The following is a 56,142-nucleotide window of genomic DNA, read 5'->3' as shown; positions in this document are numbered from 1 at the left end:
AACGCCGAAGGCATCGATTTTCTGATCGTTATGGGCGGTCCGCAAGACCCAACCATTACTCTGGAAGAATGCCCGCACTTTGATTCCAAAGGTGAACAGGCATTGATTGCTTCTGCGGTTCTCTCGGGTAAAGCCGTGATTGGTATCTGCCTCGGCTCACAGCTAATCGGTGAAGCGCTGGGCGCACCGTTTGCTCACAGCCCTGAAAAAGAGATTGGTAAATTCCCGATCACTTTAACTGAAGACGGCTGCAAGGATGAAATGTTCTCTCACTTTGCTAAAACGCTTGAAGTTGGTCACTGGCATAACGACATGCCAGGTCTGACCCCGGAAGCAAAAATTATCGCTTTTAGCGAAGGCTGTCCGCGCCAGATCGTTTCTTATTCAGACCGCATCTTTGGTTTCCAGTGTCATATGGAGCTAACCCTGGAAGTTGTTGAACAGCTGATCGCTCATTCAGAAAAAGGCCTGAGCCTCGCCGCAGAATATCGCTTCGTTAACACCCCTGCTGAACTTCGTGCTCATGATTACAGTGAAATGAATCAGGTCTTGTTTGGATTCATGGATAAGCTGGAGGCACGTTACAAAGCAGCTCAATAAAAAACTAACGCCCGGCGATACTTGTTACCGAATATTAGTTTCAATGTCCGCTTATGGCACAAACCTGAAGCGCCCCCCCATCGCTATCAGGCACTTCATCTGCTCCCGTATAAACCCCGGCGTCGCTGCGCTCGGCCGGGCTACGATGAGGCCAGTCTACTCGGGGGAACCCTACAGAAAGGGGTTAGCCAGATGACAATCCTGTCATCTGGCGGAAGGCTCCGCTATCTCGGCGAGTAGCGTGTCGGCGTGGTGCCGGTATGCTGACGGAAAAAAGCGATGAATGCGCTGTCACTAACAAACTCAAGCCCTTGCGCGACATCGCTTAACGAGAGTCCATCGGACAGCATTTCCATGGCCTTCAGTAGCCGCCACTGCTGCCGCCAGCTTTGATAATTCATGCCGGTATCTTTGACAAAAATACGGCTTATCGTGCGCTCAGAGGCACCTGCCTGCTGGGCTAACTGACCCAATCTCGGCGGTAAATCTCCCTTATGCACCCTATCCAACCAGTCGTTCAGGCGTGGGTCTGAGGGGAATTTTAGCGTCCAGTTTTCCTGACGTGCGCGCTGCATTTCCTCACTAAAAACGGTAATCAGGCTGGCCTGTTGCGCGGCTTCCATACCCCAGGGCCAGAACGCCATTCGTTCAATAACCTCAAAAAAGAGCGGGTTCACTTCGACTATCTGCAGCGGCAGCGTCGATAGCGGTAATGTCGTTGAAAAATAGAGAGAGCGATAGGCCAGCACGCCGCGCATAATGGCGCGGTGAACGATGCCTGCGGGGATCCAGGCAGCCCGGCCCGGCGGCAGCAGGCACAGGGTTTGATCGAGTTCAATGGTGATGCTTCCTGCCGCCGAAAAGAGGAGTTGATGGCGCTGATGGCTGTGCCGCCCGGAATCATGCACGCCCATATCGGACGCGATGCCGACAACCGGTTCATTAAAACGATCCGGGTCGAATATATCGCTGGGGCTAATCTTCATGAATTGTCCGATATTTGATAGATAATGTCTTTAATATGGTAATAAGACACCCGTGCGTTCGCAATAATACGCCTCAATTTTCTGACGCACTGGATCTCATCATGAATATCACCACCCGTCCGCCCTTATGGCTGCTGACGCTGCTAATTATGTTTCCGCAACTGGTGGAAACCCTATATAGCCCGGCGCTGCCGGACATCGCCCGCGCATTTGAGGTTAGCCACGAGCGCGCCGCTCAAACGCTTTCCGTATACTTTATCGCTTTTGCGGTCGGGGTAGCGCTGTGGGGCTGGCTATGCGACCACATCGGACGTCGGCCAGCCATGATGGCCGGGCTGGTCTGTTATGGCGTGGGCGCCACAATGGCCGTTGTCGCCAACGATTTTACCCTGTTGCTACTGGCGCGTATGGTGGCGGCAATAGGAGCCGCTTCCGGCTCCGTTGTGGTGCAGACGATGCTGCGCGATTGCTATGAATCAACCGCCCTCGCCCGTGTGTTTTCGGTTATGGGAGCCGCGCTCGCGATGAGCCCGGTTTTTGGGCTGGTTAGCGGCGGTTGGCTGGTCAGTCTGTATGGTCATACCGGCGTCTTTTTTGCGCTAGTATGGCTGGCGTTATTGTTGCTCATACTCACGTTCTTCGCCCTTGCAGAAACACGACCGAATAACGTGAAGAGGCCACGAGTTGCCGAGATTGCCTGCCGTATGGTGCGGGACGGCACGCTCTGGAAAAACGCCATGCTCGTTGCTCTACTGAATACCATGCTGTTCAGTTACTACAGCCTGAGTCCCTTTCTTTTCGCACAATTGGGCTGGAGTTCAACGGCATTTGGCTGGACGGGATTCCTGCTGGCGATCGCTTCACTACTGGGGAGCCTGTTGAACCGGAGACTGCTCACCTCCGGCCTGACGCCAGAACGATTGGTGTATTACGCCTGCATTCTGGCGCTGCTCTCCGGTGTCGTCGCATGGGGGTTGCAACATTCCGCGTGGGTACTGATTCCGGTTGCTGGCGTGGTGGTTGCCTACGGCATCGCAATACCGAACGTGCTGAGCCAGGCGTTGCATCGCTACCGGGAGCAGGCCGGGGTTGCTGGCGCGCTGTTCGGGCTAAGCTACTATCTGCTGCTGGGGACCTTACTCGGGCTCGCCGGTATGGTGCAGCAGTTGGGGCTGGTTCTGACGGTCTGCGCGCTGATCGCCTGGCGATGCAGCACGCCCCGACGCTAAGTTGCCTGGCCCTATATGCAAGGCCCGGTCGCGCATCCGTACATCATATACAGTGGGAACAACGGGATTAATGGGATCATCGCGATGGTGCCCAGAGTGGTAATCGATTGGGTCTTATCGCTGATGGAGACCACAATCGGTTGTTCCAGCCGATACGGCGCAGACAGGTCATCAGATTCATCAGATAACACCCAGAAGCCGCTGGCTTTAAACATCACTCCAAGATGATCGTTATCAATCGGCTTCGCCTTATACTGATTCACCAGCACGGTTTGTTGCTCAGCATCCACTTTGCGCTTATCAATCACCACCAGGTACTCCGCCGTTAGCTCGTGGTTCTCGGCCACAAAGTTAACTCGTACACCGGAAGCCTGTTGATGAAAGCGATCGTAGAATGTTTTATAGCGCTGATACTCCTGAGGCATGCCCGCGCGCCCGAAACGATAGCTGTATTTTTTTGAACTGGCGATAATGCCGGTATCATCCGGTTTTATCGCCACAATGGTATCCGTTGGCGGCAAGTTTGGCGTATTGGCGCATCCAGCCAGCAGCAGAACAGCCAGCAGTGAGAGGTATTTCAGCATGTTAACCATCCCGGTTGATCATTTTTATCTCCCTGTTTACCACATCATCAACCGCTTGCCACCTCCCTGATTTTTAGACCTACGACTTTCCGTTGTCATTTTTTTGTCATTTCAGCGTCAGCACTTTGTGGGTCCCAGGCCACTACAGTAGCCATGACCCCATTGCTGAATCTGAGGATTAACCATGAAATTACGCCATCTTACCGTTCTGAGTTCCCTGATACTGGGCGCATTAAGCCCGCTCGCCGCACAGGCGGACACACCGCAGGAAGTTAAAAATATCGTGCTGGTGCACGGCCTGTTCGCCGACGGCTCCAGTTGGGGAAAAGTGATCCCATTGCTACAGGCAAAAGGCCTGCACGTCACGGCAGTGCAGAACCCAACGACCTCTCTGGATAATGACGTGGCGGTGGTGAAACGCGCGCTGGCACAGCAAAATGGCCCGGTGATTCTGGTAGCGCACTCGTACGGCGGTATGGTGATAAGTCAGGCGGGAGATGAGCCGGAAGTGAAAGGGCTGGTCTATATTGCGGCCCGCGCACCGGAGGCCGGGGAAGATTATCCGGCATTAACCAAACGATACCCTGCGGCGCCAGCGTCGGCGGGCCTGAAATGGAGCGACGATGGCTACGGCGCACTGAGCGAATCGGCGTTTATTCATGATTTTGCCGGTGACCTGCCGGAACGCGAAGCCAAGGCCTATTACGCCGTGCAGCAACCAATCGGTAAAGCGATTACCCAGGCTAAAACTACCGTTGCCGCCTGGCAGCACAAGCCAACCTGGTATGCAGTATCCACGGAGGATCGCACTATCAACCCGGATCTGGAGCGTTTTATGGCGAAACGAATGCATGCGCAGACCATTGAGCTGAAATCCAGCCACGTCTCTCTACTCTCGCAGCCAGAAGCGGTGGCTAACCTGATAATGAAAGCGGCCCACGTGCCGGGATACTAAGGTTATACTGACAAAATTGGGGCGCTTTCCGCGCCCTTTTCTCTACTTTTTACAGGACCCGCTGGGTGAAAATCCTCATTATTGAAGACGAAGCGAAAACCGCCGCCTATCTGGTGAACGGGCTAAATGAAGCGGGTTATACCGTGGACTGGGCTGCCAACGGTATCGACGGGCTGCATCTCGCGCGGGAAGAACGTTATGACCTGATATTGCTGGATGTCATGCTGCCGGAAATGAACGGCTGGACGGTCATGGAACGCTTACGTACCCATAGCCAGATTCCGGTGCTGTTTCTGAGCGCACGCGGGGCGCTGGAGGATCGCCTACGCGGGCTGGGCCTGGGCGCCGACGAATATCTGGTGAAGCCATTTTCCTTCGCCGAGCTGCTGGCACGTATTCGTATTATTTTGCGCCGCGGCCAGCGTCAGCCAGAACCAGAAGCACGTCTCTCGCTGGCGGATTTGGTGGTGGATATCGAAAAATTTCGCTGCGAACGGGACGGCAAACTCATCACGCTCACCAACAAAGAGTTTAAGCTGCTGGTCTGCTTTCTACAGCATCCCGGCCAGGTGCTCTCACGAACGTTTCTCGCTTCCCGCGTCTGGGATATGAATTTTGACAGCGACACCAACGTGGTGGACGTCGCGGTACGTAGGCTGCGGCAAAAAGTGGACGATCCCTTTAGCGAACGGTTGATTCATACCGTGCACGGTGTTGGATATCGCTGCGAGAAAGCGCCATGAAGCGCAGGTCCCTGACTTTTCGATTAGCCGTTCTGCTGGCGGCGTTCTCCTTTGCGGCCTTAACCGTGATGGGCAGCGCACTCTACTATGGGCTGCGCCAGCAGCTCACAATACGCGACGATGCGGCACTGGTCTCTCGCGTCGACCAGATCAGCACGCTGCTGCGGGATCTTGATGCCCGCCAGTTGATCCACGAAAAGCCCCATCTGTTTGCCAATATGCTGGGCAACACGGAGTCGTTGTTGATTATCCGCTACGTTGGCGGGCCCACGCTGCTGGAAGTCAATCCGATGCGGCGCGATATTCCGGCCGTTACCCCCGTTGCTGGCAACCAGCGGCTGACGCCCGCCGCCGTACATCATGCCAACAGCGCGGACGGCACGCCGATGGTCTATATGGCGGCAATCAGTCCGTCGGCCAACGACCAGCCGCCGCTGGAAATTCTCTCAGCCAGAGTACTGAGCGAGCGCACCCATATTCTTGAGGCGTACCGTACCAACATCATACTTTTTACCGCCATGATGGCGGCAATTTCCGTCATACTGGCGGTTATTTTCGCTCGCCGCGGGATGTTGCCGTTGCATCAACTTGCCGAACACACCGCAAAAATCGGCACACAAACGCTCTCTTCCCGCCTCGATAAACACGGCGTACCGACCGAACTGGATGCCCTGATCGACTCGGTAAATGCGATGCTTGAAAGACTCGAGCGTGGATTCCAGCAACTTAAACAGGTCAGCGCGGATATGGCCCACGACCTGCGCACACCGATTAACACCCTACTCGGTCAGACTGAAGTGGGCCTAGGCGCGGCTCGCGATAATCACTATTACCAGCAGCTGCTGGGGTCAAACTTCGAAGAGCTACAGCGCATGTCGCGGATGATCGACAATATGCTGTTCCTCGCCCAGGCGGAGCAGCCTGACCGGGCCATCCAGCGCCACAAGATAAACGTCACCGAAGAGATTCAGCGCCTGAGTGACTATTTTGAGGATCTGGCCGCCGATCGTGGCATCTCCTTCCACGCCCAGGGCAGCGGAACGGTGTACGCCGATGCCCAGTTGCTGCGCCGCGCGCTGGCAAACCTGCTGTCTAACGCAGTGCGTTACGCCGAACCGCAAAGCGTGATTACGATAGCGGTCGCCGCCGAAGCAGACGGCATGGCTATCCGGGTGATAAACCGAGGGGAAACTATCTCGCGCGCTCATCAGGATAAACTGTTCGATCGTTTTTACCGGGCCGATCCTGCACGCCACGATTCGGCGCACTCCAGCGGTCTGGGTCTCTCTATCGTGCGTTCGATAATGCAGTTACATCAGGGGCGATGCTGGGTAGAAAGCGAGGGTGGTATCACCTGTTTCGAGCTGCGGTTCCCCGATAAACATTTAACTATTTGATTTTAAACTATTTCGTTGTTTTATCGTGCGCTACGTGAATTCTGCTAATTTAGCAGTATCGTTGTGCGTCAGAATCCACGCAAAACCGCCTGAAAAATGAGCAGTATTTCAACCGCTCAACGCGAGTCATTGCCGGAGGTTCCGCTTTCTTGTAACCTTCCCCCCGCTCACTCTTTTTCACTCAATGTTTAACGGACCCCGCATGACAGCACATATTTCAAAAGATCCTTTGCACGGCGTCACTCTGGAAATGCAGGTCAATGCGCTGGTGGCGCGTTATGGGTGGGATCAATTGAGCAAGCTGATTAACATCAACTGTTTTAAGAATGAGCCGAGCGTAAAATCGAGCCTCAAGTTTCTGCGCCGTACGCCGTGGGCGCGCGCAGAAGTAGAAGCCCTCTACCTCGACTCACTGTCAGGTGATGTGGATATCGCGCCGGAAGAACCGGCGTTCAACCCGTGGGGAACCGGTCGTTCTAAGGGTTAACTCGCACCAGCGGTTTGCCGCTGAACTGACGGTGACGGAGCTGGTCCAGTAGCTCCGGCAGCTTATCGAACCCGGTAGCCACCGTCTCTTCTGCCACCAGACGACCAGCGGCGAGATCGGCCATTATCTTCTCACCCGCAGCGGTGAGCTGCTGCCAGGCTTCATCATCGCCATACCAGTGCAGCGCGCCGAGCGCCACTTCATGCATCGACAGGGTTCTACCGAACGGCGCGCAGGGCCACTCGCTTAACCGCCCCTGAATCGCAATGATATGGCCGTTGGCCTTCAGCGCTGGCGTCAAGCGAGCGGCGTGATCTTCATTCACGCTGTCAATCACCGCATAGAACGACGCGGCATCCGCCTCTGGCCAGGATTGCCCTGCGGCTAATGGCCCGGCAATACAGCGCTGCGCGCCCATTGCCTGCAAACGCTGCCAGTGGCGCTGGTTACACATCGCGGTCACCGCAAATCCTCTCGCCGCCGCAAACTGAACAAGATAATGCCCCACCGCGCCGCCGGCGCCGCTAATCAGCAGCGGCGCATTAGGGATGACGGGCAGCTTTTCGATAGCCAGCCAGGCGGTCAGCGCCGGGCATGGGATACTTGCCGCAGTGTCAAAGCTCACCGCATCCGGAACGCGCATCAGGGCGCGGGCGGCAACCGGCGTGTGTTCCGCGTAGCTACCAGGTTTCGCCAGGCTTTGATGATACGCCACCCGCTGGCCGAGCCAGCTGCTATCAACCCCTTCCCCTAGCGCGACCACCGTGCCCGCACCGTCAACGCCTGGGACATGGTCCTTCTCCCAGTCAATTAACCCCGGCCCCAGCACTTTCCAGTCAACCGGGTTTAGTCCGATAACCGCATTGCGTACCAGCACTTCGCCGGTAGCCAATGACGGAACGGCGATACGTTTCAGCTCAAGCGCGTCCGGTTCGGCGCTGCCTTGCCAGGTCCAGGCAAGATGTGAGTGTTCAGACATAGGGCTTCCTTACTTTTTTCGGGATGAATATCCATCAACGATAAGAAATTCGTAGAAATAAGGCAAATGACATATCAGGATGATCGTTATCATTTCGTGTGATATCAGCGCTGCTAATTGATTGACTTCATCTTAAATAGTACGAGAATGTTCTCACTCGATTTAACCCGAATAACGGCACCTATGATTCTCAGTTCTTTTAGTTTATTCCGTATGTCGAAAACAAAAAAAGCCGCCGCGCTGATTGCCGCTGCGTTATTTCTGGTCAGCTGTGACTCAAAGACTCCCGTTAAGTCGCCTTCTAACGTCAATACTGGCAAAACCCAGCAGAGTAATGAACCGATGCGTGGTGTCTGGCTCACTACGGTATCTCGCCTCGACTGGCCACCGATTAGCTCCATCAATGCCAGCAGTAGCATGCAGCGCGTGATTCAGCAGCAGGCTGCACTGCGCGAGAAGCTCGATAAGCTGAAAAGCCTTGGTATTAATACCGTCTTCTTCCAGGTTAAGCCTGATGGTACGGCACTCTGGCAGTCCAACATTTTGCCGTGGTCTGAAACGCTGACCGGCACTATCGGCCAATATCCAGGCTACGACCCGCTGCAGTTTATGCTGGATGAAGCGCACAAGCGCGGCATGAAGGTACACGCGTGGTTTAACCCGTATCGTGTTTCTACTAACATCAAACCATCCACCGTGACGGCATTAAATAATACGCTGTCGATGACGCCGCCGAGCGTTTACGTTCTGCATCGCGACTGGATCCGCACCGCGAGCGACCGCTTCGTACTCGACCCGGGCATCCCGGAAGTTCGCGACTGGATAACGAGCATCGTGGCTGAAGTGGTCTCCCGCTATCCGGTTGACGGCGTGCAGTTTGACGACTATTTCTATACCGAAACTCCCGCTTCAGCGCTCAATGACAACGCGACCTACCGCCAGTACGGCCAGGGCTTTGCATCAAAAGCCGACTGGCGTCGCAACAACACGCAGCAGCTGATTGCCCAGGTTTCTCACACCATTAAACAGCTCAATCCAAAGGTCGAGTTTGGCGTGAGCCCGGCGGGCGTCTGGCGTAACCGTTCACACGATCCGGCCGGTTCCGATACGCGCGGCGCGGCGGCGTACGATGAATCTTATGCCGATACTCGCCAGTGGGTGCAGCAGGGTCTGCTCGACTATATTGCCCCGCAGCTTTACTGGCCGTTTGCCCGTGATGCCGCGCGCTACGATGTGCTGGCAAAATGGTGGGCCGACGTGGTGAAACCAACCAATACCCGCCTTTATATCGGCATCGCGCTGTATAAAGTGGGCGAACCGTCGAAGAATGAGCCAGACTGGACGGTTCAGGGCGGCGTGCCGGAGCTTAAAAAGCAGATTGATATGAACGAGTCCGCGGCAAATATCGATGGCACAATCTTGTTCCGCGAAGGCTACCTCGAACAGCCGCAAACTCAGCAGGCGGTTGATTATTTAAAAAGCCGCTGGGGTAATTAATCATCAGCAGGAACCGGCAAGCGATCGCCGGTTCCTTTAATATTAATGGTAATAAGTTAAGATGGTGTGAATGGGTGTTATTAACCATCTTGTAGTTTCCTGAAAACACCAAAAAACAGTTGCGAGGCTTATCCGGCTGCCAGTAGTATCGAACAAAAGGCATTAGCATCGCCTCAAATAATAATAAATCAATTCCACCTCGTTTATTCTTTCCGCTTAGGTTACCCCAATAACTCCCCATTAACGTTCGCGTTATTCTCGAAATATATGAGTACTATGACTAAAGAAACAGCTATATCTCGTCCTCAGTGGACGAAAAAAGATACCATCTGGATGATGGGTGTTTATGGTGCTACTGTTGGTGCAGGCACGCTTTTCCTACCAGTGGAAATTGGTACCCGCGGCCCGCTCGTCTTTATTCTGCTACTCCTTCTTGGATTCCCGCTATCGTTAGTGCCGCACGTGCTGATTTGCCGCGTCTTTATGCGCGACCAGCAGGGGCATGACGGCGAGGATCGGACGCTGCCGCTGTTTGGATCGTTCTTCGGGCCAAAGGGCCGTCAGGCGATGAAGCTGTTTTTCTGCGTGGCGCACTATCCGGTGACGCTGGTGTACGCCCTCAGCCACTTCCTGACCGAGCGCTTGCACATTGCCGGTATTAACCGCGCCACGCTGACGCTGGTGGTGCTGTTGATCCTCCATCTGGTGCTGAGCAAGGGCCGCGACCGGGTTGTCAGTACCATGAGCGCGCTGGCGCTGCCGTTTGCGATTGCCATTATCGTTATCGCCGCCTCGCAGATTCCGGCATGGGACATCAACAACGTGACGCACGCCTGGCAGCAGACCCACGCCTCAACGGTTGGCAGTTCGCTGAAAGATTTGTGGCTGACGCTGCCGCTTATCGCTTTTTCCCTCTGCTCTGCCCCGCTGATTCCTGCGCTGGCCTCCTGGTATCGTGAACCGGGTAACGGCGGCGAGGAGCAGTCGGTACGGGTTATCCGTCGCGCTTACGGGCTGATTTTCTTCAGTATTATCTTCTTCGTACTGAGCTGCATTTTAAGCACGCCACGCGAAACCTTTGAGATGGCGAAAGATCAGAACCTGAACGTGCTGTCGGTGATTGGTAGCAACGGCGGCATGAGCGCGCTGCTTTATCTGGCGCCGTTTATTGCGATTCTGGGGATGACGAAATCCTTTTTAGGCATTTCGATGCCGGTAGCCGAAACCTTTAACGTCCTGGCGACCGATCTGTTTAAGATTAAACGAACCAGCCATATTAAGCGGATTAAATTAATCACGTCGGTGGTGATGTTTATTGTGACATCGGCGGTGGTTTATATTAACCCTGACGTCATTAATATGATTGAAACCCTCTGCGGGCCGTTAATTGCGATCTTCCTGTTTGTGATCCCAACCTGGCTAATTTTCACCCGTCCTGCGCTGAAAGCCATGCGCGGATTTACCGCTGTGATGGTAATGGCGAGCGGCGTATTAACCGTTTCGGCGCTGCTGTATGCAATGTTTTGATTGAGATAAGTGAGGGGTGGTGCAAACTGCCCCTCACCCCAACCTCGCCCCTTTGGGGCGAAGGAATGAATGGTCAGAGTGGCTTTTTTAATCGACTGATATTATCGCGAATCTGCCGCTGAATCTGACCCAGCGTCTCTTCGGTAATCCGGCCTGGATATAGCGACCTTGCGGTATCGGCAAACGCGTTACCCACCGCGCTAAACGCCTCTATTTTTTCGTCAATCTGTGCCAGCGTAAGCTCGGCCTCCTGTTCACCCAGCGCCACCATATGCTGGCGTTCAATATCCAACGCTTCCCCCATCACGTCCATCTGATGATAGCCACCCGGCCCATCGTTGTAGGTGACGTCAAAAGCGGGAGCCAGCGACCATTGGCCGTTTGCCGCCATCAGATAGGCGAAGTTTTTTGGGTGATCGTCGCGGTTATTAAAGATGACGTTAAACAATACGCGTTCAAAGGCACGAGCCTTCTCCCGCACATCGTTGGTGCACAGATGAGTGGCGCGCAGGAAGTTCACGTAGTCCAGCGACCCGGCAACCTGATAGTTTGCGCCAGTAAAAGCGGCAAGGCTTTGCATTGGCACACGCATACCGTCCTGGCGGTCAAAGCGCTTGCTGGCAAAAGCGGCCTGCCCACCTGGCAGCGCGAAATAAGCGGTGTCCGGCGCGGCGATACCGCACTGACGAAGGCACTCACCGTAGACAGCTTCAATGGCACACACTTCAGGGTGCTCTTGCTGCGCCGGGAATTTCACCAGCCAGCTTTCAAGTTCGGGTTCGGCGACCGTCGTGAACTGCCCCGTTTGTGGGTGGCGATACAGCAGCACCTTCGGCCTTGCGCCCTGAGGCGAGCCGCCCATTTGTAGCAGCTTTTGCAGGAACTGGCCGCCTTCACCGCTCAGCACCGCCTGAACTTCCTGTGCCAGCTGTGCAAGCGGCACATTATCTTTCGCGGCTAGCGGGTCATCAGTCTGGAGAGGATGAAAGGTCATCGCCCCCATCGCGGCGTTGCCAATATAGGTCAGACGTTCCAGCGGCCCAATGCGCGCGGCGTTGAGTCCCCGGCGTTTGAATAGGCGATCCATCAGCAGCATCCCCCAACCGTCGGGTAGCGCATCGTAAACCGGACCCGGCAGGCCAAGCTGGTGGGCGGGAAAATCCCGACGCAAGCGCGGGCCATTAAGCGGCAGCGTCAGGCGCGCTAGCTCCAGCCCTTTGCGTACGGCGTCTTCGCTGTATTCAAAGGCAATCATTGGCCGCCCGGTCAGCGCAGTTGAGGAAACCAACCGGCCCCATAGCCAACGCTCTCCCCAACCTTCGTAATAGATGTCGACCTGATTAGGCATCGTCGTGCTTCCTCTTTACCCGGTGGCGCGTGGCGCTTTTTTCATAGCGCAGGATATCGTCCAGGCTCTCAATCTTTGGCTTAAACAGCGTTTCCAGCTCACCGGCGAAGCCCAGTACCATCGCCACCCTGACCAGGCTATCAAAATTGACGTTACGCCCGGCTTCCAGGTTAGAGACTGTGTTAACCCCGACACCGGCGCGCGCTGCGAGGTCAGCCTGGGTCATTTGCTGTGAAAGCCGCTCCTGGCGCAGTCGGCCGCAGAGCAGTTTGACAATTTCTGCTGGTTTGCTAAGTGATAAATCCATCATAGAGTGGCTTATCCAGAATAATTCAGGTTAATACCCAATATTATAGAATTAAGCAGTAAAAATGGAAAGGTTGTGTAACACACAAAATATGAGATTTAACGAATGAATAGCGAGATAAGAGACAATATAATGGAATTAACTTAAAAACACGCCGCCAGAAGGCGACGTGCCAAAGCCATTAGCGATAGACGTACATGCCGCCTTCGGCACCACGGCTGAATAACACCTGCCAGAGCTCGATATCACGTGCGCGGAACGCCCCGGCGCAGGCGCACAGATAGTAGTTGAACATGCGGCGGAAACGCGGCGTGTAGTTGGACGACAGTCCCGGCCATGCCTGGTTAAAACGCTGGTGCCACGCCATCAGGGTTTTATCGTAATCGCTGCCAAAGTTATGCCAGTCTTCCATAATCAGGCGTGACTCGCTGACGCTGGCAATCTGGCGAATCGACGGCAGGCAGCCGTTCGGGAAGATATATTTGTTGATCCACGGGTCGACGCTGAGCCCGGTCTGATTACTGCCGATGGTGTGCAGTAAAAACAGCCCATCGGGTTTAAGACAGCGATCAACGACGCTGAAGTAGGTATCATAGTTTTTCGGCCCAACGTGCTCAAACATCCCGACCGACACAATACGGTCGTAGCCAGTGTTAAGGTCACGATAGTCCTGCAGCAGGATGTTCACATCCAGCCCTTCGCAGCGCTGCTGTGCCAGCTTTTGCTGTTCGCGAGAAATGGTAACGCCGTCTACGCTGACACCGTAGTTCCGCGCAGCATAAGCCGCTAACCCGCCCCAGCCGCAGCCGATATCCAGCAGGCGCATACCAGGTTTAAGCTGCAGTTTTTCGCAGATCATTTTCAGCTTGGCGTTTTGCGCCTCATCCAGCGTCTGTGCGTCACGCCAGTAGCCGCAGGAGTACTGCATATGTGGGTCGAGCATCAGTGCAAAGAGATCGTTGCCAATATCGTAGTGTTCTTTGCCAACAATCCATGAACGGCTGCGTGACTGAAGATTAAACAGACGCGCGCTGACAACGCGTAAAATATCCCTCAGGTTGCCGGGCACCTGTTTATCCAGCTTTGCTTTCAGGATTTTGCAGAACAGAATATCCAGGCGTTCGCAGTCCCACCACCCTTCCATATAGCTTTCGCCCAGACCCAGCGAACCCTGCTGAAATACACGCTTAAAAAAGTCAGCGTGATGAACCTGAATATCCCATGGCCGGGCACCATTGATTTTAATATCGGCCTGACTGAGCAGGTCATTCCCCATCCGCGACCAATTATCGTTCAATTCATCAATGCTAATTACGTCTGAGCAAACCGTGGCCATGTTTCTTATCCATAAATGAGTCAATATGCTGTGCAGAAGATTATTATGGATAAGCTGATGGTATGTATTATGATGTGAGGACAATATTTATCGAACAGATGCCATAATGATGGACGATCGCACCCCTTTCACGCTTCAGCAGGCTAAACAGTGGTTTTCATCGCAAGATGACTCGATGAAAGAGCTGCCGCAGTCGGTCTATTTTCGTTCGTATGTGCTGGAAGCCAGCAACCATGTTGCCGAACATAGCCACGCCTTTGCCCAGTTTCATTTTGCGCGCAAAGGCAGTATGCGGATTGATGTTGCGGGTAAATGTTGGGTCATCCCCGCGCATTATGGTATCTGGATCCCACATAACACCGTGCATGCGGTGTGGGCGCTGGATGACGTACATCTGGAAAACCTGGATATTGACCCCGACTTTTTACCTGCGCCCATCAGTGATTGTAAAGTGGTCGCCATCAGCGATTTTGTGCGAGAGTTTATCCACTACGCCACCACCACCACGCCAGAACGTTATGATATTGCAGGCAAAGAAGGCCAGTTAGTCAGCGTGCTGCTGGATGTGATTTTGAAACTACCGGAAGTGGAGTTAATGCTGCCGTGGCCGCACGATGCGGCGCTGATCAAAGTCTGCAGGACGATTCAGGAGTCGCCGGGCCTTGAACACGCGATGGAGGATTGGGCTCACCACCTTGGGATGTCGGCCCGCACCTTTTCCCGCCATTTTAAGAAAGAGACCGGCATGCCGTTTAGCGCATGGAAACAGAAAATGCGTATTCTGGAGTCGGTCATTCATCTGAAGCAAAATAAGAATGTAACGGCCGTTGCGCTGGAGGTGGGCTATTCCAGCACAGCCGCCTTTAGCTACGCTTTCCGCCAGGCATTCGGCGTGCCCCCATCCAGCTATTAATGGATGGTCTTATTCCTGGGGTTATATTTATAGATAAAGGCAATCGAACGGCCGGTCAGATGCTGTATTTCTTTAATGCTATGGCCCTGCGCCAACAGTTGTTGAATCTTAACTTTATCGCGCTCTACATCCTGCTTTCGGCTATCCCGACTGACCGCTACCGGCGTATTAATTTGCAGCTGTAGATGGCAGGCGCTTATTTTGTCCCACGCCAAACGACACTGCTCCTTCGTAGCATCAAAATGCGTCGATATCTCCTGCCAGATGCGCAGAGCGCGGCGATAAAAACCCTTAGATTCGTTGCATTGAGCAAGCATAATGAGAGCGTTGACTTCTGCGGTCATAATCAAAAACCCACAAGTGAATGAGTGGAACGCGAGTGCGCTGTGGCTTAATTCATTTGTATGATAAATACATTATCCACACCCTGTCTACGCCTTTACCGGCCGAATTTCATACTCATTTTTCATGATAACTATGCCCGGATGGCATTAATGCGTTTTAAATTGGCCCAATCACATCGAAAGTTGGCTTTTAGCCAGCGGCGTGGGAATATCACAACGCGCATACTGTGATTATCGAAACAGAGCACGAGGATGCCACCATGAACATTACCCAGATTCGCAACGCCACCCAGCTGATTACCTACGCCGGAAAACGCTTTTTAATCGACCCGATGCTGGCGCCAAAAGATGCTTATCCTGGCTTCCCCGGCACGGCGCGCGCAGAGGTGCGTAACCCGATGGTCGACCTGCCGTGCCGCCCTGAAGAGCTGCTGGATGTCGATGCGATTATCGTCACCCATACCCACCCAGACCATTGGGATGAAACGGCGGCGAAAATTATTCCCAAATCAATGCTGATTTATGTGCAGAACGCTAGCGATGAAGCGCTGCTCCGCTCCCAGGGATTTACGCAGCTACAGCAGTTGTCCGCAACCAGCCGCTTCGGCGATATCGCGTTGATCAAAACCGATGGGCAGCACGGCTCTGATGCACTCTATGCGATTCCAGAACTGGCCGAACGACTGGGTGAAGCCTGTGGCGTCATTTTCCAGCATCCGGCGGAGAAAACGCTCTACCTGATCGGTGACTCCATCTGGATTGACGGCGTGGCGAATAACCTGCGCCATTACCAGCCAGGCGTGGTGATTATGAACACCGGCTGGGCGCACGTGCTGGGCTTCGGTCCGATTATCTTTGGTCTGGAAGATGTGTTGAAAGCGCATCAGATTGTGCCTGAGGCACAGATCGTGGGCACCCATATGGAAGCTATCAATCACTGCTTAGTCACCCGCAGTGCACTGCTGGCCTATGCTGAAGATAACCAGATACTCGACTATGTTAATGCACCTAAAGATGGTGACACTGTCACGTTTTAACGGAGAATAGCCCTATGTCCACCACCTCGGTTGCGATCGTGGCCAGCGAAGGATTCAGCACCTTTCACTTTTCCGTACCGCTGATCCTGTTCGGTAATAGCGTGAGCGAAACACCGCGTTTCACGCGTTATATTTGTGCCGAAACGCCGGGGCTGGTGTGGTCAAAGGAAGGCACCGCCGTGCAGGCTGATAGCGATTTTTCCGTGCTCGCCGGGTGCGATATCGTCATCGTCCCCTTCTGGCGACACGTGGATGAAAAACCATCACCAGCGCTGCTTGAAGCGCTGATTCGCGCTCGCCAAAACGGCGCAACCCTGGTGGGATTGTGTCTCGGCACCTTTGCGCTCGCTTATGCGGGTTTACTCGATAATCGCCGTGCCGTCACGCACTGGGAATTTGAGAAAGCGTTTGAACGACTTTTTCCCCGTGCCCGACTTGATGTTAACGTCCTCTATACCGATGACGACGGTATCATCACCTCTGCCGGTACCGCCGCGGCGCTGGACTGCTGTCTGTATGTTATTCGCCAGCGTTTTGGCGCGCGCATCGCTAACCAAATCGCCCGCCGAATGGTCACGCCGCCCTACCGTGAAGGCGGCCAGGCGCAGTTCATTGAGCAGGTGGTGCCGCACCGTACGGGCGATACGCGGATTAATCAGCTGCTGACGTATTTGCAGGATAATCTCCATCAGGCGCATCAAATTGATGTGCTGGCAGAACGGGCTGCCATGAGTCGTCGAACCCTGACCCGCCATTTTCAGAAAGCGACCGGTATGTCGATTGGTGAATGGATAACCACTGAGCGTCTGCGCCGCAGTCAGACGCTACTGGAGAGCAGCACGCTTTCGATTGAACAGGTGGCGGAACGTTCCGGTTTTCAATCATCCATCACCTTTCGGCAGACGTTCCGCGAGAAACTGGGCGTCAGCCCGGTAGAGTGGCGCAAAACCTTTCAGGGGATGGCGAGCGAGCGCTAGCGAAAATGTTATCCACAGAAACGGTGCACAACCTTGTGGGTAATTAGCCTAAAAGCCGTTGATTATCTGAAGATTCATCCGCTGCTTAAGGGCGCAGCAGTGGTCTGCGCCCGAACAGGAGTGCATCATCGAGGGATTAGCGGCCTACCAGTTGAAGGCGCGAACCAGCGATAAATCCCAGGCGGTTGCGAAGAGTGAAATGAACACAATGATGTTCACGGCAGTTTCGATTCTTTTTTCCATTTTGATTCTCCTTATGTCGGTGCAACCATTAAACATGGAAAACCTTAATGATTTATTCTGCTCGTTTACCTTAAAGCGTAACAGAATAGCGGACGAAATCGTCGGCTGCGACAAACTCATCATAAAGCTTACGGGCCGGATTATGAATACGCGTATGCCAGTAGAAGCGTGACCATCCCTGCTCTTTCGCCTTGTTTAGCACAAATTGCTGCTGTAGAAACCGTTGTACCCTTCCTATCGTCTTCCTGTACAGCGCGTCACCGACCCCTCTCTTAACTCAGCTGATAGTACTTATCGACGGTGATCCGGGCGGGTATCTGCGACTCATCATTCATCTGCAGCAAATCTATTTCGATAGCGTTACAGATAGCGTCCAGCGGTAAATCATTATTTTCCATACCGAAGGGTTCTTCAAGCTCTTCTGCCAGGGTATCAAGTGAGATAAAGGTGTACGAAATCAGCACCGAAATAAACGGCGTCATGTAGTGCAGGTCAACGACCAGCGCAAACGGCAACATGATGCAGAACAGGTAGACAGTACGGTGCAAAATCAGCGAATAGGCAAACGGCACCGGGGTATTGGCGATACGCTCGCAACCAGCCAGTACAATAGACATGTCGTTCAGACGAATATTCAGGCTGTGGAACAGAATATCGGACAGCGCGCCTGAACGGCGGCGTTCTGCAAGCCAATCGCCCATGATAAGCAGAATACGGTTTGCCGGTGACTGCGCGGCTAATACCTGCGTCAGATGCGCTTCGCAGAGGTACTTAGCCAGCACCGCGCGCGTCGGCTGGCGGCGTAACGTCAGGCGCAGACAGTGTGCAAAAGCAATCTGTAGGCGGACAAACTCCCCTACATGTGGGTCGTCATGCAGCGTATTTTTCACTTCGCGCAGCAGCGAACGTGAGGCAATCATCAACTGGCCCCAGAGCTGTCGCGCTTCGACGTAGCGGGCATAGCAGGCGTTATTGCGAAAACCGAGGAATATCGCGATGGCCACGCCCAGAATGCTGAACGGTGCGACGGTGAGCTTAAAGCCTAACGAGGAGTACCACGGCAGGATGAGGATCACCACTATCGAGAGCAGGAAATTGAGCAGTAAGCGAGAGTAGATTTTCGGCAGTACAGAGCCGTGCCAAACGAAAATGCGTGCCAGCCAGTGCTGGTGTGGACGAACGATCATGAGTTTTTCAATCAGGTTAATAAGTTGTGTATTAAACGTGATCTCAGTCATGTATTCAAGCAGTACTGGCGGTGTAATGGTATGCTTACGGGCCCCATTTTGTGCTGTTTAGCCTTGTTGGCACGGGGTTCAGGTGTGGATATATAAAAGGCATTTAATGTATGTTGTAACTAATTAGGTGCTTGAGTGAAAATACGGTGCGACTCCGGAGTCGGCTTCGCCTCGTCCGGGCTACATTTGTAAAAAACCCGGCCGGAGCCGGGTTAGTTAGATGCCTGTATGGGGTCGATTAGCAGAGCGGTTGTACCGCTTTACGCATGCCTTTAGCCAGAATGGCGTCGAGATCTGCTGAAACCTGTTCGACCAATCCATCAACTTGTGTAAGATCTTGTTCCCAGTGTTCGCTCACGGACAGTACGGCTTTCACCAGATCGGTGGTGCTAATCTGCTGGTCGCGATGCTGAGCCCACAGCTGCTGGTAGCGGTCAATCCAGTGCGCGTCGTCCTGCACCGGGTACGCTTCGCCGTTACGCTCTGCGCGGTAGAAGGCAATCAGCGCGGCCAGCGCAAAAGTCAGACGTGCAGGCAGTTTACCGCTCGCCTTCTGCCCTGCCAGCAGCTGCGGCAGGATACGGGTGCGGAACTTGGTCATGCCGTTCAGCGCGATGGAAAGCAGCTGGTGTTTGATGTACGGGTTACGGAAACGACCGGTCACCGCGCTGGCGAAGGATTCCAGCTCGTCTTTTGGCAGATCCAGTACCGGAATGATCTCTTCATAGATAGCTTTTTCAACGAACGCGCAGATTTCTGCATCGTTCATCGCTTCGCCCACGGTATCAATCCCCGCCTGGAATGCCACTGGAACCAGCGCCGTGTGTGCGCCGTTCAGGATAGCGACTTTACGTTCTTTATACGGTTTGATGTCGTCAACGATCAGCACGTTCAGCGCCAGTTTGTCCAGACGCAGTTCGCTGGCCAGTGATTTTGGCCCCTGAATAACAAACAGATAGAAGTGCTCTGCGGTATCGAGGAAACCGTCTTTATAGCCCAGTTCCGCTTCCAGCTTAGCGGCTTCATCACGCGGGTAACCGGTGACGATACGGTCCACCAGCGTAGAGCAGAAGGCGTTAGATTCATTCAGCCAGGTCATAAATTCAGCCGGCAGCGCCCACTCCTGCGCGTAGCGAACCACCAGCTCGTGCAGCGCTTCACCGTTGTAGTCGATCAGTTCGCAAGGAATGATCACCCAGCCTTTATCCGCCGCACCGTTGAAATGAGTGAAGCGTTCGAACAGCAGACGCGTAAGCTTAGCCGGGTAGCTTACCGCTGGCGCATCATCAAATTTGTCACCCGCATGGTAGCTGATGCCCGCTTCGGTGGTGTTGGAGAACACGAAGCGCATGTCCGGGTTGTGAGCCAGCTTCAGGTATTCCGCGTAGTCGGCGTAGGCGCTGATTTCACGGTTAACGGAGCGGATCAGGCGTGCGTCACTGACGGCTTCGCCCTTCTCATTCAGACCACGAATAATTGTAGTATAGAGGCCATCCTGAGTGCTCAGGGACGGCGGGAAATTGCTCGCAATAGGACGAACGATGACCACACCGGAATTCAGGTCGGTATGTTCGTTCAGCAGGTCAATCTGCCAGTCAACGAAGGCACGCAGGAAGTTGCCTTCACCGAACTGGATAATGCGTTCAGGGTAGTGGGCACCGGGGAAATCATGGCGGTTCAGTGTTTTCACAATGGGTTCCTTTCTGGATTAGTCATACAACCTGCTAAATTGGTCTAATAACTTATCAGATTTTCCGCTTATGAAACCGTGTTTTGATCAAAAGTGAGAGAATAAATAGTGAATCTATAAAAATTTGTAAAATAAGGAGGTTGCCGTCAGTTCGCCATCTGGCATATAGGCATAGCGCGGCAGTTCGCCCGCTTTCTGCCAACCGCAGCGCGCATAGAAGGTCTCCGCCCCACTACCGGTGGCGGTATCCAGCACCAGCACGCTTTTCTGTGCATCAACGGCAATCTCTTCCAGACGCTGCATCAGCGCACGAGCAATACCGCCACGACGCGCGCACTCATGCACCAGCAGCTTCGAGACATCGGCGCGATGCGGCTGGTTCTCCGGCTGGTCGATAACTAATTGTACCGTCCCGACAATCTTGTGGTCGCTATCTTTCGCCACCAGCACCACGCGTTCCGCACGAGCAACACTCGCCGCCGTTTTCTGCCAGAACGCCCGCGCCTTTTCAACGTTAAAAGGCAGCATAAAGCTCACCGACGCGCCACCGTTAACGCAGTTGCTAAGCACATCGGAAAGCGGTTCGAGGTGCGCAAGAATGTCAGCCTCAGAAAAGGTATGCAGAGTAAAAGGTGCGGTCATGTTGATTCTCCTTGTTAGCGTGCTACACACTATCACGCTAACAATTTGATAACACAACAGGCTTAATCATTGGATTTTCTTATGCCGCTAATGGGCGAAGATCTGATTTTTTCCGCGACGTTTCGCTTCGTAAAGGGCGCTATCTGCCGCCTGCAGCCAGTCGGAAACTTCGTGCATGTCCGGTAAAGCATCGGCAATACCAATGCTCAGGGTTAGCGTCTGATGATGATCCGGTCGGTCCGTTACCACCGCCGTGGCATCCATAATACGCTGGGCAATACCGCGCCCCTCTTCTAGTGTGGTATCCGGCAGCAGGATCACAAACTCGTCGCCTCCAAGCCTTGCCGGCGTATCGGTACCGCGCGTCGCCATCTGCAATATCTGCGAGACGGTTTTCAGCATCACGTCCCCGACCTTATGCCCGTGACGATCGTTTATCTCTTTGAAGTTGTCGAGATCGATAAACATCAGCAGCGAGTGGCCATAGTTCTGCTTCAACCGGACAAGCTCCCAGGCGATACGCTGTTCAAGCAGACGACGGTTAGCAATATCAAGCAGCGGATCCAGCATTGCGATACGTTCCAGCTCCTGGCTTTTCAGCCGCAGCTTCACCGCAATACTGTCGGTCAACAGACTCAGGGCCAGCACGTAGAGAGAAATCAGCGGCAACGTTGCCAGCATAGTCTGCTGCGTCACCTCGCCATAAAACGGCATCCCGGTCAGCACCCAGGTGCCGGCGAAAACGGACAGCATCATCACCGCCGCTTTACGCATCAACGGGATCCCCCCGGCAGAGAGACGATCCGCCAGCAGGATCGTGGCAATCGTCACCGAAGGCAGCGGGTTCAGTGCCATTAAGGCAATCCAGAATCCCCCGGCCCCGGCATCAAATAGCAGGTTCTGGTATTCAGCATCGCGGGGTATAGGCGCACGGACGGCGCGCAGATAGGCAACCGTTGGCCAGATAAACGCATTGCACGCCAGCAGCAGTTCAAAATAGACCGGCTGATGGCGTTCAATAAGCACTGACACGATCGGCAGGAAGCAAAGAAAGGTACCGAGCATCCGCATCAGATACATACGTCTGACAAACCGGGTTCCCGTTACCCCTTTATTCGTAATTAGTTTGTCAAATCCGTTCATAACGCAATTTATTCCGATACGTCGCCCGGCCTATCATATTGGACGAGCGAAGTCACATCAACCTATCAAAATCGATAGTTTTTCAGAATAAACTGATAAGTGTTAGCCGCCTCGCGGGTTCATTTGCAGTACCAGCCAGTGGTGGATAACGCGGACAACATAGTTTTGCTGCTCAGCGCTGAGCGCCTGCCCCTGAGGAATATGATGCCATTTCTCCAGGCAGCCGCGACAACAGGTCGCCGTCGCGTGCTGAGCGATAAACACCGGATGCCCTCGCATCGGCGTCTGCTTACCGTCATTCTTCGGCCACGCCGGAGCCAGCCTGCCCGCAACAAAATCAGCGGCATGCTGGTCAATCGTCGGCGCACCTTTGTCATAACAGTACTGCCGTTCTTTTACGCCCAGATGAAAGCGGCTGCGAAACGGTGAACGTTGCAGTCGCACAAACAGGCTTTCTAACGCGTCCATCAGTAAACCGAGCGTCCTATTTGTTGAGTCAGTTTTTCCAGCACGGCGACACCCGCCAGCGAGTTCCCCGTCTCATCCAGCTCAGGGCTCCAGACCGCGATCGCCATCTCGTGCGGCACAATCGCCACCACGCCGCCGCCAACGCCAGATTTCGCCGGCAGACCCACGCGCCAGGCAAACTCTCCGGCGTTCTGATACATGCCACTGGTCGCCATCAGCGCATTCACCTGACGCGCCTGCATCGGGGAGATAACCGGCGTATCGAGATGAATCGCCTTCCCCTGATTGGCCAGGAACAGGAAGGTATGGGCCAGCTCAATACAGTTCATCTCCAGCGCACAGTAATGGAAATAGTTCTGCAGTACCGTCGTGACATCATGATGGAAGTTGCCGAAGGATTTCATCAGCCAGGCAATCGCCGCATTACGCGCCGAATGTTCAAACTCAGAGCGCGCCACCTGCGCATCGTAACCAATACTGGAGACACCGCTAAGCTTGCGTACAATTTCGAGCATCCGCTGACGCGGGGCGCTGAGTCGCCCCTGCAGCATATCGCAGACCACCAGCGCACCGGCGTTAATAAACGGGTTGCGCGGAATGCCCTGCTCGATTTCAAGCTGCAAAAGGGAATTGAAGGGTTGCCCGGAAGGATCTTTTCCGACACGAGACCAGATCTCCTCAGCCTGATAGTGGTTCATCGCCACCACCAGACTCAGGACTTTCGAAATCGACTGGATGGAAAAACGTTCAGTCGCATCGCCCGCGCTATAGTGCTGCCCGTCGACGGTGCTGATAGCAATCCCCAGTTTATTGCCGCTGACGCAGGCCAGTGCCGGAATATAATCCGCCACCTTCCCCTGCCCAATCAGCGGCCTGACATCATCAAGTATGGATGTCAGCATGGCATTATTGATAACCGTAGCCACTTACACTCCTTGCCCACAGGCTATTTTCGGCCTGGGAGTATAGCAGAGCCTAAGGGCTACGTCGTTTGGGTTAGTGACGATCTTTCCATACCGTCTGCACATTACAGAACTCGCGCAAACCGAAGTGCGACAGCTCACGACCAAAGCCACTTTTCTTCACGCCGCCGAAAGCGACACGGGCATCGCTGGCGCTATAGCCATTGATAAATACCCCGCCGCACTCCAGCTCATCCGCAAAGCGCTGGGCCTGGACCGTGTCACTGGTAAAGACGGTCGCCGACAGGCCAAACTCACTATCATTTGCCAGCGCCAGCGCGTGGTCAGCGTCACGGGCAACGGTAATTGCCGCCACCGGGCCAAACATCTCCTGACGGAAGGCGGTCATGGTCGGCGCCACATTCGCCAGTACGGTTGCCGGATAGTAGTTACCCTCGCTACTCAGCAGTTCGCCGCCAAGCAACAGCGATGCGCCCTCATTGACGGTTGCCATCACCTGGTTATGCAGTTCATCGCGCAGGTCAAAACGCGCCATTGGCCCCAGATAGTTCTCTTCGTCAGTCGGCTCACCCATTTTGAGCGCCGCCGCTGCCGCAACAAACTTCTCGGTAAACTGTTCGGCGATACCCGCTTCGACGATGAAGCGTTTCGCCGCTGCGCAAACCTGCCCGGTATTCTGATAGCGACCAATGACTGCCGCCTGCACCGCCATGTCGATATCAGCATCGTTCAGGACGATAAACGGATCGGAACCCCCCAGCTCCAGCACGCATTTTTTCAGCGCCGCACCGGCCTGAGCACCAATCGCTTTACCTGCACGCACGCTACCGGTCACGGTAACTGCCGCAATGCGCGGGTCGTTGATCATCTGCGTCACGCCGTCGTTAGTCGCGTTAACCCAGCTAAACACACCCGCCGGAACGCCAGCCTGCGCTACGATATCGCCAATCAGCGCCGCACAGCCCATCACGTTAGGCGCGTGCTTCAGAATATAGCTATTCCCCGCGAGTAAAATAGGCACAGCACCGCGCAGCACCTGCCACAGCGGGAAGTTCCACGGCATAATCGCCAGCACCGGGCCAAGCGGACGGTATTCAATCACCGCCTGGTTATTCTCAACCTGAGTCGATTCGGTGGCCAGCATCGCCGGGCCATGTTCGGCATACCAGTCGCACAGATGGGCAGATTTCGCCACTTCGCCACGCGCCTGTTTAATCGGTTTACCCATTTCACGGGTGATGCATTGCGCCATCTCTTCACCACGTTCACGCAGAACGCGGCCAATCGCACGCAGTGCGTCAGCGCGTTGCTCAATTGCCGTCTTACGCCATTGACGAAACGCGGTATCCGCCAGCGTAATGGCGATATCCACTTGCGGACCGGTTGCCCACGGCAGCGAAGCGATGGTTTCGCCGTTAGCCGGGTTAATAGAGACAGCGTGCGTTGCAGGTGAAGTCATCTTATTTCTCTCTCAATCAATTGCGTAGTGATGACAGTTTCGCCTATCCTGCCATTTATGAAAAATGAATAATATTAACCGAACCATTCACGATACGAGAATGCCATGGATTTAACCCAGCTTGAGATGTTTAACGCCGTTGCCGAGACCGGCAGTATTACCCAGGCCGCCCAGCGAGTGCATCGCGTGCCCTCTAACCTGACGACCCGCATTCGCCAGCTGGAAGCTGATCTTGGCGTTGAGCTGTTCATTCGTGAGAACCAGCGGCTGCGTCTGTCGCCCGCCGGACATAGCTTTCTACGCTATAGCCAGCAGATCCTCTCGCTGGTTGACGAAGCCCGCATGGTGGTGGCTGGCGATGAGCCGCAGGGGCTGTTTTCTCTCGGTGCGCTGGAGAGTACTGCCGCCGTACGCATTCCCGAAACGCTGGCCCGCTATAACCAGCGTTATCCGCGCATTCAGTTTGATTTAGCCACCGGCCCATCGGGCACGATGACCGACGGTGTGCTGGAAGGCACGCTCAGCGCCGCGTTCGTCGATGGGCCGGTGATGCATCCGGGATTGGACGGTATGCCCGTCTACCCAGAGGAGATGATGATTGTCGCCGCCCACGGGCATCCGCCGATTACCCGCGCCAGTGAGGTCAACGGTGCCAGTATCTATGCGTTTCGCGCCAACTGCTCTTACCGTCGGCATTTCGAAAGCTGGTTCCATGCCGACCAGGCGACGCCGGGGCGTATACATGAAATGGAGTCCTATCACGGAATGCTGGCCTGCGTGATTGCCGGAGCCGGGCTGGCATTAATGCCGCGCAGCATGCTGGAAAGCATGCCGGGGCATCATCAGGTAGAGGCATGGCCGCTGGCAGAGAAATGGCGCTGGCTGACGACCTGGCTTGTCTGGCGACGCGGGGCCATGAGCCGCCAGCTGGAAGCCTTTATTGCGCTACTGGATGAGCCAGCGGTTTCACCATAAAGACGCTGAGCGGATCCGGCTGATACGGCGCAAAAGCGTCACACACTTCATAGCCGCAGCGTTGATACAGACAGATTGCCGCATGCTGGTGAATCCCCGTCTCCAGCTGCAGCGTGCGGCAACCGCGCTGCAATGCGGCAGTTTCAAGCTCTGCCAGCAGTTTTTCGCCCAGGCGCTGACCGCGGTGCGTCGGATTGATAAAGACCCGCTTCATCTCACCGCGCCCCGCGTCATCCAGCACAATTGCCCCGCAGCCGACGGCTTCTTCCCCTTTACGGATAACCATCACGATCAGCTGATTTTGCGGCAGCGACGCGAGATCCAGCAGATGATTACTCTCCTCGGGATAGAGCGCACTTTGATAACGGTCAAGCTCGGCGATAAGGGCATTGACGGCGGGGTCGGCGGATGGAGTTATTGCGATCGTGTACATGGGTGCAGGGTCCTGTTTTATTGTTGTTTTTCTACTCTATCATTCGCCATCGTTTAGTCTCATAGCATTAACTTATAATTTGCCCCGGCTCTTGCGCTAACCGGTTGTTAACGAGTAGTTTTATCCACTGTTATTTGTCCCTGTACTGGAATAACCATGAACACGAAAGCCCGTAAAGTCATGATCATCGGCGCCGGTAACGTCGGCGCGTCAGCCGCCTATGCGCTGCTGAATCAGAATATTTGCGAAGAATTGATCCTGGTCGACCTGAATAAGACCCGTGCCGAAGCGCACGCACAGGACCTCAGCGATGCCGCGGCCTATATGCCCGGTATGATGACCATCTCCTGCCGCGATGCCAGCGACTGCGCCGATGTGGATATTGCGGTTATTACCGTCTCCGGCGGCGCGCTGAAGCCCGGCCAGACACGTCTTGATGAGCTGAAAAGCACGGCCAAAATTGTACATAGCATCGTGCCGCAGATGATGGCCGGTGGCTTTAACGGTATTTTCCTGATTGCCACCAACCCCTGCGACATTATCACCTGGCAGGTGTGGCAGCTTTCTGGTCTGCCGCGCAGCCAGGTTATCGGTACCGGCGTGTGGCTCGATACCACGCGTCTGCGCCGCAAGCTGGCTCAGGATCTGGATATTGGCGCGCAAAGCATCGACGCGTTCATTCTCGGCGAGCACGGCGACAGCCAGTTCCCAGTATGGTCGCACTCGTCGGTGTACGGTTCACCTATCGAGAACGTCTACCTGCAACGTACCGGTAAAGCACTGGATCGTGAGTCGATGGCAGAGAGAGTTCGTAAGTCAGGCTTTGAGATTTACGCCGGGAAAGGCTGCACCGAGTACGGTATTGCCGGAACCATTGCCGAAATCTGCCGTAATATCTTTACCGGCAGCCACCGCGCGCTGGCGATTTCCTGCATTCTGGACGGGGAATACGGCGTTGAAGGCGTCGCCATCGGCGTTCCCGCCGTGCTGGCGCAAAGCGGCGTACAGCAGATTATTGAACTGCAGCTCGCCGCCGAGGAGCAGGAGAAGTTTGCCCGCTCGGTGGCGATTATTAAGTCGAATATTACGCTGTTACCGTAAACCCGTCGCCCCGGTTAGCCCGCTATGGTTAGCCGGGGTTTGCTGTTTTCCAACGCCAGACGAGTGTCGTCGCTCAAGTGACGGTCGGTGATGATGTCGGTCAGCGAATCCAGATGCACGATATTAAACAACGACCAGGCGCCGTATTTTGAACTATCGGCTAACAGCACCCGGCGACGGGCGTTCGCAATGAGATCGCGTTTCAACGCGGCCTTCTCTTCCGTCGGCGAAGTAATGCCTTTCTCCAGATCCCATCCGTTGCAGCTTAAAAATGCCAGATCGGGCCAGATATTCTGTAATAAGCGTCGCCCGTGATCGCCAATACAGGACTGGCTGCTATCGTCGATGCGGCCGCCAATAATGGTGACCTCAATTTGCTTAAACTCCGCCAGAAACAGCGCAATATGCAGGTCGCTGGTGATCACGCGTAGCGGCAGGTGGGTAATCTGCCGGGCCAGCTCAATCATGGTCGTACCGGCATCCAGTACGATAGCATCACCCGCTTTTACCATCGCCGCGGCGGCGCTGGCAATCGCCTGTTTTTCCTGTGGACTACGCTGCGATTTTTCAACCGTAGTGGGCTGGATAGGAATAAACCGGTTAAGCGTAACGCCGCCGTGCGTTCGGCTGATGACCCCTTCCTGATCGAGTTTAATCAGGTCGCGGCGAATCGTGGCGGGTGACGCATTCGTCGCCGCGACCAGTTGGTCGACTGTGACCAGATTATGGCTTTTGAGAAAGTCCATAATCTGCTCTAACCGGTTATATCCCTTCATGTTATTCCTGTGCTATTTGCATGGCGAGCGCAATGGAGGTTGCCATGCTCTCAGACTTAGCTTTACCTGTCCAGGCAATATCAAACGCGGTGCCGTGATCGGCCGAAGTACGAATAAACGGTAGCCCGGCGGTGATGTTCACCCCATCATAAAAGCCTAACAGCTTCAGCGGAATATGCCCCTGATCGTGGTACATCGCCACCACCATGTCATATAGCCCTTCGTGACACTGCATAAAGACCGTATCCGGTGGACATGGCCCCGTCACCTGGATGCCCTTCGCTTGCATTGCGTTAACGGCCGGGCCAATGATGCGAATCTCTTCATCGCCGAACAGTCCGTTCTCCCCAGCATGTGGATTGACGCCCGCAACGGCGATACGCGGCTGGCGGTAACCCACCCGCCGCAGGAAGCGGTCAGCAATACCAATCACCGTCTCAACACGCTGCTGGCTTAGGTTATCCAGGAATTTACGCAGCGCCACATGGGTAGAAATATGGATGACTTTAAGCTTATCGGTATAGAGCACCATGGCGTAATCTTTGGTGTGCGTCAGGTGCGCCAGCATTTCAGTATGCCCCGGGAAATCATGCCCCCCCAGATGCAGCGCCTCCTTGTTAAGCGGCGCGGTGGCAATCGCGAAAACCTCACCGGCCATCGCCAGTTCCGTAGCGCGCTTGATACAACGATAGGCCAGGTCCCCGGCCTCTTCCTGTACCAGACCCGGTTTAAGCGCCTGTGGGTTAGCCAGCGGTTCATTGATAACGTTGATTGTGCCTGGAGTAAACTGCGCCTGTGAAGGACGTTCAATCACCAGCAACTCGGCGTGCGGCGTGATCCCCAATGCCAGTATGCGACGAAAGGTCTCAACGCATCCCACCACCACCACCGGCGCACCGTTCAAATCCCCTTCCGTTAGCGATTTAATAATGATCTCCGGGCCAATGCCCGCCGGGTCGCCCATCGTTACTGCAATGATGTTAGTCACTCATTTTCTCCTCAATAGAATCTACGACTTCACGCAGCGTGGTTTCGCTGCCGAACCCGCCTGCTTTGGTCATTACCGGACGTTGCCAGTGGCTGCCAAGAAAATGGCCGTACGGCACGCACTGCGCCACACGGCCTGTAATTTGAAACCCGGTCGCATTAAGCGCGGTTGCCACCGCGATAGCGACATCGCCACCGGACAGATACAGCGCGCCGGGTTGGCTGCTGTGCAGCGCCGCTTTCACCAACTGCGCCAGGTGACGGCAGACCCGTTCGCCAAGTTCGGCGCGCGTGACGCCACGCACCCGGCACTGTTCGCTAATACGCTCCCGCGTTTGGGCATCCACCGTGGTTGTCACCACACAGTGCAGGCCGCGTTGAATCACCTCAGCGATCCGCTGCGCATCGCTTGTCGTGACGCCGGTGAATGCCTGCTCAACATCGATGGTTATCTGCCGCACTCGAGGGTGCCCATGCAGCACGGCAATTTGCCGCTGAGCAATTTCACTCATCGATCCCACTACGGCCAACAGCGGCCCATGCTGGCGATGGGCAAGATGGCGAGCCAGCGCGTCACACACGCCGCCAGAACCCACCAGCAGAACACGGCGTTGGCGACGGGCTATCCCGGCAATAATGGCATCGAGGTCCGCATCGGTTTGCGCATCAACGATCGCTATCTCCCCCGAGGCCACACTATGACACAGCGTGGTATCCAGTTCGGTGAGAGCGATAGCGCGACATGGCAGCGGGCTTTGCTGCGTAATCAGAGTGGCAATATCGGCATGAGTGACGGGGGTTTTCGGGTCGCTGGCAAACTCAGTCTCCGTAAGCAGTACACCGTTTACATAACAACGGCCCCCTTGTGTCACTCGCCCTGCCGATGGATACGCTGGGGCAACGATGGCGAGTGAACACGCCAGCGCCTGCATCATGGTTTCAATCTCCGCCCCCACGTTACCGCGTAAGGTAGAGTCGATTTTCTTGACCGCCCAGCGCGGCGCAACCGACCCCTCCCTCTTTTGCAGCAACGCGCTAACCCGGCGTACCGCCTCGGTTTTTGTCAGCGCCCGACTGTCGCTATTAAGGATCAGCGCCTGCGCATCTCCCTGGTAATGCTCATCAAACGCAACATCAACCCGCATGCCGGTTTCCGCCAGGCTGACCCCAGCATCGTTGGCACCGGTAAAGTCGTCCGCCAGGACCAGTACCTTGTTATCGCAGAGTTGCATGGTTTTCCCTTTTTGCATCGTTTAATTTCTGATTTGATCATATTCAATCACATTTGATTAAGTGTGAGCAACTTCAAGTTATTAAACCGCGGGATAAATTATAAATTCTCGCCATGTTGTTATCAGCATTGATATCAGATTGATTGATTTCAATCACACACAGGAGAAGAGAGTGGCTACCATAAACAGTACGCTTATCAGCGGAGCCGGGGCGTTCAGCGCCCTGACCTCGTTATTGCCAGAAATGAAAAAGGTATTGCTGGTCACCGATAGCAACGTCGGAAAACTGCCCGCCACGACGGCGATCCACGCGCTCCTTACGGCGAACGGCAAAGAGGTGCAGATCATTGATACCGTACCGGCTGAGCCAACCCAGCACGATATGGCGCAGATCCTTACTGTTGCCAGCGCCTGGCAACCCGAACTGGTGGCAGGCATTGGCGGTGGCAGCGTGCTGGACGTGACCAAGTTGCTGTCGGTGCTTTTACACCCACAGTCTCCCGGCCTGGATGCACTGCTGAACGGCGAAAAACCAGCGCATAAGATCCCGTCATTATTGATTCCCGCGACGGCTGGCACCGGCTCGGAAGCGACGCCCAACGCCATTCTTGCGATCCCTGAGCAAAACACCAAAGTCGGTATTATCTCCCCGGTGCTGCTGCCTGATTATGTGGCGCTATTGCCGGAGTTAACCACCAGCATGCCGGCGCATATTGCCGCATCGACGGGGATTGATGCGCTGTGCCATTTACTGGAATGCTTTACCGCCACGGTGGCGAACCCGGTGAGCGATAACGCCGCGCTTATTGGTCTGCACAAACTGGTTCGTCATATCGACATCTCGGTACAGCAGCCCGATAACTTAGCCGCCAGGCTCGAGATGCTCTGGGCGTCATATTACGGCGGCGTGGCGATAAACCATGCGGGAACGCATCTGGTTCATGCCCTTTCCTACCCGCTTGGTGGAACCTGGCACCTGCCGCACGGCGTGGCGAACGCGATTCTGCTGGCCCCTTGCATGGCTGTGGTTCGCCCTCACGCCGAGGCAAAATTCGCGCAGGTCTGGGATCTGATCCCCGATGCGGATCGTTCATTAAGCACGGAAGAGAAATCCTATGCGCTGGTTGACTGGCTGGCGGCATTAGTCAAACGACTGGCGCTTCCCGATAGCCTGCTCGCCCTTGGCGTGCCTCCAGAGAGTATTGATTCTCTGAGCGAAGCGGCACTCAACGTGAAGCGCCTGCTCAATAACGCCCCCTGCCACGTCAGCAAGGACGATGTTCAGGCCATCTATCGCACGCTCTTTCCGGCGTGCTAATCCCAAACAAGGAATCCATTATGAGTCACTCTATCACCGGCGTATTAACCGCCATCGTCACCCCTTTCGATAACGACGGCGCGCTGAATATTCCCGAGCTTAAACGTCAGGTCAATCGGCAGATTGAGGCCGGGAACGGCATTTTCTGCGGCGGTACCAACGGCGAATTTTTTGTGCTCAATGAAGATGAGAAAGTCGCGGTGGCGAGTGCCTGCGTCGAGGCCGCCGCAGGACGCGTGCCGGTTGTTGCACACATTGGCGAAGTCTCCACGCGGGAAACTATCCGTCTCGGTCAGCGCATTGCCCAACTGGGCGTGGATGCCGTCTCGGTTATTACCCCGTGGTTTGTTCCCCTGAAACAGGGCGAACTGGTTGCGCACTATAGCGCCATCGCCGACGCCCTGAGCGTTCCGATGTTCCTCTACAACATTCCCGCCCGCACCGGCAACACCATTGAGCCGCAGACGGCACACCAGTTAGCGCAGCACCCGAACATCATTGGTCTTAAGGACAGCGCGGGAAACTACGAGAGCCTGAAGGGTTTCCTTGACGCCGTGCGCGATATCCCGAATTTCTCGATATTGAATGGCCCGGATTCGCTGATTCATCAGGGCTATGTAGACGGCTGCTCTGCCTGTATTTCCGGCCTGGCCAACGTCGCGGCAAAAGAGATTAACGCTATCTGGTCCCGTTTCCAGGCGGGCGATATTGAAGGTTCACGACAGGCTCAGGAAAAGGTTACCGTCCTGCGCACCGAACTCTACAAAATCGCGTTCTCACCTGCAGTGGTGAAAAAAACGCTACAGCTTAACGGCCACAACGTCGGAGATAGTCGCTACGCGGTCGCGTTTACTCCGGCCCAGCAGCAGCAAATACAAGAACTCGGCGCGCCATACTGTTAATCTTGTGCACGTTATTCCTATTTACAGATGCCGATGATTAATGATTTCACCGAATGACATGGTTGGGAACGGCATTCCCAACCAGAAATAACAGAAAGATTCAAACGCAATGACGCGTTAAATAAATGCATGCTGAAGATATTATTGTCACTCACTGGTCAGACCGTTTATTGATAATTGTTATTATTTGGAAGTGCTATTTATACGTTCTCAGTCTGCAGTATTTTAATAAATAACGGGTTGCTTACTGGCACCCTACCATTCTGCGAAAGGGCTTTGTCAATGTTTATATGGCTGTTCGATCCCGATATATGGTTAACGTTAGTCACGCTAACGTTTCTGGAGATTATTCTCGGGGTCGATAATATTATATTTCTTTCACTGGTTGTGGCAAAACTACCGCTAGAGCAGCAGAATATGGCGCGAAAACTGGGGCTTGGCGGCGCGATGATAATGCGGATTCTGTTGCTTATCTCCATCGCCTGGTTAGCGCATATCACCGCCCCCCTGTTGACTATCGGGCACTTCCCGGTCTCGCTGCGCACGCTGATTCTCTTCGCTGGCGGCCTGTTCTTGATCTACAAGTCGCTCCAGGAGATCCTGGCTGAAATCCGGCAGGAGCAAGAACAGCATAACGACGATAAACGTCAACTCTCCCTGACGGGTGCGATTGTCCAGATTATGTTATTGGATATCGTGTTCAGTCTTGACTCAGTGATTACCGCCGTGGGGTTATCGCAGCATATCTTTATTATGGTGGCGGCCGTGGTGATTGCGGTCGGCGTGATGATGTTTGCCGCTAAAGCTATCGGTGATTTCGTCAATAACACGCCTTCAATAAAAATACTGGCTCTCACTTTCCTGCTGTTCGTCGGTGTGTTACTCGTGGCCGACAGCGTCAATATTCATATTGCTAAAGGCTACCTCTATTTCGCCATATTCTTCTCTCTGACCGTAGAAATTATCAATATTGTACGGAATCGGCGACTCAGTAAAACAACAAACTCTCATAAAGCGTTTAAGACCTTAGAACTGAATAAATAAAACCCTGAATAATAAAATGGAGTCTGATTATGTCTGTAACCCTTATTCGTGACGGTATTATTCGTCATGACCGTCACGACACGCAGGTTGCCACTGCCATGCTGCCGTCGACCTGCCCACAAAACCATGCCGCTAATCTATTACCCCTGCCGGACGGCGCGCTGATGTGCGTATGGTTCGGCGGCACCCAGGAGGGCGTAGCCGATATCTCCGTCTGGGGATCGCGGCTGGCGCCCGGCAGCGAGCAATGGAGCGAGGCCGTGAAACTGTCTCACGACGGCACCCGCTCTGAGCAAAACCCGGTGCTGTTTCTGGACCCGGACAACGTGCTGTGGCTGCTGTGGACCGCACAGATCTCCGGCAATCAGGATACCGCGATTGTCCGTTACCGCCAGTCGCACGATCTCGGGATCAGTTGGGGAGAAACTGCCACGCTGCTTGACCAACCGGGAACGTTCATCCGCCAGCCAATCGTAGTACTGGAGAACGGCCATTGGCTGCTGCCCGTATTTTACTGCCGCACCCAGCCGGGAGAAAAATGGGTCGGTAATGATGATATCAGCGCGGTGAAGATTTCCGCTGATAAGGGGAAAACCTGGGGGGATGTCATTGTTCCCCGGAGCCTGGGATGCGTGCATATGAATATCACCCCGCTCTCTAATGGCACGCTGCTGGCGCTGTTTCGCAGCCGCTGGGCCGATCATATCTATGCCAGTCACTCCACGGATGGCGGTGAAAGCTGGTCCATCCCCGAGGCGACCAATCTGCCGAATAACAACTCCTCTATTCAGGTGACAACGCTCGCCAACGGCGAACTGGCGCTGGTCTTTAACGCCATGAGCGCCGCCGGTGCGCTGGAACGCCGGGCCTCGCTGTACGACGAAATCGACGATGGTGATAACAGCCGTAAAGAGCCGCAGCCCACGGGCGGCAAAAGCGCCTTCTGGGGAGCGCCACGCGCGCCGATGACCATTGCCATCTCTGATGACGGCGGTAAAACCTGGCCGTGGCAGCGCAATCTGGATGAAGGCGATGGCTACTGCATGACCAACAATTCGCTGGATAAACGCAACCGTGAGTTCTCCTATCCCAGCATCAAACAGAGCCCGGATGGCACCCTACATATTGCCTACACCTGGTACCGCCAGGCGATTAAGTACGTCCGCACGACCCCTGAATGGATAAAAGGAGCCGCACAATGATTATCGGCAATCTCAACGCGCTGGCGATGGCCGGGCTCCCTCTCGCCATTCGGCAATTACTTTCCCGTTCCGACTGCTCGCTCGAGGCTTTGATCGCGCGGGAAGATGGGCGATGGCAGCCGGTAAACGACTCATGGTTTTGCACCATCGGTAACGCGCAGACGCAATCCGCCGACCAACGTCACACGGAGTATCACCGGGAGTGGGCCGATATACAGGTGATGCTGTCGGGGCGCGAGTTAATTCACGCTGGCGTGCAGGATGTTGGGAAGCTTGACGATGAAGAGCGCAAACCGGACCTGTTTATCACCCACAGCGCTACGCCAGGCGTCGCCATTACGCTGCAAACGGGAGATTTCGCTCTTTTTATGCCGGGAGAACCGCACCAGGCACTTTGTCTGGTCGATTCACCTGCCACCGTGCGAAAGGCCGTCTTTAAAGTCCCTCGCGACATGCTGGATGCCTAAAAAGGAGCTAAAAAATGACCACGGAAATGATTCTGTCGCTTGGAATACTCATCCTGATGATCGTGCTGATCATGACGGACAAACTTCCTTTTGGCGCGCCACCTTTGCTTGCCTGCCTGCTGTTAGTCGTCTGCAAGGTTTCCACCATTCAACAAGCCTTTGCCGGGTTTGTGAATTCCACCGTCATTATGCTGGCGGGTTTTATGGTCGTGATGGCGGGATTACAAAAAACCCGGCTGATTAGCAGTATCAAAACGGCAATGATGGTGCATCTCAACCGGGGCGGCTATAAAAGCTATATTCTGTTGCTGATGATCGTCATGCTTGGCGCAAGCCTGGCGGGTACTGGGGCGACGGGGTATTACGTCCTGATTCTCTCGCTTATCGCCTCACTGCCTTATAGCCAAAAGCTCCCCACCTCGAAACTGGTGATGCCGTTAGGCTTTGCGACTAACCACCCGCTGATCCCGATCAACGTCGCGCTGCTTTTCGGCGTCACCGTCTCCGTACTGCAGGCGTCGGGAATTAACCAGGAAATTTCGATGATGAAATTCGCCCTGGTCAACCTGGTGATGTCCGCAGCCTATTTTGCCTGGAGCCTGATTGCATACCGATTTTTGCCCAATCATCCGATTGCCGACGCGGCGGATGAAAGTGCAGCGGCGCTGGAAGATGAGGCATCGACCCTCCCCGCATGGAAAGAGAAATGCACCGTGGGAGCATTCTTCTTTAGCGTGATTGGCATGATGCTGATGAGCACCTTGGGTGATATTGCCTATATTGCACCCGGCTTAGCAGGCGCGTTTCTGCTCTTTATTGGCGTACTCGACTTTAAAGAGGTCCGTGACCACATGGGCGCGCCGGTGATCATCATGACCGCCTGCGTCATTGGGGTCTCCGATGCGCTTGCCGGTACCGGGGTGACGGCGATGATTGGTAATGCCGTTGCTGGCGTGCTGGGCACCAGCGTTTCACCGTTCATTTTCATTCTTATTCTGGCCTTGCTGACCAGCACCTGCGCGACCTTTACCGGGTCAACCATCGGCTCAATTTTTATCTTTGGGCCCATCGGCATCGCGGCCTGCACTGGGCTAGGGTTGAACCCAACGGCGGCGGCCATTGCGATCACGATATCCGGCTGGAACGGTGGCTATATGCCGATTGACGGTATGCCAGCCATGATTATGGGCATGGGGAAATATAAAATGTCGGAGTTTTGGCTCTTCACGATTCCGATGTACCTGATTCGCATTCTGGCGCTGTGCGCGGGCGCCATCTTTATCTTCCCGGTATGATGTTCTAGCGGCAGAGAACCCCGGCCTGGCAATGCGGGTCGGGGTTTCTTCGTCCGGGCGACGGATTAATCCAGCAGCACTTTCCCTTGTAAATAGGTTCTCGCCACCCCGCTCATCAATACCCTCTCACCCACCCATTCACAGCGCACATCGCCACCGCGCGCGGATACCTGACGCGCCAGCATCCGGGTTTTACCGAGCTTTTCGCCCCAGTACGGAATTAACATGGTGTGTGCGGAGCCGGTAACCGGGTCTTCCCACACCGCTTCGCCCGGTGAGAAGAAGCGGCTAACAAAATCATAATCACCGTCGCCCGCAGCGGTGACGGACACTTTATGTTCACCGGGGATCATGGCGCTGATATTGGGTTTCAGCGCTTCAACCTGCTGCCGGTTTTCCAGCTCAATCACCCATGCCCGGCCTTTACGGGCATTCAGGTAGTGGGTAACGCCCAGTGCATGCAGCATGTCCGCCGGAGGCGTGGCGTCGTGGGTGGCACCAGCCGGGAAGTCCAGCGTGAGCCATTCGTCGCGGCGCGAGACGGTTAAGCGGCCGGACAAGGTGTCGAAATGGACGCGTTCATCAGGGTAATGAAGGTGCTGAAACACCACGTGAGCGCTGGCAAGCGTCGCGTGGCCGCAGAGGTTAACTTCATTTTGGGTGGTAAACCAGCGCAGGGCAAAACCGCCGTGCTGCTTAACAATAAACGCCGTTTCCGATTGATTATGCTGACGGGCCATTTTCAACAACGTCTCATCGGGCAGCCAGTCGTCAAGCAGACAAACCGCCGCCGCGTTACCACCGAAAGCATGGTCGCTAAAGGCATCAACCATATAAAAATCAATCTCGTGCATGCGTATCCCCTGAATCATATGTGCGAGATAGCAAACTGACATAAAAAATGAATACCGGCAACTCGCTTTCTGGCGCTAAAAAGTGACACTGTCACACAACTACAAAAATGAGAGGTTAATCACAAAATAATTGTATTTGTCGCAAAAATCGCTTTAAGATCGCTTATCTGTTCCTTTCTTTAACGCTCCCGGTGCATTTTTATGACAACAAACACGGTCTCTCGTCGGATCGCGTGGCTTCGGGTAGTCACGCTGGCTATCGCTGCTTTTATCTTCAATACCACTGAATTCGTTCCGGTTGGACTGCTCTCCGACATCGCCAGCAGTTTTGGCATGCAGACGGCGCAGGTCGGGATCATGCTGACCATCTACGCCTGGGTGGTCGCACTGATGTCGCTGCCGTTTATGCTGCTGACCAGCCAGATGGAACGGCGTAAATTGCTGATCGGGCTTTTTATTCTGTTCATTGCCAGCCACGTGCTGTCGTTCCTCGCGTGGAACTTCACCGTACTGGTGATAAGCCGAATCGGAATTGCGTTTGCCCATGCGGTGTTCTGGTCAATTACCGCCTCTCTGGCGATTCGTATGGCGCCAGCCGGTAAACGTGCACAGGCGCTGAGTCTGATAGCGACCGGCACGGCGTTGGCAATGGTCTTCGGCATTCCGATCGGTCGTATCGTGGGGCAATACTTCGGCTGGCGAACCACCTTCTTCGCCATCGGCGTAGGTGCGCTCATCACCATGCTGGCGCTGATTAAGCTGCTGCCTAAGCTGCCGAGTGAACATTCCGGTTCGCTGAAAAGCCTGCCGGTGCTGTTCCGTCGTCCGGCGCTGATGAGCATTTATCTGCTGACCGTGGTGGTGGTGACCGCCCATTACACCGCCTACAGCTATATTGAACCCTTTGTGCAGACAGTGGCCGGGCTGAGCGGTAATTTTGCCACGATTCTGCTGCTGGTGCTGGGCGGCGCGGGGATTATCGGTAGCATTATCTTCAGTAAGCTCGGCAATAAACATTCGTCAGGGTTGATCAACGGTGCCATTGGCCTGCTGCTAGTCTGCCTGCTGTTGCTGCTTCCCGCCGCGCAGGATGCCACTCACCTCGCCGTGCTCAGCATCTTCTGGGGTATTGCCATTATGGTGATCGGTCTGGGAATGCAGGTGAAAGTGCTGGCGCTGGCGCCGGATGCCACCGACGTAGCAATGTCGCTGTTCTCCGGGATTTTCAATATCGGGATTGGTGCCGGGGCGCTGCTGGGTAGCCAGATAAGCACCCATCTGTCGATGTCGTCTATCGGCTATGTGGGTGCGGCACCGGCGCTGGCGGCGCTTGTCTGGTCGGTGATGATTTTCCGCCGCTGGCCATCGGCATCGTTAGAGGAACAGGCGCATCAGCATTGATGTGCTTCCCGGCGTCGCTGCGCTTGGCCGGGCTACGTTCAGATTGGTAGCCCGGCCGAGCGCAGCGACGCCGGGGAACCTTACGCGTGATAGGTCGTAATAATTTCCAGTACGCCGTTGATAATAAACTGCACGCCCATACACACCAGCAGGAAGCCCATCAGACGGGAAATCGCTTCAATCCCCCCTTTCCCGACCAGACGCATAATCGCCCCTGAGCTACGTAAGCATCCCCACAGGATAATGCCCACCAGCGCAAAGATAATCGGCGGCGCGACCAGTATCACCCAGTCCGGGAAATTTGCCCCGTGCTTAACCGTCGATGCAGAACTGATGATCATCGCAATCGTCCCTGGGCCTGCGGTGCTAGGCATGGCAAGCGGGACAAAGGCGATGTTCGCCGTCGGTTCGTCTTCCAGTTCTTCTGATTTGCTGCGCGCTTCCGGCGAGTCATGCGCCTTCTGCTGCGGGAACAGCATGCGGAAACCGATAAAGGCCACGATCAGCCCACCGGCAATTCGCAGCCCAGGTATTGATATACCGAATGTATTCATCACCACCTGGCCCGCATAATAGGCCACCATCATGATAGCGAAGACGTACACCGAGGCCATCAGCGACTGCCGGTTGCGCTCTGCGTTGTTCATATTGCCGGAGAGCCCAAGGAACAGCGCCACGGTCGTTAAAGGGTTTGCCAGCGGCAGCAATACCACCAGCCCAAGCCCTATTGCCTGAATAAGTTCCTTCATAAGCGTCCCAAAATCCTGTCTGTTTAACGAAAAATAACATGCTGTACACCAGGCCATTCCCCACCAGCGCAGCATATCTGGCTTCGGGCAGGCTAAGTACAGGATATCCTATTTATGGCTGTCTGAACCGTTTTAGCAATTCGTGGCATCACTCAATCCATTCAGTTGACTTATGATTGCGTGAGAAATAATATCCACCGCAACTAAAGTACTTGCCAGGGCAACCATTGTGAACAGCACAAGCAATCTCTTCAATGAAATGATTCCACTTGGGCACCTGATTCACATGGTTAACCAGAAAAAAGATCGCTTACTCAACGAGCATTTATCGCCAGAAGAGATTACCGCCTCGCAGTTCAGAGTGCTTTGCTCTATCCGTTGCCAGGGCAGTATCACCCCCGTGGAGTTGAAAAAGACCCTTTCGGTGGATCTGGGCGCGCTCACTCGCATGCTTGATCGTTTGTTGTGTCGGGGTTGGATAGCCCGGTTACCCAATCCAAATGACAAACGTGGGGTATTGATTCAGCTGACGCCAGAAGGCGCAGCCATTTGTGAACAATGCCACCTGCTCGTTGGGCAAAACCTGCACCAGGAATTAACAAAAAACTTAACGGCAAATGAAGTTGCGACGCTCGAACTTCTCCTTAAAAAAATATTGCCGTAAACAGAAGAAGAGGTAAGACGATGTCCAGACGTAACACTGACGCTATTACTATTCATAGCATTTTGGACTGGATCGAAGATAACCTGGAATCCCCTCTGTCACTTGAGAAAGTGTCTGAGCGTTCCGGTTACTCAAAATGGCACCTGCAGCGGATGTTCAAAAAAGAGACCGGTCATTCATTAGGTCAGTACATTCGCACCCGTAAACTGACGGAAATCGCCCAGAAGTTAAAAGAAGGCAATGAGCCGATTCTCTATCTGGCCGAACGTTACGGTTTTGAATCGCAGCAGACGCTGACGCGGACGTTTAAAAACTACTTTGATGTGCCACCGCACAAGTACCGCGTGACCAATATGCGCGAGGATTCTCGCTACCTGTTCCCTATTAATCACTGTGTCTGTTAATCGCCTGCAAAAAGACGTATCGAGGAAATAATGAAACTGTTCGCTGCCGTTGCTTTCGTCGCCCTGACGATGGCCGCAAGCGCAAGCTATGCGGAACAACTACCGGCACAAAATCACGCCCATCAGGACATGCTGATGCCATCTGCCAGCAACCAGTCGCCGTTTGATTTTAATCATATGGCCGCCGGTAGCGATAAATCAGATGAACTGGGCGTACCGTACTACAACGATAAAAATCGCTAAACGTTATTGCCCCGCTTCGGCGGGGCTTTTTTTATCCCGTTATCCCTTCACCGCCCGACGCAACCCCGGAATACGCAGGCCAAAGACGTTGATCAGCAACCCGGCCATAATCAGCAACGCCCCTGCCAGTTGCATCACCGACAGCGTCTCACCGAGCAGCAGCGACGCGCTGGCGAGCCCCACCACCGGCACCAGAAGCGACAGCGGCGCCACGCGCCAGGTTTCATAACGTCCAAGCAGCGAACCCCAAATCCCGTAGCCCACGATACTGGCAATAAAGGAGAGATAGGCCAGCGACAGCACGGTAGTGAGATCAATATGAATCAGGCTCTGCGCCATCAACTGTGGGCCTTCGAAAATCCACGAGCTCAGCATAAACGGCACAATCGGAATCAGCGCGCTCCAGACCACCAGCGACATCACGCCGGTTTTCGATGGATGCAGCATGATCTTTTTGTTGAAGATATTGCCGCATGCCCAGCACAGCGCCGCACCCAGCGTCAGCATAAAGCCCAGCAGTTGCACATGTTGCCCGGTCATACTGGTTTCAATCAGCACCAGCACACCGAATACCGCCAGCGAAATCCCTACCAGCTGCTTGCGCTGCAGGCGCTCGCCAAAGACAAACGCGCCAAGAATAATGGTAAAGAAGGCCTGCGCCTGCAGCACCAGCGACGCCAGCCCGGCTGGCATACCAAAGTTAATCGCGCAGAACAGGAAGGCAAACTGACCGAAGCTGATGGTCAGCGCATAGCCCAGTAGCAGCGGCAGTGGTACGCGAGGTCGTGGGACAAAGAACAGCGCCGGGAAGGCGACGAACAGGAAGCGTAATCCCGCCAGCAGCAGCGGCGGCATGCCGTGCAGCCCCACCTTAATAACCACAAAATTCAGTCCCCATACTACGACCACCAGCAGCGCCAGCAGCCCATCTTTACGCGTCATACACGCCCCACCGTTTATTAAATTTATGTAAACACATTCAAAGTAACGAAAAATTCAGCCCAGGAATAGATCATTATTTCTGGCGGGCTGAAATCGCACTTCCCGACACGCGCTCAGGTATACAAGCCGCTTATGGCGTGATATTTGTGAAAGCGATAACAAAAAAACGCACAACGACATCTCTCGGGCAGGAAAATGAAACCAACGACCAGACGATCCACGATTGCGCTGCTGGCATCGTCGTTACTGTTAACCATCGGGCGCGGCGCCACCCTTCCGTTTATGACCATTTACCTCACGCGTAAATACGCGTTGACGGTAGACACTATTGGCTATGCACTGTCCATCGCGCTGGTGGCCGGCGTTATCTTCAGCCTCGGCTTTGGCATTCTGGCGGATAAGTTCGATAAGAAACGCTATATGCTGATCGCCGTAACGTTTTTTATCGCCGGTTTTGTCGCTATTCCACTGGTGCACAGCGTGCCGCTGGTGGTGTTCTTTTTCTCGCTGATCAACTGTTCCTATTCGATCTTCTCGACCGTGCTGAAGGCCTATTTCTCCGACACGCTAACGGCCACGACCAAAGCGCGTATTTTTTCGCTTAACTACACCTTCCTGAACATTGGCTGGACCATTGGCCCGCCGATTGGCACGCTGCTGGTGATGCACAGCATTAACCTGCCGTTCTGGCTGGCAGCGATTTGCGCTGCGTTCCCGCTGCTGTTTATCCAGCGCTACGTGGCGCGCGTTAGCGCTGCCGACATGGCGGAAACCCCCGTGGCCTGGTCGCCGTCCGTGCTGTTGCATGACCGGGCGCTGCTGTGGTTTACCCTTTCCGGCCTGCTTGCTTCATTCGTTGGCGGTTCATTCGCCTCCTGTATGTCGCAGTACGTGCTGACGATTGGCGATAGCACCTTTGCCGAAAAGGTGGTGGCGGTGATCCTGCCGGTGAATGCCGCGGTGGTGGTGACCTTACAGTACGCCATTGGCCGTCGGTTAACGGCGACCAATCTGAAGCCGCTGATGACCTTTGGTACCTTCTGTTATGTGCTGGGTCTGGCTGGATTTATGATGTCAGGCAATAATTTGCTGTTCTGGGGACTGGCGGCGGCGGTCTTTACGCTGGGCGAGGTCATCTACGCCCCGGGTGAATATATGCTGATTGATAACATTGCCCCACCGGGCATGAAAGCCAGCTACTTCTCCGCTCAGGCGCTGGGCTGGCTCGGCGCGGCGCTGAACCCGCTGTTGACCGGACAGATCCTGACCCATTTCGCGCCTTACGCGCTGTTCCCGATCATGATGGTGGTTATCGTGCTGGCGTGGTGGCTGATTATTCGCGGCATTAAGGCCAGTACCTGGGGTGCGACGGTGAGCGTGGCGTGACGGATTTCCCGGCGGCGCTACGCTTGGCCGGGCTACAGGATAGGTAGCCCGGGCGAGGCGGAACGCCGACCCCGGGGGAATTACCAGATATCCGCCGCAATCCCCGTCACCAGACGCACTTTATCCCACTGCTGCTGCTCGCTCAGGCTGTTTCCCTCTTCCGTAGAAGCAAAACCACACTGCGGGCTGAGGCAAATCTGATCCAACGCGACATACTGCGATGCTTCTTCTACGCGCGCCTTCACGCCCTGCGGGTTTTCCAGCTCGCCGTTCTTGGTGGTAATCAGCCCCAGCACCGCTTTCTGCTTCCCTGGGCGGATAAAACGCAGCGGCGCGAAGTCACCGGAACGATCGTTGTCGTACTCGAGGAAGAAGGCATCCACGTTTACGCGGCCAAACAGGATCTCGGCCACCGGCTCATAGCCGCCTTCTGAAATCCAGGTGGAGCGGAAGTTACCGCGACACACGTGCAGCCCAACAATCAGGTCATCCGGCTTACCTTCCAGCGCGCGATTCAACACGTCGGCATAGATAGCCGCCAGCTTATCCGGATCGTCCCCGCGTTCACGAACCTGGCGGCGCTGGTCGTCAGAGCACAGATAGGCCCAAACGGTATCGTCGAGCTGCAGATAGCGACAACCGGCATCATAAAACGCGCGGATAGCGTCACGCCAGGTATCGGCCAGGTCGTTAAAATAGTCGGTCAAATCCGGGTAAACCGTCGCATCGATATCTTTACGTCCGCCACGGAAATGCAGCACGCTTGGGCTTGGAATCGTCATCTTCGGCGTTGCCTCGCCGCTGATACTTTTCAGGAAGCGGAAATCTTCCAGCATTGGGTGCTCACCAAAGCCGAGCTTGCCGGTGACGCGAATACCGTGGGCGCGGGTTTGCACGCCGTTAAACTGAATACCGTTTTCGGAATCGTAGCGCTCAACACCCTGCAGGCCGTCGAAGAAGTCGAAATGCCACCAGGCACGACGGAACTCACCATCGGTCACCACGTGCAGGCCGCAGTCGCACTGATGCTGCACCACACGCCGAATCTCGGCATCCTCTACGGCGCGCAGCTGCTGCGCGCTGATTTCACCGTTAGCAAGCTGCTGGCGGGCTTCTTTAATCGCCAGCGGGCGTAAAAAACTGCCAACGATGTCGGCGCGATAAGGGGCGTGTTGGTGTGTCATGCGATCTCCTTACTCCATCAGGCAAACTCGTTGCCTTGAGTGATAATTTATTATTTGAACCATTTAGACTTCTGGATGGCTATATGTCTGGATAGTGTCACTGGACAGCGCCCCAGGCAAACGAGAATAATTCATCACTGTTGAAAGATTTTCATGATCCCGACTGAAAGGCGAATCCCTCATCCTGCCAGCCGGTCATCCCACCAATCATTATTTTGACCGGCGCCCCAGTAACGCCAGCTTGAGCGCCGCCTGATCGGCACCGTTACAGTGAGGCCCCGCACAATAGACCACAAACAACGTCTCCGCAGGCCAGTCCTTCATTCTTTCGGCGGAGATATCAGCATGCCGCAGATGAAGCGCGCCAGGTATATGACAACGGGCGAAGGTTTCGGCACTTCCCACTACGTGAAGCAGTACAAAATCAACGTCGTGATGCTGCTGCGAGGCATGGACATCCGCGCAGTCGGTTTCAACGCTCAGGCGCTGGCGAAAATGGGCTACTGCATCAGCGGCGCTTGCAGTGGGAATGTCAGTCACGTAACTCATCGTTAATTCTCCGGTTCTGTGTTACCACTATGGTAACGACCGGATGAGTATAAACAGGCACCCCATGCAACAACCGCCCGCAGAAATGACAGAAAACAGCCAGAACATGACAAAGTGCGCCCCGCTGGTGGTGGCGTTAGCCTATGACGGTCTCTGCACTTTTGAATTTGGCGTCGCGGTGGAGATTTTCGGCCTCCACCGGCCCGAAATGGGCGAAGGCTGGTATCGCTTTGCGGTCGCCGCCGTCGACGAAGGTGAGCTACGGGCCACCGGCGGCGTACGGGTCATGGCGGACGGGGATTTAAGCTTGCTGGAGCTCGCCGATACTATCGTGGTGCCAGGCTGGCGCGGTATCGACGCCGACGTTCCGCCAGCGCTGTGTCAGGCGCTCAGACAAGCGCATCAGCGCGGCTGCCGGGTGATTTCCATCTGCTCCGGCGTTTTCGTGCTGGCTGCCGCGGGCCTGCTCGACGGTAAGCGCGCCACGACCCACTGGCGTTATGTCGATACGCTCCAGCAGCGTTACCCGGCGATCGAGGTTGTGGAAGATGTGCTGTATATCGCGCAGGAGCACGTATTCACCTCAGCCGGCAGCGCGGCCGGGATCGACCTTTGCCTGCACGTGGTGCGAAAGGATTTCGGCCTCGAGGCGGCAAACCTGGTCGCTCGACGTCTGGTCATCCAACCCCACCGCGACGGCGCGCAGAAACAACAGGTTGCACAGCCCGTTGCCCGGGCGCGGGAAAGCCAGCGCCTCGGCATGCTGTTTGATTTTCTTTATCAACATCTGGCGGAAAGCCATAGCGTCAGTTCACTGGCGCAGCGGGTGGGAATGAGCGAGCGGACCTTTTTACGCCGCTTTCAGGATGCCACCGGAAAAACGCCTGCCCGCTGGCTGCTCGATGAACGTTTGCAGCAGGCGCAACATCGCCTGACCAGCAGTCGGGACAGCGTCGAAAAAGTGGCGGAGTTGAGCGGTTTTGGCAATGCGAAAAATCTGCGTTTACGCTTTCAGCAACATCTGGCAATAAGTCCGCTGGCGTACAGAAAAAAATTTACTGCAACAAATAATTAATTCACAAATTACGGCGTTAGTCTAAGTTTAAATCAGTAGGCTAATTAGGTGCTCATTGTGAGAATCGTAAAAGAGGAGGTCATCATGCTGGATAATATGCAAGTGTTTCTGGTTGCCGTGGGGCTCATTCTGTTTTCCGGTTTCCTGACTGCCTATTTTAGCGGAAGATGGAATGATTAACGGATAAAAAAAACCGCCAGGTTAACTGGCGGCATAAATGCTTGCATGGATAGATTTTTTGTTTCTACAATCGTCCGCTCTTCCTGATTGGACCATCGTTGCTAACCACTACCCTACCACCGCAATATTCAACTAAAGCTAAACGGCGAGTGCATTATTCAAAGCATAATTTTTCCACGCCTTTTTACTCCGACAGCTGGCCTGACGGCCTGCCCACAATCTGCCTGAACGAGATTCCTGCAGGTCCTGATGCTCAGGACGATTAGACCAGATGGACTCGCGACGCGCTTTACGCTGGGATACTTTCATGGTTGCCTCCGGGCAGATTGTCGAAATTAAATCCATTAACTCAACGATTTACACGGTGATAATAGCAGCCCGAATGGCGAGTTTCTTCAATAAGTGAACGCATTTGTAAAGAGAGAACCTGACGCATTGCTGCGTATTTCAGCGATTTATCCCCTACCGAATATGTCAGGTTGTTAAATTGTTACAATTACGTAAAACTAGCAACGTTGTCTTCCCTCCAGGAATGATAGCAAGAATGCTCTATTTATTGATGTACTTAACCCGCCAGCCCTGTGTGCGGGTTTTTTTTATATTTTTTGTGGTTTCTGGCGTGAATAGACCACGCCAGAAATGCGTTAACTAAGCGGGTTATTCACTTAGCCCACGGTTTTTCAGCATTGGGGTAATAAGCGGATCGTGTCCTCGCCAGGCGCGATAAAGTTGTTCTAAATCGCTGCTGTTGCCGCGCGACAAAATAGCCTCGCGGAAACGCTGGCCGTTTTCCCTATTCAAACCGCCCTGTTCAACAAACCATTGATAACCATCATCTGCCAGCATTTGCGTCCATAGATAGGCGTAGTACCCGGCCGCATAGCCCCCGCCGAAAATATGCGAGAAATAGCTGCTGCGATAACGCGGCGGCACGGCGCAGAGATCCAACTTTTCCCGCGCCAGCGTCGCCGTTTCAAACTGTTCCACGTCCTGCGGCAGCGATTCAGCGCTCAGGCTGTGCCAGTTCATGTCCAGCAGCGCAGCGCTTAGCAACTCCGTCATGTCGTAGCCTTTGTTGAAGTTGGCGGCGCGGAACAGACTTTCCCGCAGCGCTTCCGGCATCGGTTCACCGGTTTCATGGTGACGCGCATAGTGGGCAAAGACGTCAGGATGGCTGGCCCAGTGCTCATTGATTTGCGACGGGAATTCAACAAAATCGCGCGGCGTATTGGTCCCCGATAACGTGACATAGCGCTGGCTAGCAAACAGCCCGTGCAACGCGTGGCCAAATTCGTGGAACAGGGTAATCACATCATCCCAGGAGATAAGCGCACGTTTACCTGCGGTCGGCTTCTGGTAATTGCAGACGTTATAGATAACCGGACGCGTACCGTTGAGGGTAGATTGCGGCACAAAGTTGTCCATCCACGCCCCGCCGCTTTTGCTGTCGCGGGCGAAGAAGTCGCCGTAAAACAGCGCCATCCCTTCTCCATCAGCATCAAAAATCTCCCAGACGCGCACGTCAGGGTGATAAACCGGCAGATCGAAACGTTCAACAAACGTGACCCCAAACAGCTGGCTGGCAGACCAGAAAACGCCGTCAACCAGCACGCGTTCCAGGGCGAACCAGGGCTTAATCTGTGCTTCATCGATGGCATATTTTTCACGGCGAACCTGTTCTGAATAGAACAACCAGTCCCAGGCTTCGGCTTTAAATGAGGCCGATCCGCTATCGATAAGCGTCTGAATATCCGCCAACTCGCTTTCTGCCCGCGCCCGCGCCGCCGGAGTAATCTCGCGCATAAAATCGAAGGCCGCTTTCGGCGTTTTCGCCATTTGATCGGCCATACTCCAGCTGGCGTAGTCGCTATAGCCCAGCAGCGTTGCCTGACGCGCGCGGATCGCCACCAGCTTTAGCAATTTCTCCCGCGTGTCGTTAGCATCGCCCATCTGGTTGCGGGCCCAGGCGGCTTTAAACAGCTTTTCACGAGTTTGACGCTGACGAAGTTGAGCCAGCGCCGGCTGCTGGGTGGTGTTCACCAGTGGAATAAGCCAGCGCCCCGCCAGACCGCGATCGTTCGCCGCGGCGGCGGCAACGGCGATTTCATCTTCGCTAAACCCAGCCAGTTCTTCCACGCTCTCTACCACCAGCCCGCCGCTTTTCGCCGCCCCCAGCAGACACTGGTGGAATTGGCTGCTCAGGGTTGCTGCTTCGGTATTGAGGGTTTTCAGCTCCGCCTTTTCCGCGTCACCCAGCCTTGCACCGGCCTGAATGAAACGCTGATAAATGACCTCAACCAGCCGGCGATCCTCTGCTTCCAGACCGAGGCCATCACGCTGTTGCCACACGTGTTCGATACGGCTAAACAGCCCATCGTTGAGATAAATATCGTTGGCAAGCCCGGCCAGCTCAGCAGAGAACGCTTCGTCCAGTTGCTGGATAGTGTCGTTGCTGTGGGAGGCCGCCATGGCAAAGAAAACGGCGTTGACCCGAGAAAGCATCTCCCCGCTTTTTTCCAGCGCCACGACGGTGTTATCAAAGGTTGCCGGAGCCGGGTTATTGGCAATGTCGGCAATCTCCTGACGCTTGCGCTTTAGCGCTTCGTCAAAGGCCGGGCGATAGTGGCTATCGTTAATCGCATCAAACGGCGGTGCCTGGTAAGGTAACGTACTGCTGGCAAAAAATGGATTCATGGCCGACATCCTGGGTTCCTGAAAATAACAGGGTTCCAGAGTAGCAAGCTCTTGATAGACCGCAATGGTTTTACCCGGCAGGAGCGATTTTTCTTTGATGGGAGGCGCTAGGCCGATAAAAATGACGCAGACACCGGTTGCTCCCAGAGACAAGAAGCATATTGGCAAGTACGCATGAGATTGATGCAACCGTATCGCTATCAGCCGTTTATTGCCGAAAATAGCTTATGGTTTCAAAAAACCAATCTCGATAAGCGCCTGAGCTACCAGTAAGACGAACATGACTGCAACCATTGGAGTGTACATGTTGAGCCTCCAGCGAACGCCGTTACTGATAGTATAGAATATATTTTGTTCCGCCTGTCCCTTATCTAAAACACTTAGCCAGCTCACAACGAATCATTTAGGCTGCGTCCGCTCACATTGAAAATTATCCCCCCAATCGCGCATCGCCAGTAAAACGGGCTTTAGCGAAGCGCCCAGCGGGGTGAGTTCGTACTCCACTCTCGGCGGAACCTCCGCGTATACCGTGCGGCTGACGATGCCATCAGCCTCGAGTTCACGCAGCTGTAGCGTGATCATACGACGTGTGGCGGTATCGATAAGCTTACACAGCTGATTAAAACGCTGCTTCCCATCCAGCAGATGAAAAAGGATTATCGGTTTCCACAACCCGCCAATAACGCCCAGCGTGATTTCAACAGCACATCCGGTCCGCTGGGTGTTGTGCTGCCGGGGCATTTTGCTGTCCGAAAGTTCATCGGTATCATTCATGTAACTTAGTCTCAAAATTGTGCGTACTTGTCAGGTTAATACCTGGCAGTATAATAGATTTATCAATTTATGAAATGGATAATATTTCCATCTTGCCAATCATAATTTTCATTATTTCGCATTCGTCGCGAAATCATTATTAACTTATTACTTGCACGTTGCCAGTTATTAGCCATAACATCAACATCGAGGTTTTATGAAATCAATAGCAATTACGCGTTCAGGCGCAAAAGACGATAATCTTGATTATCTCCTTGAAATTGATATCCCCGTACCCATTGCTACGGGTCGAGATCTTTTAATTGAAGTTAAGGCCATTGCTGTTAATCCTGCCGATGTTAAAGTCCGCGCCTGGCATAATACCGATACGCCTCGCGTATTAGGCTGGGATGCGGTCGGTATCGTTAAATCTATCGGCGAAAACGTGACGTTGTTTAAACCCGGTGATGAGGTCTGGTACGCCGGTGCATTAACGCGTCCGGGCAGCAACAGTGAATATCAGTTGGTCGATGAACGTATTGTCGCTCACCGGCCGATGTCAATCAGTCGCGCAGCTGCCGCTGCCATGCCGTTAACCAGCATTACCGCATGGGAGCTGCTGTTTGACCGTTTTGGCATTATTGAAGGCGGCAACGAGGGGGATACCTTGCTGGTTGTCGGCGCGGCAGGCGGCGTGGGCTCCATGCTGACGCAACTGGCTCGTCAATTAACAAAAATGACCGTTATTGGCACGGCTTCCCGGCCAGAAAGTCAGGAATGGGTAAGAAAGGCCGGCGCGCATGAGGTCATCGACCATAGGAAACCGCTCGATGAAGAGTTAGCCCGTATCGGCATCAGCGAAGTCACCCATGTAGCCAGCTTGACGAATACCGACGAACACTATTCTGAATATATCAAGATCATCGCACCGCAGGGGAAATTAGGTATCGTCGACGACCCCGAGTGTATTAATGCGGTACCGTTGAAAGGCAAATGTATATCCTTGCACTGGGAAGCAATGTTTGCCCGTTCAATGTTTGAAACAAAAGACATGATCAACCAACATTTATTACTTAAGCGTGTTAGTGAATTAGTGGATGGTGGGATTATTCAGACTACACAAGGCGATCACTATGGCAATATTACCGCTGATAACTTGCGTAAGGCGCATAGAAAAATTGAAACGGGAAGAATGATCGGAAAAATAGTTCTTGAGGGCTTTTAACACTCTAGCGTCGTTTTATAAATCTCAAATTAATTAAGGTCACTATATGAAATGTTATAAATTAACCGGTCATGCCAATCCAGCCCTGAAACTTGAAACCGTCGCGGCCCGCGCACCAGGCGCAGGACAAGTCGCCATTGCCATTAAAGCTGTCTCCTTAAATTACCGCGACCTGATCGTCACCGAGTACGCTAAAGATAGCGTTCCCGTTTCTGACGGTGCCGGTGTGATTGTCGAAGTGGGCGAAGGCGTGACGGATTATAAGGTGGGTGACCGCGTCGTCATTGGCTTTATGCCAGACTGGATTGACGGCAGCTATTCAGAGGCGAAGAAAGCCTCCTCATTAGGTGGTCCCGGTGTTGATGGCGTATTAACCGAACATTTTATTGTCTCTGCCAGCGGGATTTGTCGCATTCCCGACAGCCTCTCCTTTGAAGAAGCGGCTACCCTACCCTGTGCTGCGGTAACCGCCTGGTCTGCGCTGTTTGAGCACGGTGCGCTTGCCCCAGGAAGTACGGTACTGCTTCAAGGTACCGGCGGCGTATCCATCTTTGCCCTGCAAATGGCAAAACTGGCAGGCTGCCGGGTGATTATTACCTCCAGTTCTGATGAAAAACTGGCCCGTGCCCGCGAGTTAGGTGCCGACGAAACCATCAACTACAGAAAGACGCCAGAATGGGCCGATGAGGTGCTGAAACTGACTAACGGCCAGGGCGTAGACCTTGCGGTTGACGTGACCGGGCCCGCCACGCTGAATTTAACCACCAGGGCCACACGCTTTGGCGGCCGCATCTCGCTGATTGGCGTGCTTTCCGGCTTCAATGGCACGATTGATATCGGCATTCTGGAAAAGCGCATTACGCTGCAGGGTATCTACGTTGGGCCGGTATCCACACTGGAAAAAGTCGCTCGCTCCGGCATTAAGCCTTATATCGACCAGGTGTTCACCTTTGAAGAAGCCGAACTCGCCTATCAAACGCTGAAAGGCGGCCAGCACTTTGGGAAAGTGGTTATCCAGTTCTGATACTGCGCATGCCAGATCAGGGCATCATCGTCACATAACAGATGATTGATAACCGGATGTTCTGCTATCGTAAGGTAACACTAACGCATTGAAGGAACAGAGAGATGATCGTACTGGTTACCGGAGCGACAGCAGGTTTTGGCGAAAGCATTACGCGCCGTTTTATTGCTAACGGGCACAAAGTCATTGCCACTGGCCGTCGCAATGAGCGCTTAAAAGCGCTGAAAGATGAGTTAGGCGACAGCATTCTGACCGTCCAGTTGGACGTGCGTAATCGCGCAGCAATTGAAGAGACTATCGCTAATCTGCCCGCGGAATGGCGTGACATCGATATTCTGGTCAACAACGCCGGTTTGGCGCTGGGGCTGGAACCGGCTCACCGCGCAAGCGTTGAGGATTGGGAAGACATGATTGACACCAACAACAAAGGTCTGGTGTATATGACCCGTGCGGTACTGCCTGGCATGGTGGAGCGCAACCGCGGTCACGTGATTAATATCGGCTCCACTGCTGGCAGCTGGCCTTATGCGGGCGGCAACGTTTACGGCGCAACCAAAGCATTCGTGCGTCAGTTCAGCCTGAACCTGCGTACCGATCTGCACGGCACCGCCGTTCGCGTGACCGATATCGAACCGGGTCTGGTTGGTGGCACAGAGTTCTCCAACGTGCGCTTTAAAGGTGATGACAACAAAGCCGGTAAAACCTACGAGAATGCCAACGCGCTGACGCCGGAAGACGTGACCGAAGCGGTATGGTGGGTGGCGACGTTGCCGAAACACGTCAATATTAACACCGTCGAGATGATGCCAGTCAGCCAGACCTATGCTGGCCTGAGCGTCCATCGCCAAAGTTAGCATTTAAACTCAACCCGCCCCACGGTCGGGTCTGGGCTCGGCGGCAAAAAAAGCGTAAAATAGCAGCTTAATCAGCTGATAAGAACGACTCAATGGCCGCCGAAACCCAACTGAACCCAACACAGCCCGTCAACCAGCAAATTTATCGCATTCTGCGTCGCGATATCGTGCACTGCCTTATTCCGCCAGGTACCCCGCTTTCGGAAAAAGAGGTGTCGCTGCGGTTTGACGTTTCTCGCCAGCCGGTGCGTGAAGCGTTTATCAAACTCGCCGAAAATGGTCTGATCCAGATCCGCCCGCAGCGCGGCAGCTACGTGAATAAAATCTCACTGTCCCAGGTTCGTAACGGGTGTTTTGTTCGTCAGGCTATCGAATGCGCGGTAGCGCGTCGGGCCGCCACCATGATAACCGATGCGCAAAGCTATCAGCTTGAGCAAAATCTGCACCAGCAGCGTATTGCCATTGACCGCCAGCAGCTGAACGATTTTTTCCTGCTCGACGACGAATTCCACCAGCTTCTGTCAAATATTGCAGATTGCCAGTTGGCCTGGGATACCATCGAGAATATTAAAGCCGCTATCGACCGCGTGCGTTATATGAGTCTTGATCATGTCTCCTCGCCGGAGATGTTATTAAAACAGCACCATGAAATATTCGCTGCGCTGGAAAAACGCGATGCCGATGCGGTGGAAAAAGCGATGACCCTGCACCTGCAGGAGATTGGTGAATCAGTGTTGTTAATTCGTCAGGAAAACAGCGACTGGTTTAGCGAAGAGTAAGAAATAAGGCCTTCATTACTGAAGGCCTTATTTTTATCGAATAACCATTGTCGGTATATTGGCGTAACGCAGAATAGATTCGGCGTTTGAGCCCAGAAGGTGCGTGGTAATCCCTCGCTGGCGCGAGCCGATAACTATCGCATCGTACTCCCCGGTTTTGCTCAGCGCGATCACTTCATCGCGGATATTGCCAAACCGGACGTCGGTATGCAGCCGCTCGGCAGGCATATCAAAGAGGCGCTGCAGGTTTTTCATTTTCTTGACTGATTCTGCCTGCATGAAATCTTCGAACTTTTTAATATCCGCTGCGAAGCCGCGTAAAATAGAGCGATTGCTGTTAGGTAATACATTTAATAGCGTAATTTCACCCGCCTCACCGGCCAGATAAACGGCATGGCGAATCGCTTTATCACTTAAGTCCATTTCAAAAATATCTACAGGCATCAGAATTTTTTTGTACATAGCCCGAGCTCCTTATTCCAGAGTGTCCATTATTCTTTCGCTATAACCATGACATATTTGTGACTATGCAGATAGCATTAATTCACCAAAATGATAGTTCCGGCGTGAAAATAATCGTCCATTATTTCAAGGGGCTTGAATTATTTTAAAGAAGTGTAATGAAGGCAGATATAAAAGAAAATGCCGCCCGTAGCGGCGGCATTAATGGTCATGCAATAAAATCAGGCGGCAAATTCGGCAACGGTCGCTTTCGCACCTTTGCTCAGCAGTGACAGATAGGCTGCGGTCACCTGCTCAACGAATTTCGCTTCCTGCGGCAGGTCTTTACCGAAGATAGCTTCAATGCCCAGCAGCGCTTTCACGCGAGCTTCGCCCTCTTCGCTCTGCTGTACCACGCCCTGGATAACCGGCAGCAGCGGATCGCAAACTTCAATCGCGTTGCCCTGCTCATCCACGCCGCCAACGTAGCGCATCCAGCCTGCAACGCCCAGTGCTAGCAGGGTAAAGCTGCTGTTATCCGCCAGATGCCAACGTACAGAATCGAGCATACGCTGAGGCAGTTTCTGGCTACCGTCCATGGCAATCTGCCAGGTACGGTGGCGTAGCGCCGGGTTGGTGTAACGTTCAATCAGCAGATCGGCATAGCGCGCCAGATCGACGTTTTGCACCTTCAGGGTTGGCGCCTGCTCTTTAAGCATCAACGCGTGTGCAGCGCGGCGGTAGTTATCGTCACCCATGCAATCGTTGATGTGCTGATAGCCTGCCAGATAGCCCAGGTAGGCCAGGAAGGAGTGGCTGCCGTTCAGCATGCGCAGTTTCATCTCTTCAAACGGGATAACGTCGCTTACCAGTTCAGCGCCCGCTTTTTCCCATTCCGGACGGCCAGCGACGAAGTTATCTTCGATAACCCACTGACGGAACGGCTCACAGGCAACGCCTGCTGGATCGCGCACGCCGGTCAGCTGTTCGATTTTATCCAGCGTTTCTGGCGTCACGGCAGGAACGATACGGTCAACCATGGTGGATGGGAACGTCACGTGAGATTCGATCCAGTCAGCCAGACCTGCATCAACCGCACGTGCATACGCACATACTACATTACGCATCACATGGCCGTTTTCCGGCATGTTGTCGCAGGACATCACGCTGAATGGCGGCAGGCCTGCGGCTTTACGGCGAGCCAGCGCTTCGACGATAACGCCCGGCGCAGATTTTGGCTGATGTGGGTTCTGCAGGTCAGCCACGATAAATGGGTGATCGAGCATCAGTTGGCCGGTTGCCGGAGAGTGGCAGTAGCCCTTCTCGGTGATGGTCAGAGAAACGATAGCGACCTGCGGTTCGCACATTTTCGCCAGAACGGTTTCCAGACCATCAACCTGCGCGTGCAGCGCTTCTTTGACGACGCCCACCACGCGGGCAGTCCATGCATCCGCGGACATTTCTGCCACGGTGTATAAATTGTCCTGATTGTTCAGGTCGGCAATCTGCTGCTCACCGCCGATCAGGTTAACTTCGGTATAACCCCAATCGCTGCCGTGTTCTGCGGCGAGAATATCGGCATAGACAGCCTGATGGGCGCGGTGAAACGCACCAAAACCGAGGTGTACAATGCGCGGCACCAGTTTGCTGCGATCGTAGGTTGGGAGAGTTGCCTTAGCGGTTAATAGCTTATTCTGCATCTTTTTGACTCACTGTAGAGAATGTTGATTGCCATACTAGTTTAACGAGACCATCACGCGAGATTTTGATTTGCGTTAATATATTGGCGATTGGTATGACATGATTTTTAAGCTGTGTGACAACATCGATGCTTGAACAGGTTGATCAGTCCAACGTCGTCACACGGCGCCTTACATCAGGACTGTCGGTAAAAAAAGTGTGATGCTGGGGAAGATAACCAGCATAAAAATGAACCGGAGGAAGGCGATCAGATAAG

The 56,142-nt window shown here is 54.3% G+C and carries 57 protein-coding genes and 2 pseudogenes (2 of these 59 only partly in view); 30 read left to right on the top strand and 29 right to left on the bottom strand.

From position 1 onward, the window contains the following. Positions 1-600, top strand: the 3' portion of a protein-coding gene (locus FHC49_RS14770; RefSeq protein WP_220440177.1) for a type 1 glutamine amidotransferase. 123 nt of this gene lie to the left of the window's left edge; 600 of the gene's 723 nt are visible here — the last part of the coding sequence; its start codon lies beyond the left edge, outside the window; its stop codon occupies positions 598-600. 224 nt (positions 601-824) lie between these two features. Here the strand turns inward: FHC49_RS14770 and FHC49_RS14765 are convergent, their stop codons facing one another. After that, complete coding sequence (locus FHC49_RS14765; protein ID WP_185669009.1) at positions 825-1,586, bottom strand: helix-turn-helix transcriptional regulator; 762 nt, start codon at positions 1,584-1,586, stop codon at positions 825-827. Between the two features lie 101 nt (positions 1,587-1,687). Here FHC49_RS14765 and FHC49_RS14760 point away from each other — a divergent pair, with 101 nt between their 5' ends. Next, positions 1,688-2,815, top strand: a complete 1,128-nt coding sequence (locus FHC49_RS14760) for a multidrug effflux MFS transporter (RefSeq protein ID WP_220440176.1) — start codon at positions 1,688-1,690, stop codon at positions 2,813-2,815. Positions 2,816-2,826: 11 nt separating this feature from the next. On the opposite strand, the gene FHC49_RS14755 is transcribed toward FHC49_RS14760, so the two are convergent. Next, positions 2,827-3,399: a hypothetical protein gene (locus tag FHC49_RS14755; protein ID WP_185669011.1), complete on the bottom strand. Its 573-nt coding sequence runs from the start codon at positions 3,397-3,399 to the stop codon at positions 2,827-2,829. A 184-nt stretch (positions 3,400-3,583) separates the two neighbouring features. Here FHC49_RS14755 and FHC49_RS14750 point away from each other — a divergent pair, with 184 nt between their 5' ends. The 4 genes from FHC49_RS14750 (at position 3,584) to FHC49_RS14735 (ending at position 6,981) form a co-directional block, all read left to right on the top strand. Further along, a complete protein-coding gene (locus tag FHC49_RS14750; RefSeq protein ID WP_185669012.1) occupies positions 3,584-4,354 on the top strand; it encodes an alpha/beta fold hydrolase in 771 nt (256 codons plus the stop codon). 65 nt (positions 4,355-4,419) lie between these two features. Further along, positions 4,420-5,097 (top strand): heavy metal response regulator transcription factor, encoded by a 678-nt coding sequence (locus FHC49_RS14745; protein ID WP_185669013.1) that lies wholly within the window; start codon positions 4,420-4,422, stop codon positions 5,095-5,097. Next, on the top strand, positions 5,094-6,494 hold the full coding sequence (locus tag FHC49_RS14740) for a heavy metal sensor histidine kinase (RefSeq protein ID WP_220440175.1): 1,401 nt from the start codon (positions 5,094-5,096) through the stop codon (positions 6,492-6,494). Before FHC49_RS14745 ends, FHC49_RS14740 begins: the two co-directional genes overlap by 4 nt. A gap of 202 nt (positions 6,495-6,696) precedes the next feature. After that, positions 6,697-6,981 carry a VF530 family DNA-binding protein gene (locus FHC49_RS14735; RefSeq protein ID WP_185669015.1) on the top strand — a complete coding sequence of 95 codons (285 nt, stop codon included), beginning with the start codon at positions 6,697-6,699 and terminating at the stop codon, positions 6,979-6,981. On the opposite strand, the gene FHC49_RS14730 is transcribed toward FHC49_RS14735, so the two are convergent. Continuing rightward, complete coding sequence (locus FHC49_RS14730; RefSeq protein ID WP_185669016.1) at positions 6,971-7,960, bottom strand: zinc-binding dehydrogenase; 990 nt, start codon at positions 7,958-7,960, stop codon at positions 6,971-6,973. The two genes, FHC49_RS14735 and FHC49_RS14730, sit on opposite strands and share 11 nt — an antisense overlap. Before the next feature lie 213 nt (positions 7,961-8,173). Between FHC49_RS14730 and FHC49_RS14725 the strand changes: the two genes are divergently transcribed. After that, positions 8,174-9,457 carry a glycoside hydrolase family 10 protein gene (locus FHC49_RS14725; protein WP_370631769.1) on the top strand — a complete coding sequence of 428 codons (1,284 nt, stop codon included), beginning with the start codon at positions 8,174-8,176 and terminating at the stop codon, positions 9,455-9,457. Between the two features lie 276 nt (positions 9,458-9,733). Next, complete coding sequence (locus FHC49_RS14720) at positions 9,734-10,984, top strand: AAA family ATPase (protein ID WP_220440173.1); 1,251 nt, start codon at positions 9,734-9,736, stop codon at positions 10,982-10,984. Positions 10,985-11,057: 73 nt separating this feature from the next. Here the strand turns inward: FHC49_RS14720 and FHC49_RS14715 are convergent, their stop codons facing one another. The 3 genes from FHC49_RS14715 to cfa form a co-directional block, all read right to left on the bottom strand. Beyond that, positions 11,058-12,332 carry a type II toxin-antitoxin system HipA family toxin gene (locus tag FHC49_RS14715; RefSeq protein WP_220440172.1) on the bottom strand — a complete coding sequence of 425 codons (1,275 nt, stop codon included), beginning with the start codon at positions 12,330-12,332 and terminating at the stop codon, positions 11,058-11,060. Further along, positions 12,325-12,639: a helix-turn-helix domain-containing protein gene (locus FHC49_RS14710; protein ID WP_185669095.1), complete on the bottom strand. Its 315-nt coding sequence runs from the start codon at positions 12,637-12,639 to the stop codon at positions 12,325-12,327. The genes FHC49_RS14715 and FHC49_RS14710 overlap by 8 nt, the downstream gene beginning before the upstream one ends. A 181-nt stretch (positions 12,640-12,820) precedes the next feature. Next, complete coding sequence (gene cfa / locus FHC49_RS14705) at positions 12,821-13,975, bottom strand: cyclopropane fatty acyl phospholipid synthase (RefSeq protein ID WP_220440171.1); 1,155 nt, start codon at positions 13,973-13,975, stop codon at positions 12,821-12,823. A gap of 106 nt (positions 13,976-14,081) precedes the next feature. Here cfa and FHC49_RS14700 point away from each other — a divergent pair, with 106 nt between their 5' ends. Continuing rightward, the gene (locus FHC49_RS14700) at positions 14,082-14,888 is read left to right on the top strand and encodes an AraC family transcriptional regulator (RefSeq protein ID WP_223883240.1); all 807 of its coding nucleotides are present in this window, start codon (positions 14,082-14,084) and stop codon (positions 14,886-14,888) included. Here FHC49_RS14700 and FHC49_RS14695 read toward each other — a convergent pair. Beyond that, on the bottom strand, positions 14,885-15,232 hold the full coding sequence (locus FHC49_RS14695; RefSeq protein WP_185669021.1) for a PerC family transcriptional regulator: 348 nt from the start codon (positions 15,230-15,232) through the stop codon (positions 14,885-14,887). The two genes, FHC49_RS14700 and FHC49_RS14695, sit on opposite strands and share 4 nt — an antisense overlap. Before the next feature lie 260 nt (positions 15,233-15,492). On the opposite strand from FHC49_RS14695, the gene FHC49_RS14690 reads away from it, so the two are divergent. After that, complete coding sequence (locus FHC49_RS14690; protein WP_220440190.1) at positions 15,493-16,269, top strand: MBL fold metallo-hydrolase; 777 nt, start codon at positions 15,493-15,495, stop codon at positions 16,267-16,269. Between the two features lie 14 nt (positions 16,270-16,283). Beyond that, on the top strand, positions 16,284-17,246 hold the full coding sequence (locus FHC49_RS14685; RefSeq protein ID WP_220440170.1) for a GlxA family transcriptional regulator: 963 nt from the start codon (positions 16,284-16,286) through the stop codon (positions 17,244-17,246). 313 nt (positions 17,247-17,559) lie between these two features. On the opposite strand, the pseudogene FHC49_RS24440 reads toward FHC49_RS14685, so the two are convergent. The 8 genes and pseudogenes from FHC49_RS24440 to sad all read right to left on the bottom strand — a co-directional run. After that, a pseudogene (locus FHC49_RS24440) lies at positions 17,560-17,670 on the bottom strand (GNAT family N-acetyltransferase); the annotation flags it as partial. A 91-nt stretch (positions 17,671-17,761) separates the two neighbouring features. After that, positions 17,762-18,676: a bestrophin family protein gene (locus FHC49_RS14680; RefSeq protein ID WP_185669097.1), complete on the bottom strand. Its 915-nt coding sequence runs from the start codon at positions 18,674-18,676 to the stop codon at positions 17,762-17,764. A 289-nt stretch (positions 18,677-18,965) separates the two neighbouring features. Then, positions 18,966-20,417: a tagaturonate reductase gene (locus FHC49_RS14675; protein WP_220440169.1), complete on the bottom strand. Its 1,452-nt coding sequence runs from the start codon at positions 20,415-20,417 to the stop codon at positions 18,966-18,968. A 114-nt stretch (positions 20,418-20,531) separates the two neighbouring features. After that, positions 20,532-21,059 (bottom strand): GNAT family N-acetyltransferase, encoded by a 528-nt coding sequence (locus tag FHC49_RS14670; protein WP_220440168.1) that lies wholly within the window; start codon positions 21,057-21,059, stop codon positions 20,532-20,534. 87 nt (positions 21,060-21,146) lie between these two features. After that, complete coding sequence (locus FHC49_RS14665) at positions 21,147-22,139, bottom strand: sensor domain-containing diguanylate cyclase (RefSeq protein ID WP_185669026.1); 993 nt, start codon at positions 22,137-22,139, stop codon at positions 21,147-21,149. 165 nt (positions 22,140-22,304) lie between these two features. Next, complete coding sequence (locus FHC49_RS14660; RefSeq protein ID WP_220440167.1) at positions 22,305-22,670, bottom strand: DUF4186 domain-containing protein; 366 nt, start codon at positions 22,668-22,670, stop codon at positions 22,305-22,307. Beyond that, the gene (glsB, locus tag FHC49_RS14655; protein ID WP_185669028.1) at positions 22,670-23,596 is read right to left on the bottom strand and encodes a glutaminase B; all 927 of its coding nucleotides are present in this window, start codon (positions 23,594-23,596) and stop codon (positions 22,670-22,672) included. The genes FHC49_RS14660 and glsB overlap by 1 nt, the downstream gene beginning before the upstream one ends. 70 nt (positions 23,597-23,666) lie before the next feature. Further along, positions 23,667-25,052 (bottom strand): succinate-semialdehyde dehydrogenase, encoded by a 1,386-nt coding sequence (sad, locus tag FHC49_RS14650; protein ID WP_220440166.1) that lies wholly within the window; start codon positions 25,050-25,052, stop codon positions 23,667-23,669. Positions 25,053-25,157: 105 nt separating this feature from the next. Between sad and FHC49_RS14645 the strand changes: the two genes are divergently transcribed. Further along, positions 25,158-26,027 carry a LysR family transcriptional regulator gene (locus FHC49_RS14645; RefSeq protein WP_185669030.1) on the top strand — a complete coding sequence of 290 codons (870 nt, stop codon included), beginning with the start codon at positions 25,158-25,160 and terminating at the stop codon, positions 26,025-26,027. Here the strand turns inward: FHC49_RS14645 and FHC49_RS14640 are convergent. Continuing rightward, positions 25,990-26,460 carry a GNAT family N-acetyltransferase gene (locus FHC49_RS14640; RefSeq protein ID WP_220440165.1) on the bottom strand — a complete coding sequence of 157 codons (471 nt, stop codon included), beginning with the start codon at positions 26,458-26,460 and terminating at the stop codon, positions 25,990-25,992. The genes FHC49_RS14645 and FHC49_RS14640 overlap by 38 nt on opposite strands. Before the next feature lie 156 nt (positions 26,461-26,616). Here FHC49_RS14640 and FHC49_RS14635 point away from each other — a divergent pair, with 156 nt between their 5' ends. Then, complete coding sequence (locus FHC49_RS14635) at positions 26,617-27,561, top strand: L-lactate dehydrogenase (protein ID WP_185669032.1); 945 nt, start codon at positions 26,617-26,619, stop codon at positions 27,559-27,561. Positions 27,562-27,575: 14 nt separating this feature from the next. Here the strand turns inward: FHC49_RS14635 and FHC49_RS14630 are convergent, their stop codons facing one another. Genes FHC49_RS14630 through FHC49_RS14620 form a run of 3 tightly spaced genes read right to left on the bottom strand, consistent with a single transcriptional unit; the run spans position 27,576 to position 30,574 of the window. Continuing rightward, entirely contained in the window at positions 27,576-28,337 is a 762-nt protein-coding gene (locus FHC49_RS14630) for a DeoR/GlpR family DNA-binding transcription regulator (protein WP_220440164.1), read from the bottom strand. Between the two features lies 1 nt (position 28,338). Next, the gene (locus FHC49_RS14625) at positions 28,339-29,325 is read right to left on the bottom strand and encodes a D-threonate 4-phosphate dehydrogenase (RefSeq protein WP_220440163.1); all 987 of its coding nucleotides are present in this window, start codon (positions 29,323-29,325) and stop codon (positions 28,339-28,341) included. Continuing rightward, positions 29,318-30,574: a four-carbon acid sugar kinase family protein gene (locus FHC49_RS14620; RefSeq protein WP_370631768.1), complete on the bottom strand. Its 1,257-nt coding sequence runs from the start codon at positions 30,572-30,574 to the stop codon at positions 29,318-29,320. The genes FHC49_RS14625 and FHC49_RS14620 overlap by 8 nt, the downstream gene beginning before the upstream one ends. Positions 30,575-30,728: 154 nt before the next feature. Here FHC49_RS14620 and FHC49_RS14615 point away from each other — a divergent pair, with 154 nt between their 5' ends. The 6 genes from FHC49_RS14615 to FHC49_RS14590 all read left to right on the top strand — a co-directional run bounded on the left by FHC49_RS14615 (position 30,729) and on the right by FHC49_RS14590 (position 36,784). Then, positions 30,729-31,874, top strand: a complete 1,146-nt coding sequence (locus FHC49_RS14615) for an iron-containing alcohol dehydrogenase (RefSeq protein WP_220440162.1) — start codon at positions 30,729-30,731, stop codon at positions 31,872-31,874. A gap of 20 nt (positions 31,875-31,894) precedes the next feature. Further along, positions 31,895-32,776: a dihydrodipicolinate synthase family protein gene (locus FHC49_RS14610; protein ID WP_220440161.1), complete on the top strand. Its 882-nt coding sequence runs from the start codon at positions 31,895-31,897 to the stop codon at positions 32,774-32,776. Between the two features lie 282 nt (positions 32,777-33,058). Next, positions 33,059-33,820, top strand: a complete 762-nt coding sequence (locus tag FHC49_RS14605) for a TerC family protein (RefSeq protein WP_220440160.1) — start codon at positions 33,059-33,061, stop codon at positions 33,818-33,820. 29 nt (positions 33,821-33,849) lie between these two features. Further along, positions 33,850-35,022, top strand: a complete 1,173-nt coding sequence (locus FHC49_RS14600) for an exo-alpha-sialidase (protein ID WP_220440159.1) — start codon at positions 33,850-33,852, stop codon at positions 35,020-35,022. Next, positions 35,019-35,489: a YhcH/YjgK/YiaL family protein gene (locus FHC49_RS14595; RefSeq protein WP_220440158.1), complete on the top strand. Its 471-nt coding sequence runs from the start codon at positions 35,019-35,021 to the stop codon at positions 35,487-35,489. Before FHC49_RS14600 ends, FHC49_RS14595 begins: the two co-directional genes overlap by 4 nt. A 14-nt stretch (positions 35,490-35,503) precedes the next feature. Beyond that, on the top strand, positions 35,504-36,784 hold the full coding sequence (locus FHC49_RS14590; RefSeq protein WP_220440157.1) for an SLC13 family permease: 1,281 nt from the start codon (positions 35,504-35,506) through the stop codon (positions 36,782-36,784). Between the two features lie 65 nt (positions 36,785-36,849). Here the strand turns inward: FHC49_RS14590 and FHC49_RS14585 are convergent, their stop codons facing one another. Then, positions 36,850-37,638, bottom strand: coding sequence for a PhzF family phenazine biosynthesis protein (locus tag FHC49_RS14585; protein ID WP_185669033.1), 789 nt, complete (start codon positions 37,636-37,638; stop codon positions 36,850-36,852). Positions 37,639-37,839: 201 nt separating this feature from the next. Between FHC49_RS14585 and FHC49_RS14580 the strand changes: the two genes are divergently transcribed. Continuing rightward, on the top strand, positions 37,840-39,039 hold the full coding sequence (locus tag FHC49_RS14580; protein ID WP_185669034.1) for a sugar transporter: 1,200 nt from the start codon (positions 37,840-37,842) through the stop codon (positions 39,037-39,039). Between the two features lie 80 nt (positions 39,040-39,119). Here FHC49_RS14580 and FHC49_RS14575 read toward each other — a convergent pair whose 3' ends face one another. Continuing rightward, positions 39,120-39,788 carry a MarC family NAAT transporter gene (locus FHC49_RS14575; RefSeq protein WP_220440156.1) on the bottom strand — a complete coding sequence of 223 codons (669 nt, stop codon included), beginning with the start codon at positions 39,786-39,788 and terminating at the stop codon, positions 39,120-39,122. Between the two features lie 229 nt (positions 39,789-40,017). Here FHC49_RS14575 and marR point away from each other — a divergent pair, with 229 nt between their 5' ends. The 3 genes from marR to marB are packed head-to-tail and all read left to right on the top strand — an operon-like array spanning position 40,018 to position 41,099. After that, positions 40,018-40,452, top strand: coding sequence for a multiple antibiotic resistance transcriptional regulator MarR (gene marR, locus FHC49_RS14570; RefSeq protein ID WP_185669036.1), 435 nt, complete (start codon positions 40,018-40,020; stop codon positions 40,450-40,452). 20 nt (positions 40,453-40,472) lie between these two features. Further along, entirely contained in the window at positions 40,473-40,856 is a 384-nt protein-coding gene (marA, locus tag FHC49_RS14565) for an MDR efflux pump AcrAB transcriptional activator MarA (protein ID WP_035895737.1), read from the top strand. 30 nt (positions 40,857-40,886) lie between these two features. Continuing rightward, entirely contained in the window at positions 40,887-41,099 is a 213-nt protein-coding gene (gene marB, locus FHC49_RS14560) for a multiple antibiotic resistance protein MarB (protein WP_185669037.1), read from the top strand. A gap of 39 nt (positions 41,100-41,138) precedes the next feature. Here the strand turns inward: marB and eamA are convergent, their stop codons facing one another. Continuing rightward, positions 41,139-42,041 carry an O-acetylserine/cysteine exporter gene (gene eamA, locus FHC49_RS14555; RefSeq protein WP_220440155.1) on the bottom strand — a complete coding sequence of 301 codons (903 nt, stop codon included), beginning with the start codon at positions 42,039-42,041 and terminating at the stop codon, positions 41,139-41,141. 195 nt (positions 42,042-42,236) lie between these two features. Here eamA and ydeE point away from each other — a divergent pair, with 195 nt between their 5' ends. Further along, the gene (ydeE, locus tag FHC49_RS14550) at positions 42,237-43,427 is read left to right on the top strand and encodes an efflux MFS transporter YdeE (protein ID WP_220440154.1); all 1,191 of its coding nucleotides are present in this window, start codon (positions 42,237-42,239) and stop codon (positions 43,425-43,427) included. Positions 43,428-43,507: 80 nt separating this feature from the next. Here the strand turns inward: ydeE and FHC49_RS14545 are convergent, their stop codons facing one another. Further along, positions 43,508-44,611 carry a cobalamin-independent methionine synthase II family protein gene (locus FHC49_RS14545; protein ID WP_220440153.1) on the bottom strand — a complete coding sequence of 368 codons (1,104 nt, stop codon included), beginning with the start codon at positions 44,609-44,611 and terminating at the stop codon, positions 43,508-43,510. 151 nt (positions 44,612-44,762) lie between these two features. After that, positions 44,763-45,160, bottom strand: a pseudogene (locus tag FHC49_RS14540) (rhodanese-like domain-containing protein). 85 nt (positions 45,161-45,245) lie between these two features. On the opposite strand from FHC49_RS14540, the gene ftrA reads away from it, so the two are divergent. Further along, positions 45,246-46,235, top strand: a complete 990-nt coding sequence (gene ftrA, locus FHC49_RS14535; RefSeq protein WP_220440188.1) for a transcriptional regulator FtrA — start codon at positions 45,246-45,248, stop codon at positions 46,233-46,235. An 84-nt stretch (positions 46,236-46,319) separates the two neighbouring features. Continuing rightward, on the top strand, positions 46,320-46,415 hold the full coding sequence (gene mgtS, locus FHC49_RS14530) for a protein MgtS (protein WP_185669042.1): 96 nt from the start codon (positions 46,320-46,322) through the stop codon (positions 46,413-46,415). A 657-nt stretch (positions 46,416-47,072) separates the two neighbouring features. Here mgtS and dcp read toward each other — a convergent pair. Then, entirely contained in the window at positions 47,073-49,118 is a 2,046-nt protein-coding gene (dcp, locus tag FHC49_RS14525) for a peptidyl-dipeptidase Dcp (RefSeq protein WP_220440152.1), read from the bottom strand. Between the two features lie 390 nt (positions 49,119-49,508). Continuing rightward, positions 49,509-49,883, bottom strand: coding sequence for a winged helix-turn-helix transcriptional regulator (locus FHC49_RS14520; RefSeq protein WP_370631767.1), 375 nt, complete (start codon positions 49,881-49,883; stop codon positions 49,509-49,511). A gap of 196 nt (positions 49,884-50,079) precedes the next feature. Here FHC49_RS14520 and FHC49_RS14515 point away from each other — a divergent pair, with 196 nt between their 5' ends. The 4 genes from FHC49_RS14515 (at position 50,080) to FHC49_RS14500 (ending at position 53,744) form a co-directional block, all read left to right on the top strand. Continuing rightward, positions 50,080-51,087, top strand: coding sequence for a zinc-binding alcohol dehydrogenase family protein (locus FHC49_RS14515; RefSeq protein WP_220440151.1), 1,008 nt, complete (start codon positions 50,080-50,082; stop codon positions 51,085-51,087). Positions 51,088-51,133: 46 nt separating this feature from the next. Then, complete coding sequence (locus FHC49_RS14510; protein ID WP_220440150.1) at positions 51,134-52,111, top strand: NAD(P)-dependent alcohol dehydrogenase; 978 nt, start codon at positions 51,134-51,136, stop codon at positions 52,109-52,111. Between the two features lie 104 nt (positions 52,112-52,215). Beyond that, positions 52,216-52,965 carry a bifunctional NADP-dependent 3-hydroxy acid dehydrogenase/3-hydroxypropionate dehydrogenase YdfG gene (gene ydfG / locus FHC49_RS14505; protein WP_220440149.1) on the top strand — a complete coding sequence of 250 codons (750 nt, stop codon included), beginning with the start codon at positions 52,216-52,218 and terminating at the stop codon, positions 52,963-52,965. Positions 52,966-53,057: 92 nt separating this feature from the next. Next, a complete protein-coding gene (locus FHC49_RS14500; protein WP_185669047.1) occupies positions 53,058-53,744 on the top strand; it encodes a GntR family transcriptional regulator in 687 nt (228 codons plus the stop codon). 33 nt (positions 53,745-53,777) lie between these two features. On the opposite strand, the gene FHC49_RS14495 is transcribed toward FHC49_RS14500, so the two are convergent. The 3 genes from FHC49_RS14495 to FHC49_RS14485 all read right to left on the bottom strand — a co-directional run. Next, positions 53,778-54,206 (bottom strand): universal stress protein, encoded by a 429-nt coding sequence (locus FHC49_RS14495; RefSeq protein WP_220440148.1) that lies wholly within the window; start codon positions 54,204-54,206, stop codon positions 53,778-53,780. A gap of 221 nt (positions 54,207-54,427) precedes the next feature. Beyond that, a complete protein-coding gene (locus tag FHC49_RS14490; RefSeq protein ID WP_220440147.1) occupies positions 54,428-55,885 on the bottom strand; it encodes a mannitol dehydrogenase family protein in 1,458 nt (485 codons plus the stop codon). A 171-nt stretch (positions 55,886-56,056) separates the two neighbouring features. Further along, a protein-coding gene (locus FHC49_RS14485) for a TRAP transporter large permease (protein ID WP_220440146.1) crosses the window boundary here: on the bottom strand, positions 56,057-56,142 show its 3' portion. The gene runs 1,192 nt beyond the window's last position; 86 of the gene's 1,278 nt are visible here — the last part of the coding sequence; its start codon lies beyond the right edge, outside the window; it ends in the stop codon at positions 56,057-56,059.

Source organism: Kluyvera sp. EC_51, from assembly GCF_019584505.1.
Taxonomy (GTDB): domain Bacteria; phylum Pseudomonadota; class Gammaproteobacteria; order Enterobacterales; family Enterobacteriaceae; genus Kluyvera; species Kluyvera sichuanensis.
The sequence above is the reverse complement of the archived record's forward strand: the minus strand, read 5'-3'. Positions and strand labels throughout refer to the sequence as shown.

Bases quoted from the DNA above. Each gene is read 5' to 3' on its own strand.
- FHC49_RS14765 (WP_185669009.1), bottom strand. From the start codon at position 1,586: ATGAAGATTAGCCCCAGCGATATATTCGACCCGGATCGTTTTAATGAA.
- FHC49_RS14760 (WP_220440176.1), top strand. From the start codon at position 1,688: ATGAATATCACCACCCGTCCGCCCTTATGGCTGCTGACGCTGCTAATT.
- FHC49_RS14755 (WP_185669011.1), bottom strand. From the start codon at position 3,399: ATGCTGAAATACCTCTCACTGCTGGCTGTTCTGCTGCTGGCTGGATGC.
- FHC49_RS14750 (WP_185669012.1), top strand. From the start codon at position 3,584: ATGAAATTACGCCATCTTACCGTTCTGAGTTCCCTGATACTGGGCGCA.
- FHC49_RS14740 (WP_220440175.1), top strand. From the start codon at position 5,094: ATGAAGCGCAGGTCCCTGACTTTTCGATTAGCCGTTCTGCTGGCGGCG.
- FHC49_RS14735 (WP_185669015.1), top strand. From the start codon at position 6,697: ATGACAGCACATATTTCAAAAGATCCTTTGCACGGCGTCACTCTGGAA.
- FHC49_RS14730 (WP_185669016.1), bottom strand. From the start codon at position 7,960: ATGTCTGAACACTCACATCTTGCCTGGACCTGGCAAGGCAGCGCCGAA.
- FHC49_RS14725 (WP_370631769.1), top strand. From the start codon at position 8,174: ATGTCGAAAACAAAAAAAGCCGCCGCGCTGATTGCCGCTGCGTTATTT.
- FHC49_RS14720 (WP_220440173.1), top strand. From the start codon at position 9,734: ATGACTAAAGAAACAGCTATATCTCGTCCTCAGTGGACGAAAAAAGAT.
- FHC49_RS14715 (WP_220440172.1), bottom strand. From the start codon at position 12,332: ATGCCTAATCAGGTCGACATCTATTACGAAGGTTGGGGAGAGCGTTGG.
- FHC49_RS14710 (WP_185669095.1), bottom strand. From the start codon at position 12,639: ATGGATTTATCACTTAGCAAACCAGCAGAAATTGTCAAACTGCTCTGC.
- cfa (WP_220440171.1), bottom strand. From the start codon at position 13,975: ATGGCCACGGTTTGCTCAGACGTAATTAGCATTGATGAATTGAACGAT.
- FHC49_RS14700 (WP_223883240.1), top strand. From the start codon at position 14,082: ATGATGGACGATCGCACCCCTTTCACGCTTCAGCAGGCTAAACAGTGG.
- FHC49_RS14695 (WP_185669021.1), bottom strand. From the start codon at position 15,232: ATGACCGCAGAAGTCAACGCTCTCATTATGCTTGCTCAATGCAACGAA.
- FHC49_RS14690 (WP_220440190.1), top strand. From the start codon at position 15,493: ATGAACATTACCCAGATTCGCAACGCCACCCAGCTGATTACCTACGCC.
- FHC49_RS14685 (WP_220440170.1), top strand. From the start codon at position 16,284: ATGTCCACCACCTCGGTTGCGATCGTGGCCAGCGAAGGATTCAGCACC.
- FHC49_RS14680 (WP_185669097.1), bottom strand. From the start codon at position 18,676: ATGATCGTTCGTCCACACCAGCACTGGCTGGCACGCATTTTCGTTTGG.
- FHC49_RS14670 (WP_220440168.1), bottom strand. From the start codon at position 21,059: ATGACCGCACCTTTTACTCTGCATACCTTTTCTGAGGCTGACATTCTT.
- FHC49_RS14665 (WP_185669026.1), bottom strand. From the start codon at position 22,139: ATGTATCTGATGCGGATGCTCGGTACCTTTCTTTGCTTCCTGCCGATC.
- FHC49_RS14660 (WP_220440167.1), bottom strand. From the start codon at position 22,670: ATGGACGCGTTAGAAAGCCTGTTTGTGCGACTGCAACGTTCACCGTTT.
- sad (WP_220440166.1), bottom strand. From the start codon at position 25,052: ATGACTTCACCTGCAACGCACGCTGTCTCTATTAACCCGGCTAACGGC.
- FHC49_RS14645 (WP_185669030.1), top strand. From the start codon at position 25,158: ATGGATTTAACCCAGCTTGAGATGTTTAACGCCGTTGCCGAGACCGGC.
- FHC49_RS14640 (WP_220440165.1), bottom strand. From the start codon at position 26,460: ATGTACACGATCGCAATAACTCCATCCGCCGACCCCGCCGTCAATGCC.
- FHC49_RS14635 (WP_185669032.1), top strand. From the start codon at position 26,617: ATGAACACGAAAGCCCGTAAAGTCATGATCATCGGCGCCGGTAACGTC.
- FHC49_RS14630 (WP_220440164.1), bottom strand. From the start codon at position 28,337: ATGAAGGGATATAACCGGTTAGAGCAGATTATGGACTTTCTCAAAAGC.
- FHC49_RS14620 (WP_370631768.1), bottom strand. From the start codon at position 30,574: ATGCAAAAAGGGAAAACCATGCAACTCTGCGATAACAAGGTACTGGTC.
- FHC49_RS14610 (WP_220440161.1), top strand. From the start codon at position 31,895: ATGAGTCACTCTATCACCGGCGTATTAACCGCCATCGTCACCCCTTTC.
- FHC49_RS14605 (WP_220440160.1), top strand. From the start codon at position 33,059: ATGTTTATATGGCTGTTCGATCCCGATATATGGTTAACGTTAGTCACG.
- FHC49_RS14600 (WP_220440159.1), top strand. From the start codon at position 33,850: ATGTCTGTAACCCTTATTCGTGACGGTATTATTCGTCATGACCGTCAC.
- FHC49_RS14595 (WP_220440158.1), top strand. From the start codon at position 35,019: ATGATTATCGGCAATCTCAACGCGCTGGCGATGGCCGGGCTCCCTCTC.
- FHC49_RS14590 (WP_220440157.1), top strand. From the start codon at position 35,504: ATGACCACGGAAATGATTCTGTCGCTTGGAATACTCATCCTGATGATC.
- FHC49_RS14585 (WP_185669033.1), bottom strand. From the start codon at position 37,638: ATGCACGAGATTGATTTTTATATGGTTGATGCCTTTAGCGACCATGCT.
- FHC49_RS14580 (WP_185669034.1), top strand. From the start codon at position 37,840: ATGACAACAAACACGGTCTCTCGTCGGATCGCGTGGCTTCGGGTAGTC.
- FHC49_RS14575 (WP_220440156.1), bottom strand. From the start codon at position 39,788: ATGAAGGAACTTATTCAGGCAATAGGGCTTGGGCTGGTGGTATTGCTG.
- marA (WP_035895737.1), top strand. From the start codon at position 40,473: ATGTCCAGACGTAACACTGACGCTATTACTATTCATAGCATTTTGGAC.
- marB (WP_185669037.1), top strand. From the start codon at position 40,887: ATGAAACTGTTCGCTGCCGTTGCTTTCGTCGCCCTGACGATGGCCGCA.
- eamA (WP_220440155.1), bottom strand. From the start codon at position 42,041: ATGACGCGTAAAGATGGGCTGCTGGCGCTGCTGGTGGTCGTAGTATGG.
- ydeE (WP_220440154.1), top strand. From the start codon at position 42,237: ATGAAACCAACGACCAGACGATCCACGATTGCGCTGCTGGCATCGTCG.
- FHC49_RS14545 (WP_220440153.1), bottom strand. From the start codon at position 44,611: ATGACACACCAACACGCCCCTTATCGCGCCGACATCGTTGGCAGTTTT.
- ftrA (WP_220440188.1), top strand. From the start codon at position 45,246: ATGACAGAAAACAGCCAGAACATGACAAAGTGCGCCCCGCTGGTGGTG.
- mgtS (WP_185669042.1), top strand. From the start codon at position 46,320: ATGCTGGATAATATGCAAGTGTTTCTGGTTGCCGTGGGGCTCATTCTG.
- dcp (WP_220440152.1), bottom strand. From the start codon at position 49,118: ATGTCGGCCATGAATCCATTTTTTGCCAGCAGTACGTTACCTTACCAG.
- FHC49_RS14520 (WP_370631767.1), bottom strand. From the start codon at position 49,883: ATGAATGATACCGATGAACTTTCGGACAGCAAAATGCCCCGGCAGCAC.
- FHC49_RS14515 (WP_220440151.1), top strand. From the start codon at position 50,080: ATGAAATCAATAGCAATTACGCGTTCAGGCGCAAAAGACGATAATCTT.
- FHC49_RS14510 (WP_220440150.1), top strand. From the start codon at position 51,134: ATGAAATGTTATAAATTAACCGGTCATGCCAATCCAGCCCTGAAACTT.
- ydfG (WP_220440149.1), top strand. From the start codon at position 52,216: ATGATCGTACTGGTTACCGGAGCGACAGCAGGTTTTGGCGAAAGCATT.
- FHC49_RS14500 (WP_185669047.1), top strand. From the start codon at position 53,058: ATGGCCGCCGAAACCCAACTGAACCCAACACAGCCCGTCAACCAGCAA.
- FHC49_RS14495 (WP_220440148.1), bottom strand. From the start codon at position 54,206: ATGTACAAAAAAATTCTGATGCCTGTAGATATTTTTGAAATGGACTTA.
- FHC49_RS14490 (WP_220440147.1), bottom strand. From the start codon at position 55,885: ATGCAGAATAAGCTATTAACCGCTAAGGCAACTCTCCCAACCTACGAT.